The following is a 57,671-nucleotide window of genomic DNA, read 5'->3' on the forward strand; positions in this document are numbered from 1 at the left end:
TTATATTATCCAGATTTATATTCATAAATGTTATATTTTTTAAATCTATGACGACACTTTTTTGTAGAATTCAATTTTTGATTGTATATCGCTTTCAAATGCTAGATTTGTGAATTAACGATTGCTCAATAGCTGCTTGGCAAAGCTTCGTTTCAAGCTCCTGCATGATGGGGATAGCCGTGTACCGCCGCCCATGATTGGACGCGTAGCAGATGCACGAGGAGGTGTAATGTCGTTCCTGGATCGTTTGTTGCAAAGCCGCCGTATTGTCACGAAGGTTTTGCTGTTTGTCGTTCCCCTGATCCTTTTGATCGCAGGCGTGGGGCTCGCTGGTTTCTACACCGCGCGCATGCTCAACGGGCATATGACCGTGACGCGTGCCACTATCGAAAACATCGGCGATTTCGAGCGATTGCAGGCATCTCTTCTTGGCTTCCTTGCCCAGCCAAGCAGCGCAAGCCTCAAGGCATTGAACGATGCGATTGCCGAGCAGGAGAAGGGAATCTCCGTTCTGGAAGGGCTGGTGATTACGCCTGAAGATCGGCAGCGTCTTTACGTCGTCCAGCAGGCCGCCCCAGCCCTCAAGCTGTCTACTGCCGGGCTTTGGGAGATTGAACGGAAGACAACCCGCACTCAACAGACCATGGAGGCAAGTGTGGATGAGATCCGTGCGCTTGCCGGTGCTGTCAGTGCGCAGTTCGAGACTGTTCGCAAGGAAGGCGAGAGCAAGGAAAAGTTTGCGAAAGGCGCGCTCTTCGATGCCTATGCCCTGAGAACGACAGCTGCCCGCATGGACAGCCTGTTCGACGCTGTGAAGAACATTACAAGTGACGAGGCGCTTCCACGTGCCGCCGTGACCTATATCGGAGTTCTTCGCAAGGATTTGCCGAAGCTTGAGGCGAAGGCGACCACAAAGGCCTTGAGTTCGCTCTCCACCCTTAAGGACAAGCTGACAGCAATTGAGACCGTTGCAAAGAGCGACCAGCCTGCAGCCGACAAGGCGAATGCCATTCGTGACGCTATGGCTGCTCTCCAACCGGTTCGCGATACCTATCTGATGACGGCGAATCAGAACACCAATACCGCGGCAGACCGGTTCGCGACGCTGGAAGACGACTTGCAGATCAACCGTGCTTTGGTGGGCCAGTTGACCGAGGCTTTGCGTCTGAACGACATGCTGCAGCTGCATTCGGAGCGGCTACGGGTGGCACTGACGAATGAAGCACGCGAAGAGCTGCTCGCCACCATACGCGCACTGCGTACTGCCAGCGAAAAGATCTCGGATCTCGGAAAGAAGAATCCAACGATGCGAGATTTCGCTTCGCAAGTGACCCCCATTCTCGATACTGTCGACAAGCAATCCAAGAGCATGCTTGATCTGGCAGGGCAGTGGAAAGCCGCACGCGTTACGACCGAGAAGCAGTTGCTGGATGGTATGGCCGGTCTGAAGAATTTCGTGGCCGAGGCGCAGGAGGCTGGCAAGCAGGACAGTGAACGATCCGCCAATCTCTCAATTGCTGCAACTGTCATAGGCACGCTTCTGGCCATAATCGGCGCGCTCATGCTGGTCGAGACACTTCGTGCACCGCTGCGCCGGGTTACCGAAATAATGACCCGCCTTGCGAGCGGCGATCTGGACGTCCGCATCGAGGGTCGTGAACGTGGCGATGAAATCGGCGATATGGTTCGTTCTGTTACGGTGTTCCGCGATGCGGCGCTGGAAAACATCCGGCTGGAGCAGGAAGCCTCTGCTGCGCGTGACGCCACGACTGCTGAAGCCGAACGTCGCGCCGCAGAGCGTGCCAAGGTGTCGAACGAGCAGCGGATGGCCCTTTCCGCCCTTTCGGATGTTCTTCACCAGCTTGCCGAAGGCAATTTGCAAGTTGAGATGAACGAGAACCTGCCGGCCGATTTCGTCGACATGGCACGTACATACAACGTGGCTGTCCGCACGCTCTCCGCAACGCTTGCAGATGTGCGCTCCGTTGCGGCTGACATCAACAGCGGTTCGAGCAATCTATCCAGCTCTGCGGATGACCTGGCTCGCCGTACGGAACAGCAGGCGGCGGCACTGGAACAGTCCACTCGTGCCCTCAGACAGCTGAGTGACATCGTGAAGTCGACAGCGAGCAGCGCTCAGCGAACGTCAGAATCGGTCAATCAGACGGAAGCCTTTGCGGTACAGTCCGGCCAGGTCGTGACCAACGCAATTACCGCCATGGGTGAAATCAGCCGGTCTTCCGAAAAGATCAGCACGATTATCGGCGTGATCGATGAGATCGCGTTCCAGACGAACCTTCTCGCGTTGAACGCAGGAGTCGAAGCGGCGCGTGCAGGCGAGGCAGGCCGCGGCTTTGCGGTCGTGGCACAGGAAGTGCGCGAATTGGCCCAACGGTGCGCGAATGCTGCTAAAGAGATCAAGGGGCTAATTTCCCAGAGTGCGCATCAGGTAACAAACGGCGTTCAGTTGGTGGAGCAGACCGGTGAGGCTCTGAGCCAGATCATTTCCCATGTCAGCACAGTCCAGAAGCTGGTGGCCGATATCTCATCCGCCACGCGCGAACAGTCTGTGGGCATAGGCGAAGTGAGCCAGGCTCTGGGCGAGGTCGAGCTCATCACACAACGCAACGCTGCAATGGTTGAGGAAAACAACGCTGAAATCCACGGATTGAGAGGCCGCGCGGTGGCACTTGCCGAAAAGATCGAGCACTTCCGCGTTGGAGATGCCGGTGGCGCGCAAGTGCGTCGCGGTAGGGCGGCCTGAACGAGGCCCAAAAGTCAGACTTGTAGCTCCCAGGGTCGCGCGTCATTGTGCGGCCTTTATTCGTTACAGGCGTTTCCTCAGCAGGGTGCCTTTTCAGTTCGGATGAATGCGACGGACTTCATCACCCGCAAACAGGATGAGATACCCACCTTCATCCTCGCTTCGGCGCGCGAGTTCTGCGAGCATCGAAGCATATTTGCCCTGTTGCCACGCGTTGCCAAGCTTTGGGTCAACAAGCACGGTTGTCTGGAGTCCTTGACGGTAAACCATCATATGACATTCCAATGGGTTCCAGGCCGCATCGAGAGTGACATCTGTCAACCATTGGCAGCGAAAATCGCGGCAGGTTTGTGGTCGTTTCTCATAGGTCCGGCAGCCGAAACCGTGGATGCAGTGCGTGCAACTGACATTGGCTGGCTTGTCGAGTTCATCGATATCCGGGAGACGGCAGCACAGCGTGCATTGACTGCAACTGCGAGTTTCCGAACCACCGGGGTAATTCGGTTTAGACGCGATCGCTAAAAGATTAGGCTTTAAGGACACAAATTCTCAACCAGTGGAAGTGAGGATTGATATTTAACAGTTAATTAAATACTCAACAGTTGTAATCCGGCAATATTACTCCATCGGATTAAAATTGTATGGCCATTCGTCACCTGTTCAGTGCATCTCGTCTTGTCAACGAAATGGCGGCGATTTCCCGCTCCCAGGCCATGATATGGTTTGATCCGGCTGGCAAGATCCTTCACGCCAATGAAAATTTCTGTAAGGCGTTGGGCTATGATATTTCGGAGATCCTTGGTCAACACCACAGGATTTTCTGTGGCGAGACGCTCCGCTCCTCTGATGCTTACCGCAAGTTTTGGACAGATCTCTCTGTCGGAAAGTTCCAGCACGGCCAGTTTTTGCGCCAGACGAAGGCGGGTGACGATCTCTGGATCGAGGCGTCCTACAATCCCGTTATGCGAAACGGCAAGGTCGTGCGCATCCTGAAAATCGCAAGTGACATTACCGCCAGCAAGCTTGCAGCTCAGGATGACGAGAACCGTCTGACAGCTATCGATCAGAGTCAGGCGATCATTGAGTTCGAGCGTGATGGCCGCATCGTCAAGGCGAACCAGAATTTTCTGGGCGCCATGGGGTATCAACTCACTGAGATTGTTGGCCAACATCACTCTATGTTCTGCGATCCCGATTACGTACGCAGTTCCGATTATAGCGCATTCTGGGAAAGACTGAGACGTGGAGAATTTGTTGCTGACAACTTCATTCGCTTTGGAAAAGGCGGACGAAAAGTCTGGATCCAGGCGGCCTATACGCCTGTCTTCAATTCGAAAGGCATCGTCTACAAGGTCATCAAGGTTGCGACGGACATTACAGCGCGCATGAGTTCCGTTGAACGGATCGGGCAGGCTATCGGCAGGCTTTCGCAAGGAGACCTTACCGCACAAATCACTGAAGGGCTGGACCCTGCGCTGGAGCAGGTCCGACTTGATCTCAATTTGGCCTTCCAAAAGCTCGGTGAGACGGTTTCAGGCATCAAATCGTTGGCTCAGGGCCTCAACGGGAATGTGCATACAATCAATTCGGTTTCGAACGATATTGCCCGTAGCGCTGAAACGCAGTCGGCTTCGCTGGAGGAAACGGCCGCAGCGCTCGATGAATTGACTGCAAGGGTTCGCGATGCGGCAAATCGTGCAACTGAGGCTCAGCGTCTGGTAGCGGAGACGCGACAGGGGGCGGAGAGATCTGGCGCCATTGTCGAAAATGCGACAGCGGCTATGGCGAAGATCGAAACGTCTTCTCGCGAAATCAGCAACATCATCGGAGTGATTGATTCCATCGCATTCCAGACAAACCTCCTCGCACTGAACGCGGGTGTGGAAGCCGCCCGTGCCGGGGAAGCCGGGAAAGGATTTGCCGTCGTTGCCCAAGAGGTTCGCGAACTGGCGCAGCGATCTGCGAGCGCGGCAAAGGACATCAAGGAGCTGATTTCTTCATCCGGTGCAGCGGTTGCCGAGGGCGTTTCACTTGTGAATCAGACAGGCTCAGCGTTGGACGAAATCGTTCGACAGGTCAAAGATGTCGACCTTAACGTGGTTGCGATCTCCCAGGCTTCTCGCGAACAGGCCACCGGAATTGCGGAGATCAGTTCTGCCATCAACGTTCTTGATCAGACGACCCAGAGAAATGCCGCCACAGTGGAGGAGGCAAGTGCCGCTGCCCAATCCCTAGCAGAAGAGGCGCGCGCGCTCTATGACAGCATTTCGGGCTTTGTCATCCAGCAATCGGCACAATCGGCGGTTCGGCGGGCCTCATAAGGAATCAACCTCCCGTTACGCTCATATGCCGACTGACGGCAGGGCGATTGTTCCGGTCGATGATGAAGTCGTGACCTTTCGGCTTACGCGAAATGGCTTCGTCAATTGCAGCGTAAAGGTCAACGTCATCCGGCGATGCCCGAAGTGCGGATCTAAGGTCTGCCGCATCGTTCTGGCCCAAGCACATATAAATCGTTCCTGTGCAGGTGAGCCTGACGCGATTGCAGCTTTCGCAAAAGTTGTGTGTCATCGGCGTGATGAAGCCGAGCCTGCCGCCGGTTTCCTGAACGGTGACATAGCGGGCAGGACCGCCGGTCTTCAACGGGATATCCGACAGGGTGAACTGTTCTTCGAGCGAGGCTCGCACTTGGGAGAGCGGCAGATATTGGTCCGTGCGATCCTCTTCGATCTCACCCATCGGCATGGTTTCGATGACCGTCAGATCCATGCCGCGTTCATGTGCAAATCGCAGCATCGATGGAATCTCGTGCTCGTTGAACCCTTTCAGCGCCACGGCATTCAGCTTGATCTTCAGGCCCGCCTTGCGAGCGGCTTCAATGCCTTCGAGAACTTTCTGCAGGTCACCCCAGCGCGTGACGGCCTTGAACTTGTCCGGATCCAGCGTATCCACGGAGACATTGATGCGCCTGACACCGCAGTCGTAAAGTTCATCGGCATAACGCGTCAGCTGCGAGCCGTTTGTCGTCAGAGTTAATTCCTCAAGAGCGCCGGACTCGATATGTCTGCCAAGCGCTCTGACAAGGAACATGATGTTCTTTCGCACGAGCGGTTCGCCGCCTGTCAGGCGCAGTTTGCGCACGCCTTTGGCGATGAAAGCAGAACAGAGCCGATCCAGTTCCTCCAGCGTCAGAAGATCTTTCTTAGGAAGAAAGGTCATGTTTTCCGCCATGCAGTAGGTGCAGCGGAAATCGCACCGATCCGTCACGGACACACGGAGATAGCTCACCATGCGACCGAAGGGGTCAATCATCGGATGCGCATTCGTACGCAATGGCGTATGTGTGTCTTTGGGATTGACCAAACTATTCAAGGCGCGTGTCCTCCTGCACGGAAGATGGGACTTGCTGCGACAGGCGTCAAGGCGGATGGAAATGGTTTTGACAGAAGATGCTTGAATGGGCCCCAACATCAGAACCAGCGAGCAAAAACAATGCGGAACAGACGATATGAGTGAAATGAGCGCCTCTTCCTGGCCGACCGAAATCAAGGTGGCTGCTGACAAGCGCAGCCTGACAATCACTTTCGACGACGGGGCTGCTTTTGCCGTACCCGCGGAAATGATGCGGGTGCTATCTCCCTCAGCAGAGGTGCAGGGACATGGTCCGGGGCAAAAAGTGACGGTTGCGGGAAAGCGTATGGTCGGTATTCGCAACGTTGTGGCCGCCGGTAACTACGCAATCCGAATTGCGTTCGATGATGGCCACGACAGCGGTATATTCACCTGGAGATATCTGAGAGAGCTCGGTGAAAGGGGAAGGGATCTCTTCGCAGAATACGAACGGGAACTTGCGGCGAAGGGCATGAACCGGGACACGCCCGGCATCGCTCGCTAGCTTCAGCTGAGACAGACCAAAGTTGATGGAACTTTTAAGCCGCCAGTGATTTGACGGTCGCGTGGCATCGTGTTTTTCCTGCCTCTCATTGAATGCATACGTTTCATGGCGCACACCGACACTAAAGCCGACGACCATTGGGTCAAGGATGGCGACCAACATGAACGCACGGTCGGCTTTCCCGAACTGTTCTTCGATCTCGTTTTCGTCTTCGCGCTCATCCAGCTTTCCCAATTCATCGTCGAAGACTTTACACTAGCGGGACTGACAGAAGGTGGCGTTTTTGCGCTGGCTCTCTGGTGGGTCTGGATTCATACGGCCTGGGTGACGAACAGGTTGGACCCTGAGCGCATGCCCGTTCGGGCGCTGCTGTTCGGTCTCATGTTTCTAGGCCTGCTGATGTCTTCGGCCATTCCGAAGGCCTTCGAGGAGCGGGGCCTGATGTTTGCCGCGACCTATGTCGCCATGCAGTTGGGCCGGTCGCTTTTTGCGATATACGCCTTCAAAGGTGTTATGGAAAATGTCAGGCGCAACTTCGTGCGGGTTTCCCTGTGGTTTGCGCTGTCCGCCATCCTTTGGATCTGGGGTGCGCTGAGCGATCCGCATGCGCGACTGATCATCTGGTATGGCGCCCTGCTACTGGAATTTCTAGCCCCCGAGCTACGGTTCGTGGTGCCCGGCTATGGCCGCTCTACAACCGAAGACTGGGATATATCCGGTGAGCATATGGCCGAGCGCTGCGGATTGTTCGTTATGATCTGTCTTGGCGAGTCGGTCCTGGCGACGGGTCGCAGTTTTTCGGATCAGGACATATCTCCGCTGATCGTTGTCATTCTCGCAGGTTCATTTCTGGCGACCGGTCTAATGTGGTGGATCTATTTCCACTTCGGCCACGAAAAGGCATCGCAGGAGATCGAGGATTCGGACGAACCGGGCGAGGTTGCGCTTCATGTATTCACATACGGTCATATTCCCGTCATTGCCGGGATCATACTCTGTGCCGTTGCTGCCGAACACCTGATTGCGCATCCGGTTGAAATCGGAGGATTGGCCAGAGCGCTGGTGATATGTGGTGGCCCGATGGTATTTCTGGCCGGGAACCTGTGGGTCAAGCGGGTGACGACCGGCTATCTGCCCTGGTCACATATTGCCGGCATTGCCGCTCTCCTTGCGCTTCTTCTCGTTACACAAGGATGGGTAACTCTCTGGACTGCTGCGCTTGCAGTATGCATCCTGCTGGCTGTTGCGATCTGGGAGTACAGGCGGCTGGCGCGCATACCCCATGAGGCGGATGAAATTGGAGAACTGCGCGGCGAGTAGAGCACGCACTTGCAGCCCCGGATCGCGTGATTTACTCCAGTGATGCAACGGGAGGAACACATGACCATCATAACATCCGTCGAGCAATTGAGGGACATCTACAAGAACCCGAGCGAAGCGTCGCTTGTGAAAGTGACACAGGCGCTGACACCGGAATATCGCCAGATGATCGAGGCGTCGCCTTTTGTGGCACTCGCGAGTGTTGCACTAGAGGGGCTGGACTGCTCTCCCCGGGGAGACCTCGGAGGTGTAGTTCGAGTTCAGGATAACCGGACCATCCTGCTGCCGGATTGGAGAGGAAATAACCGGGTCGATTCGCTAGAGAATATCGTGCGCGATCCCCGTGTCGCCCTGATGTTTCTAATTCCCGGCTCTACGAGTGTGATGCGCGTCAATGGTCGGGCCGTGGTTTCCATTGAGCCGGAACTGCTGCAGAGCTTCGAGATGGATGGGCATCATCCGCGCAGTGTGACCGTTGTGACCATCGTGGAGGTGTATTTCCAGTGTGCGCGTGCGGTCATGCGTGCCGAGCTTTGGAATGCAGATAAATTTGTCGACCCACAAGCACTGCCGACACCTGGGCTTATGTTGAAGGGAGCGAAGGCGGATTTCGATCAACAGACCTATGACAAGGAATGGCCTGAACGTGCAAAAGCGACCATGTGGTGATGGTCGCTTGCCGAGAACGCAGATTACAAGGTGCTACTTTTTGTAAATAAGCCAGCTCTTTCCGCCATAGTCCTTGCGCATGCCATCCTCGAAGAGGATCGAGCGATTGCGACCTGTATTCTTGGCGCAATAGAGAGCCGTATCCGACTTTACATAGAGATCACCGGCGTCATCGGCCTGCGATGCCATGGCGACGCCGATCGAAATCGTAATTGGCCCATAATCCATGCCGGTGCGTGAATTGCGAAATGGCCGAGTTTCGAGGGCTTTTCGTAGGCGCTCACAGATGGCAAGCACTTCATCGGTCGTGTTGCCCTCGATGATGAGTGCAAACTCCTCACCACCCGTCCGCGCCACAAACACGTCCTTGCGCACGCTTGACCTGAGGACGGCAGCAACGGATGCGAGGATCTTGTCACCCACAGGGTGGCCATAGGCATCGTTGAATTTCTTGAAGTGGTCAATGTCGGCCAGAACAAGCGCCGTGACAGGCAGTTGCATACTATCGTCGTACAATGTCGCCAGCTTCTCGTCAAAGGCGCGACGGTTCGATAGGCGAGTTAGCGAGTCAGTGTTTGCAATGCGCTTGTACTCGTCGAGTTCCTTGCGAACTTGATCGACTTCCTGGCTGCGCTGAACCACGCCTTCAACCGTTTTTTCGCCCTGTGCGATCGTATCCCCAGTGGCCTTGCTCAGGAGGGAGATTGCGTTACTGAGGAGGTCTGCGGAGAAATAGTTCTTCGCATTAATGGTTGTGGCAGTTTCATCTAACAGACGATTGTAGCTCTCGAGCGAACTCTGTTCCCGGCGTAGAAGGTTGAGAAGCGCATCGAGTTCTTCCACCAATCTACGGTGAGCCTTCTCCATAATCGATGCCTGACCGGACCCAATGAAATTGGCGGCAAGATTGTCGAGTTCTTCCTGGCGAGGCCGGTTGCCCAATTGCGAGAGCTCCCGAGTCAACGTCGGATTCGTACCGATGTAGGCCTCGTAGAAGAGCTGGTAGTTCCGCGGGATGGGAGAGACATTCATGGCACGCATGGCGTGTATTATTTGTCCAGCCACATCGGCGGCTTGCGCCTTCTGCGCAGCTGCCGTCGTCATTGCTCTGCTCCGGTCATCGATTTGAGACTGATGATATGGTTATTCGCAATTTATTGGAAAAGGATTAATGTCAAATCGCCTAAAACGCTAAAATACCATTGCAATTAGACGATTATGGAGTTGGTATAAATTTCGGCTTGATTATCGTCAAGTGTCAATGCGGTTATTCGTCCGCAGTCGGGCGAAACTTTTTTGCTTTCCGTCCTTAACACAAGGGATGGACATTATTTGTCCATCCGCTCGCGCCAGTTAACTGCCTATTACTTTGGACCAATCATATTCTCGGGACGGACATATTGGTCGAATTCCTCATTGGTAAGGTATCCGCCGCCGACTGCCTCTTCACGCAGGGTCGTGCCGTTCTTATGCGCGGTCTTGGCGATCTTGGCGCAGGCATCGTAGCCCAGTTTGCCGTTTAGGGCCGTAACCAGCATCAGCGAATTTTCGACACCGCGCTTGATGTTGTCTTCGCGCGCCTCGATGCCGACAACGCAGTTATCCGCGAAGGAAACCGCTGCGTCTGCCAGAAGCTGCACGGACTGCAGGAAGTTGTAGGCCATCATCGGGTTGAACACGTTGAGTTCGAAATGCCCCTGGCTTCCAGCGAATGTTATGGCTGCCTGATTGCCGAAGATATGAGCGCAGACCTGCGTCAAGGCTTCCGACTGGGTCGGGTTAACCTTGCCCGGCATGATGGACGATCCAGGCTCGTTTTCCGGCAGGGCCAGTTCGCCGAGGCCAGCACGGGGGCCGGAACCGAGAAAGCGGATGTCGTTTGCGATCTTGAATAGGGCGGCGGCTGCGGCGTTGATAGCGCCATGTGCGAAGACCATGGCATCATGCGCGGCCAGCGCTTCGAACTTGTTTGGCGCGGTGACGAAGGGCAGGCCGGTGATCGCGGCGATTTCTTCGGCAACTTTTTCGGCAAAGCCGACGGGCGCATTGAGGCCCGTACCAACGGCTGTGCCGCCCTGTGCCAGTTCGTAGAGGCCCGACAGGGAGACTTCGATCCGCTTGATGGCGGAAGCAACTTGCGCCGTATAGCCACCAAACTCCTGACCCAGGGTCAGCGGCGTCGCGTCCTGGGTGTGCGTGCGACCAATCTTGATGATGTGGGCAAAGGCTTTTGACTTCGCATCCAGTGCCGCGTGCAGATGCTTGAGGCTCGGGATGAGATGGCGAACGATCTGCTCTGCGCAGGCAATGTGCATGGCCGTCGGATAGGTATCGTTCGACGACTGGCTCATATTGACATGATCGTTCGGATGGACTGGCTTCTTCGAGCCCATCACGCCGCCGAGAATTTCAATTGCCCGGTTCGAGATAACCTCGTTGGCATTCATGTTGGATTGCGTGCCGGAGCCTGTTTGCCAGACAACGAGCGGAAAGTGATCGTTTAGCTTTCCGTCGATGACTTCCTGCGCGGCGGCAATGATCGTTTCCCCGATCTTCGCATCCAGACCGCCAAGAGCTATGTTGGCGCGCGCGGCAGCCTGTTTGACGATGCCGAGCGCACGAATGACAGAGAGGGGTTGCTTTTCCCAACCGATCTTGAAATTTCCAAGCGAGCGTTGCGCCTGAGCGCCCCAGTAGCGGTCGCTGGCAACTTCAATCGGGCCAAATGTGTCGGTTTCTGTGCGCGTGGTCATCTTGAAGCCTCTGCGTAACACGGACGTAAACGGGATTGCTCGGCTGCACCTATGCGGTGTCGGTGGCCGATGCAAGGTCGGGCGCGCGCATTACTATACGTTTGTTTTGCGACTGCAAGCACTGCGAAGGTTGATGAGTGTAGGCTAAAGTGAGGTTTCGCCGCGTGTTTTTAATGACACGCCAAGGATTTATATTGAGCCCGATCAAGCGTCTGTGAACCGTCTTGATGCCTCTTCAAGCAAGTTATCAGTAAAAAATTAACCAATGATTTCTTAATCTTGCGTCAACGATTGCGGGCAGGATCAGCGCTCTCTCACCGGTCAGGCATCGCTTTTCGTTTACTTTTCACAGCGCTCACGACCAGCTATTCAGGCGCAAAGGCTTACAAGGCCCACTGATTCAAGGCCCTCAACGTGACGGGGATGACGTTGCCGCACGCACATACAAAGACTTCTCTCGCAATTGCCCTTTTTTCCGGCATTGCTTCTTCTGCCGTCGGCGCAGGCACGGCCAACGCCCTGACACTTATGGATATGCTGCGCGGCGAAAATCGCGGAACCATTCAGGAGCAGCTTGAAGGTCGCGTACCGGCGAGTGCGCAGCCGCCAATCAGCCAGCGTGCCATTGACCTCAGCGATCCAGAGCCACTGCCGAAGGTTTCTGCGCCAAAATACTTCACCTACAAGGCGGACTCCGCCCGTGCCGTGAAGACATCCGGTTTCGCTGCTGCATCCGCGGCGGATGCCAGCCGCTTCCTCGCGCAGGCCAAGGTTTCTGCACCGAGCGATGTGGCGGCGGCGGTTGAAGCGTTCTATGCCAAGAATACCGCGCCTTTGTGGGTGGAGCGGGAAGACGTAAGTGAGCGCGCCCGCGCGGTGATTGCGCTGATGGAAAAGGCTGGAGATTACGGTCTGAACCCGGCTGATTATCGCATTCCGGTGCCAACTTTCGTGACATCCAGCGTCTCCGACGCCCAGAAGCCTGCGGAAGCACCGGCGGTCACGCCCGTCTCAGCCGATGCTTCTTCAGTAGCTGCTCCCGATTCGGAGAGCCCTTCGGTCACGGCGGTCAAGCCTGCTGTCGCTCAGGTTCCCGATGAGCATCAGAAGGAACTGATGCAGTTCGAGCTGGCGCTGTCTGCAAAGGCTTTGCTGTTCGCGCAGGACATGGCGCGTGGCCGCATCGACCCGAACCGGATCTCGGAATATCACGACCTGAAGCGACGCGACGTCAACCTTCCCTCCATTCTGCCTGGGCTGCAGAGCGCTGCAGATGCAAGCGCCTATCTGGATGGGATGGCGCCGAAGAGCCCGCAATTCCTGGCGCTGAAGGCGGAGCTGGCCAAGGTGCGCGCCGCTGCCGGGAATGAAGCGCAAGCGGTGCAGGTGCCTGAAACTCTGAAGCTGAAGCCGGGTGAAAGCAATGCTGATCTGGCCAAAGTTATCGCGGCGATCCAGCACAAGGGTTCCGAGGCATTGAAGACGCAGCATTCCGCTGTGTTTGCGTCATACCAGAATACGCCGACCTACGCGCCGGAACTGGTGGAGGTGGTCAAGAGCTTCCAGAAGGAAATCGGCCTGAAGGCCGATGGCGTCATCGGTCCGGCGACAGTGCGCGCCATGACCGGCCATACCTCCGACGACAAGATCGAGAAGCTGATCGTGGCGATGGAGCAGAGCAAATGGTTGCCGGACGATCTCGGCAGCCGCTATGTCTTCATCAACCAGCCAGCATTCCGGGTTTACTATCACCAGAACGGGCAGGAGCAGTTCTCCATGCGCGTTGTGGTCGGTTCGCCGAGCCATCAGACCTTCTTCTTCCAGGACGAAATCCAGACGGTCGAGCTTAATCCGTATTGGGGCGTCCCGCAGTCGATCATCATCAATGAGATGTTGCCGAAGCTTCGGCAGGATCCAAGTTATCTCGACCGCATGGGCTACCAGGTCGAAGTGTCTGGCAAGGCGGTCTCATCCACTGCCGTCGACTGGCGCGGATCCACGCAGGCGATTTCCGTGCGCCAGCCGCCATCGAGCGACAATGCTCTGGGCGAGTTGAAGATCCTGTTCCCGAACGCCCACGCCATCTATATGCATGACACGCCGCAGAAGAGCTTCTTCCAGCGTGACATGCGCGCGCTGAGCCACGGCTGTGTGCGTTTGGCGGAGCCCCGCAAGATGGCCGCCGCCGTGCTGGGCATTACCGAACAGGACCTGGCCGGCAAGATCGCTCAGGGCAAGAACCAGGCTATACAGGTTCCGCAGAAGTTCCCGGTCTACGTGGCTTATTTCACGGCATGGCCGAACAAGGACGGTCACATCGAGTATTTCGATGATGTCTACAAGCGTGATGCTGCTGTTGAAAAGGCCTTCGAAATCACAAGCAAGGCGCGCGGCGCCTGATTTCCGAATGCTTATGTAAGCGATAGGGGCCAGCCTTCATAGGGCTGGCCTTTTCCGTTCAGGCGGTGACCGGGAACTTGGCGCGATTGCCTGCGGCGAGCGTTTCCTGCACCAGCTCGACGGTCAGTTCGTCGAAATGGCTGATGATGCGTGTGGGGTTCAGATCGGCGATCGGCACATCGGAATAGCCGAATGTTACGCCAAGCGATGCCACCGAGGCATTGTGGGCAGCCTGGATGTCGTTGACGCTGTCGCCGACAAGTATGCTTTTGGCAGGATCGCCGCCTGCCAATCTGATCGTCTCGAGCAGGTGCCGCCCATCCGGTTTGCGGAAAGCAAAGGTATCTCCCCCGGTGATGACTGCCATTCGGTCCGCGAGGCCCAGCTTCCGCAGAAGGGGCACTGCCAGCTGCTCTGCCTTGTTGGTGCAGACAGCAACGCGGCAGCCATCGCGTTCCAGCCGGTCCAGGCTTGCCTCAAGACCGGCGAAGGGCCTGCTCTGTCCCGGCATATGCGCCTTGTAGTGATCGATGAAGCGATCAAACAGCGGGTCCACTTCCTGATCCGACAGCGGGTATCCGCGCAGGTCAAATGCACGCCGGATCATGACCCTCGCGCCTTGTCCGACCAGATGCGTCAGGTCATCGAAGCTGACTGGTTCCAGATCGCGGGCTGCGATGGTGTGGTTGAGGCTTTCGATCAAATCAGGCGCAGTGTCGATCATCGTGCCGTCGAGATCGAAAACAACAAGGGTAGCAGTCAAAATCAAACCTTCCGAAGCAGAGAATGAGGGTGTCGCCAAGTCCATGGGTGGCGCGAGATTAAGGATCGTGAGCAAGAATTGCAAATGGAGAGGGGAGGGTGTGCCTCTGTATTCTGGTCTTCGAATAGTCTCCAAGAAGCATAAACTGGGACTTTTGTTTATCAGGCGGGCCGTGTAAACAGCACACAACGAAACAGATGGGAGCTTGCGGCGGATGGACGCCCGGGAAATGAAAATCAAGGCAGCCGAGGCTGCGCTCCAGCATGTTGAAGACGGGATGCGTCTTGGAATCGGCACCGGATCGACGGCGGAAGAATTTGTTCGACTGCTTGCGGAAAAGGTGTCGGGCGGCCTGCGGGTTCAGGGTGTGCCAACATCGGAGCGAACCGCGCGCCTCTGCCTGGAGCTTGGTGTTCCACTCAAGTCCCTGGATGAACTTCCCGAGCTGGATCTTACCATTGACGGTGCCGACGAAGTTGACGGCGCGCTGCGTCTGGTGAAGGGCGGCGGCGGCGCTCTGTTGCGCGAAAAGATCGTCGCGTCTGCGTCGAGCCGGATGATCGTGATCGCGGATGAAAGCAAGGTCGTTGAAACTCTCGGCAAATTTCCATTGCCGATCGAGGTCAATCCGTTTGGACTCGCCACAACGCGCATTGCGATTGAGAAACTGGCTTCCAAGCTTGGGCTTTCGGGCGATCTGAAGTTGAGAAAATCGGACGATGGCGCCTTCACGACCGACGGCGGCCACCTGATTCTCGATGCTTTTTTTGGCCGTATTCCTGATGCAGAGGCATTGGCGACCCAGCTGAATTCAATACCCGGCGTCGTAGAGCACGGGCTGTTCATCAATATGGCATCGTTTGCGATCATTGCCGGACCGGCGGGTGCGCGAACGATGCAGGCGAAATAAGACAGGAGCAACGAAACATGATCAGACAAGCGGTTTTCGGCCGTACCGCCGCGCTCGCCATTCTTCTTTCCGGTGTAGCGTTGAGCGCCCCCGTCAGCGCCCAGGAAATTCCTGCCGATCATCTGAAGGCGGCACGGGATGCGATTGCAGCCCTGAATGCCACGGATCGTTTCGATGCCATTCTTCCAAACCTCGCCGAGCGCTTGAAGAATGAGTACACGGTTGCTTCGCCGAACTTCCAGACGCAGATCTCCAAGACGGTCGAGGCCGAGGCTCTGGCTCTCGCTCCGCGTCGTGCCGACCTGGAAAAGGAAGTCGCGGTCACCTTCGCAAAGTCCTTCACGGTTGATGAGTTGAAGCAGATCGCTTCTTTCTACTCCTCGCCAGTTGGCAAGAAATATCTTCAGACGCTTCCGCTCGTGCAGCGCGAAACGATGCGCGCCGCAGAAATCTGGGCGAATGGCATTTCGCGTGATCTGACTGCCAACAGCACCGCCAAGCTGCGCACCGTGATGGATGCCAACAAGGTGAAGGCTCCGACGGCAGACGCAACGGGCAACGCTCCGAAGCCCTGATCTACCGCTTCCAGATGTTTATAAGATGAGCCCGGTTCTGCCGGGCTTTTCCTTGTGTGCCATTGCACACTATATGAAGTGCCAATCCCATTCGCCGGACATTCCATAGGAGCCTCACATGACCAGCTATGATTACGACCTCTTTGTTATCGGCGGCGGGTCAGGTGGTGTGAGATCCGGACGGCTTGCTGCATCCATAGGCAAGAAGGTCGCGATTGCGGAAGAATACCGTTTCGGCGGCACATGTGTCATCCGCGGCTGCGTGCCGAAGAAGCTTTTCGTCTATGCTTCCCAATATCATGAGCACTTCGAAGATGCCGCCGGATATGGCTGGACTGTCGGTGAAAGCAGCTTCAACTGGAAAGCGCTCATTGAAGCTAAGGACAAGGAAATTGCCCGCCTCGAAGGGCTTTATCGCCGCGGGTTGGAAAATGCCGGGGCGGAAATTCTGGATACGCGTGCAGAACTTGTGGATGCCCACACGATCCGTCTCGTCAAAACGGACACCACAGTGACAGCAGAACGCATCGTAATTGCCACTGGTGGCACGGCAAATCCGCACGCATCGCTGCCTGGTTCTGAATTCTGCATTACCTCCAACGAAGCCTTCCATCTGGAAGAGTTGCCGAAATCCATCCTGATCGCGGGCGGTGGTTACATCGCTGTCGAATTCGCCAACATCTTCCATGGGCTTGGTGTTGACACGACGTTGATCTATCGCGGTCAGGAAATTCTGTCCCGCTTCGATCGCGATATGCGTGAGGGCCTTCATAAAGCAATGGTCGACAAGGGCATCCGCATCATGCTGACAGACGTGATCGAAGAGGTCACGAAATCTCCGGCGGGCGGGCTGACAGCGCGCACCAAGGCGGGCGCCAGCGTTTCTGCCGATCAGATCATGCTCGCACTCGGCCGTGATCCGAACACTGCTGGCCTCGGTCTGGAGAAGGCGGGTGTCGAAGTCGATGCGCGGGGCGCCATTGTCGTGGATGCCTACTCACGCACGAATGTGCCGCATATCTTCGCGTTGGGTGATGTGACGGATCGGGTCCAGCTCACTCCAGTCGCCATTCACGAAGCGATGTGCTTCATCGAGACCGAGTTCAAGAACAATCCGACCGCGCCGGACCATGATCTGATCGCGACCGCCGTGTTCTCCCAGCCGGAAATCGGAACGGTTGGGCTTTCCGAAGAAGAGGCGTGCAAACGCTTCAATGAAATCGAAGTGTATCGTGCGGAGTTCCGTCCGATGAAAGCAACGCTTTCCGGGCGCGCCGAAAAGATGATCATGAAGCTCGTGGTCAATGCGGCAGATCGGAAGGTGCTCGGAGCGCATATCCTGGGGCACGACGCGGGTGAAATGGCGCAGTTGCTGGGCATATCGCTCAAGGCCGGAGTGACCAAGGGCGACTTCGACCGCACCATGGCGGTTCATCCGACCGCTGCCGAAGAGCTTGTGACCATGTACAAGCCGAGCTACCGCGTGAAGGGTGGAGAGCGCATCAACGCTTGATGCATTCGATTTGCTTGATTCTTGAGAGGCGCGAGCCAAGGCTCGCGCTTCGATGCACTCAATGCGGTCCTCAGGTTGTCAGGCGAGGGGAGTTCATCAGCTTGCGGAACAGCGTCTGCATGGCTTTGCCGATATCCTCGTTCGGAGATGCTTCGATAAAGTAGCCTGGTGTTGCGCAAGCTTCCATGTTTGGGCGCAGACGCGCGTTGAAGGGCTTAATTCTGTTAACCCAAAAATCATCGTCAGGCAGCGGAATGTATGTCGTGTAGACGACGGCGACCTTGATGCCTTTGTCTTTGAGATCTCTGCAAATGGCAGGATCAATCGGCTCCATGCAGCGGGTTTCTTTCTGGCTGCCGGAGCAGACCGCCTTTTCTGCATCGGTCATGCCGTCTGAAACAAGAAAGACCACCTTTTGCCGGTCGGTCGCGCTGTTGCCCGTGCCAACTGTGCCAACCACCGGCTTGATGCTCGCGAAAGTGCTGGCAAAGTCTGTTAGTGTATTGTCGTTATAGTTGTTCCTGACCGTGGATATCAAATCGAGATTGTCTACAGCTTTATCAACATTGTCCATGTTGGATGTCAGCTTGGCGATCTCCTTCAGTCCGAGATCATCTGCTGTTGTGCCAAATGAATAGACCGCCATGCGGTATTGATTGTTCACCAGCTTGTACAAGTCGACGTCTTCCGTGAGCTTCTTCGTGGCATCACGAACAACATCAATACGGAGCTTTACGCCCAGGTTACTAGCAGCCTTTAGCGTGTTGTCCTGGGGCTTTCCTGTCGCGTGACAGGCAAAGGCGCAGCCGAAGTTTGCTTCCAACTTAGCGATATCGGCATTCGTTGCGCCCAGACCCATGGAAGGGGTGTTGTCCAGCAGCATGAAGAAATCAATGAAGGCGTTCGTCTGGTATGTCGCTTTGGCCGTGCCGCTCACGCCGATACTGTCCTTGCCTAAAACGCCCATGAAGGCGGTGGGTATGGCAGCGGTAAAGGTGACGTTGGACGTAAGTTGGGAGTTCTCGCGCTTTATACTAACGCTGACAGATTTGAGGCGGTCGCGAAGTGTCTGCGGCAATTGTGCTAAGAAAATTCGCTTGGCATCCTCGTTGCCTAGTTGGATCTCTCCGTTGGCGGGCATGATCATGGCTTGCGCCACGGATGTCGATTTTTCCGACAAGGCTCCCAATGCAGCCGCATCGGCGGCATTCATGAGTGCGGCTCTTTCATCCACGGCCATACCGAAATCTACTGCCAGGCCGGCTGTCGCGATCAACGGCACAAGCAAAAGTGCTGTCAAAACGCCAAAGTTTCCATGCTGATCCGACGCAATTGCTTTATGGTTGTTTAGTCGAAATTTTTTCATCAAATCTACTCGGCTACGTCAGTAATAATTGTATCTATCCTTAGATATTTTGTATTTATATATTCAAAACGAGATTGGTTTAGCACGAATTAACTTATATTAGTTGCATTTTACATGAGTATTTACTTATATTTTGGACATAAGATTTTGGAAGCGTTACAAGCAATATAAGTCTTGGTCTCCGCTTTGCATGAGGCGTCCTGCTATTCATCCATCTGTAGGCTGGGCATTCGCCTTTCAGCTCTATGCAAGGCTGCCTCAAAGGTTTATAAGCCGCCAACTTCAAACAAGGTGCGATACGGCACTGCGTAATCAAAACGGACGAAAGACAATGGCAGAAACCTGGACACCAAGCACATGGCGGCAAAAACCGATCCAGCAGGTTCCGGATTATCCGGATGCGGACGCGCTGAAGGCGACGGAAGCCCAGCTTTCCACTTTCCCGCCACTCGTCTTTGCAGGTGAGGCGCGTCGCCTCAAGAAGTCTCTCGCCAATGTTGCCGAAGGCAATGGCTTCCTGTTGCAGGGCGGCGATTGCGCGGAAAGCTTCCTGGAGCATGGCGCAGACAATATTCGCGATTTCTTCCGCGCGTTCCTGCAGATGGCCGTCGTTCTGACTTTCGGCGCGCAGCAGCCGGTGGTGAAGGTTGGCCGCATCGCAGGTCAATTCGCAAAGCCGCGCTCCTCGAATTTCGAGAAGCAGGGTGATATTGAGCTTCCGTCCTACCGCGGCGATATCATCAACGGCATCGAGTTCACGCCGGAAGCGCGCATTCCCGCACCTGAGCGTCAGCTAAAGGCCTATCGCCAGTCGGCAGCCACGCTGAACCTTTTGCGTGCCTTTGCCATGGGTGGTTATGCGAACCTCGAAAACGTTCATCAGTGGATGCTGGGCTTCGTCAAGGACAGCCCGCAGGGTGAGCGCTATAAGAAATTGGCGGATCGCATTTCCGAAACAATGGACTTCATGAAGGCCGTCGGCATTACTTCGGAAAACAATCCTGCGCTGCGTGAAACGGATTTCTTCACCAGCCACGAGGCGCTGCTGCTGGGTTACGAAGAGGCATTGACGCGCGTCGATTCGACTTCCGGCGACTGGTATGCCACGTCTGGTCACATGATCTGGATCGGCGACCGTACGCGTCAACCCGACCATGCCCATGTTGAGTTCTGCCGCGGCATCAAGAATCCGATCGGCCTGAAGGCGGGGCCATCCATGACTGCCGATGGTTTGCTTCAGCTGATCGATATCCTGAATCCGACCAACGAAGCAGGCCGTCTGACGCTTATCTGCCGCTTCGGCTATGACAAGGTTGCCGAACACCTGCCGCGCCTCATCCGCGCTGTGGAGCGTGAGGGCCGCAAAGTGGTCTGGTCGTGCGACCCGATGCATGGCAACACGATTACGCTGAACAACTACAAGACCCGTCCGTTCGACCGAGTTCTGTCGGAAGTGGAGAGCTTCTTCCAGATCCATCGTTCGGAAGGCTCTCATCCGGGTGGTATCCACATCGAGATGACCGGCAAGGACGTGACCGAATGCACCGGCGGCGCGCGTGCCGTTTCCGCCGGCGATCTTCAGGATCGCTACCACACGCATTGCGATCCGCGTCTCAACGCCGATCAGGCGCTTGAACTGGCATTCCTGCTGGCAGAGCGTATGAAGTCGGGGCGTGAGGAGAAGCGTCTGGCGGTTAACGCCTGATCTTATCTTCTAGATAGTTCGAAAAAAAGGAAAGGCCGGTGGGGGGAACCGGCCTTTCTCTTTTTGAGGCTGTGCTGGCATAGCCTCAAGTCCCGGACTAAGTGGAAGGGCACCTTCACCCGAGATTTATAACTGCTTGCTTATATAGTTCAGGTTATAGTTGCATTCTTACCAATCTGTTAAAGGTTGCGACATTGCAAAGCCGTGCATTCCAAAATCCGTAATAAAGTCCTCAACTTTCTGTCATTCCTCGTGATTAGGTGGATGGCGCCGTATCTCGCATATTCTTTCTCCCTTATTGACGTGGCACTGAGGCGGACCGTCAAGTTTACAGGCGAATTTGTGTCATGCGCGTTGCGGAGGTTTGTTGCGCACGCTAAATCATTGTCATGACTCAGGATATCGTTTCGAACTTCCGTATTGCTCTTGCGCAGCTAAACCCGACTGTCGGGGACATCGCAGGGAACCTTGTTCTTGCGCGTCAGGCGAGGCGTGAAGCCGCGCAAAGTGGTGCGCATATCGTGGTCTTCACCGAACTCTTTCTGAGCGGCTATCCCCCGGAGGATCTGGTGCTCAAGCCCGCTTTTCTGAAAGCATGCTGGAAGGCGCTGGAAGATCTGGTCGAGGACAGCAAGGACGGTGGACCGGGCTTCGTAATAGGCCTTCCGCGCCAGAGCGGGAAGGGACGCCACAATTCGGTTGCCATCGTCGATAACGGTCGGATTCTGGCGCTGCGCGACAAGATCGATCTGCCGAACTATGGCGAGTTCGACGAGAAGCGCGTGTTCGTTGAAGGCGAGATGCCAGGACCGGTGAATTTCCGCGGCGTGCGCATCGGTGTTCCGATCTGCGAGGAGATCTGGAACGATCTTGGTGTTTGCGAAACACTGGCGGAAAGCGGCGCGGAGATCCTCATCGTGCCGAATGGCTCGCCCTATTATCGCGGTAAGGTGGAAGTTCGCCATCAAGTGGCGCTGAAGCAGGTTATCGAAAGCGGTTTGCCGCTGATTTTCGTCAACCAGCTGGGCGGACAGGACGAACTGGTTTTCGATGGTGCGAGCTTCGGTCTGAATGCCGATAAGACGCTTGCTTTCCAGATGGCGGAATTTGAAACCGGGCTGGAGACTATGGATTGGGTTCGTTCCGACAATGGATGGCGTTGCAACAACGGACCCATTGTCACCATTCCTGAGCGGGAAGAGGCGGACTATCGCGCCTGCCTTCTGGGTTTCCGCGATTACGTGAACAAGAACGGGTTCAAATCTGTCGTCCTCGGCATGTCCGGGGGCATCGATTCTGCGGTCTGCGCCGCCATTGCCGTGGATGCACTCGGAAGCGACCGGGTGCGCACCGTCATGCTACCTTACCGCTATACATCCGAGGAAAGCTTCAAGGATGCGGCGGAATGCGCGAAGGCGCTCGGTGCGCATTACGACATCGTGCCGATCTCCGAGCCGGTTGAAGGCTTTCTCTCGGCTCTTTCGGAAATGTTCGAGGGGACCGAGGAAGGTATCACGGAAGAGAATCTGCAAAGCAGAACGCGTGGCACCATTCTCATGGCCATTTCCAACAAGTTCGGCGCCATGGTTGTGACAACCGGCAACAAGTCCGAAATGTCGGTTGGCTATGCGACGCTTTACGGTGATATGAACGGCGGCTTCAACCCTATCAAGGACCTGTACAAGATGCAGGTCTATGCTCTGGCAGCCTGGCGCAATCAGAATGTGCCGCATGGGGCGCTTGGTCCCGGCGGCGAAGTCATTCCCTCCAATATTCTGTCCAAGGCACCCTCTGCAGAGCTGCGCCCCAACCAGACGGATCAGGATTCGCTGCCGCCTTACCCCGTGCTCGACGACATCCTCGAATGCCTTGTGGAGGGCGAAATGGGGGTCGACCAGATCGTGGCACGTGGTCATGACATTGCGACCGTGCATCGCGTGGAACATCTTCTCTATCTGGCGGAATACAAACGTCGTCAGTCTGCTCCCGGCGTAAAGATCACGAAGAAGAATTTTGGCCGGGATCGTCGCTATCCGATTACCAACCGGTTTCGCGACCGGTGAGGTAGGGCGGAGCTTGATCGTCTCACTCTGTGTCCGTCGACGCTGGTTGCGTCTTAAGGCTGGAAGGCTTTACGTTTGATCCGGACATCGATGCGATATGGAGAGGTATGTCGGCGTGCGAGACTGTATGGTCGATGGTGAAGCCTTTGCAGCCGACGCCCGGGAGGCCGTATACCGAGCCATTCACACGCGTCGGGATGTGCGCGACCAGTTCTTGAGTGATCCCCTGCCGGACGATCTGGTCCGTCGCTTGCTAGAGGCTGCCCATGCCGCGCCCTCCGTCGGGTTTATGCAGCCCTGGAGTTTCATTCTAGTGCGGTCAGAGGAAACGAAGCATGCAGCCTGGGAGGCCTTCAGCAAGGCGAATGCAGAAGCAGAGGCGATGTTCGCCGATGAGAAGCGAGATCTCTATCGGAGCCTGAAGCTTGAGGGCATACGCAAGGCGCCGCTTTCCATTATCGTAACCTGCGACCCGGACCGCGCCGGACCGGTGGTGCTGGGGCGTACCCATAATCCGCGCATGGACGTTTATTCGACTGTCTGCGCGGTTCAGAACCTCTGGCTTGCCGCGCGAGCCGAAGGGGTAGGTGTTGGCTGGGTCAGCATTTTCCATGATGACGATGTTCGCGCGCTGCTCGGAATCCCCAGGCGCATCGAGATCGTGGCATGGCTTTGCCTCGGCTATGTTCGCGAACTTTATCAGGAGCCGGAACTGGCGGTGAAAGGCTGGCGGCAAAGGCTCGATCTCGACCAGCTTATTTGCGAGGAGCGGTGGATTGATCAAGATAACAAATAGAAGATGCCCAGACAGCCGGTATGGGCATCTTCATCATCGCTTAGGCTGGAGTATTTCCTATATAGGAGGAAACATCCGAAACGCTTTATCTTGCTGTTTTTACGCGGTGCGTACGCAAAGCCGCTGACGCAGTTTGGCTGAGCGCGTGCTAGATCGCTTGTAGAAGTGCATCGCCTACCTCCTGCAACTCTTCAATCAGGAAGCTATCGGCACCTCCTCCTGCTTGAAGGATGACCGCATTCTGATAGACGAGTTCATTAGTGCTTCCAAACAGTTGTTCGGCAATTATATTGCCTGGATCGCTGCCGTCAAAGAAGTCTTCCATGCCTGTCGCGCCTGAATTGAAGGTGTTGGCGGCAAACTCGGTTACGGAAGTCCTCTGTTCAAGAAGTGTGGCGCCTTTGAACCTGTAGGCTATCGAAGTGTTTGCTACCTCTGCTGTCCAGCTGCTGTTGACGATGTGTATCAATGTCTGAGGCATAATCTATCTCGCCAACTCTTCAGATCGCTTCTTCGAGGTATCCGTTCCCCTCCTCTTGCGAGCCGCCATAATCAAGGCTTCGCATATCACCTGACCTACCTCTTCAAGATCATCGATGAGCAGTTCGCCTTCAACTGCTGTAAATTCCACCGTGGAATTGATAACCAGTTCATCTGTGGTCGAGAACAATTGATCGATGACCACATCATTATCGTCGGTGGTTGCAATGTATCTGCCCAGCGGTTGCGCGTCGGGGTTCGTCAAAGCTACCCCGAAGAGTTGAACATTGGTGCTTTGTTCACTGAGTGTTTCACCTACGAACTTGTAGCTTATGTCCGTATTGGCGACCTCGGCCACCCAGCTATTTTGGACAATGTGAATAAGTGTCTGGGGCATGATACTGATTTACCTGTCCTGGATGACAACGTCGACGAAGAGGGAGGAGTGGCCGGCAGTGGGCGTGCCGACAATGCGATAGCCAACTTTATCGACGTCCCAAGTGTACGGCTTTGACGTCTGAGCGTTCGAGAGCGCCCAGTTGCTTCCATTCGTGCTCACGTACCAGACTGGTGCGTCGCCCAATCCGAGCAACTGATAGTTGAAGTGGGTCCATACACCGAAGTTGTTGCCCGGACCGGCCCAGCAGAGCCAAATGTCGGAATTAAACGCGACGCCGGAACTATAGTTTTGAGATGCCGCCATTGTTTGGCGGCCGCTGCGTTCACGAAGAATATCGCCCGGAGACTGGCTTAGCCAGCTAAAGCCGGACCAAAGATTGGCACCGTGAGTGCTGATCTTGAAAGATGTAGCAGAATAGTTCGTATACTGGATTTGAAGATAAGGTGCATCTCCTCCGACTTTTTTGTTCACGAACTCCCGGTGCGCTTCGGTGATCTGGGTTGTGACCTCTAGCTTCGCAGTCGGTCCGGACTCGGTGCAAATCATGGTTTCGCTGCGATATGGGCCGGTCTCACCAGTTTCGCTCAGAATATAGTAGCGCTTTCCCGCTTCAAGTCGATCGGACCCCATCAATCTAAATTCGAGGCTGGCGTGAATTTCCTCGTCACTTGTCACGCAACGATACAGAGCGTCATGCCCTTCTGCAATAATTATATTCGAATCATTGTATATATCAAATGTTTTTATCAATATATGCATCATATACCTCTTTAATTTATTTGATGGCAAGACGATTTTTACGAGAAATGTTGGTAAATACGCAAGTTTAATGCGATTTATAATTGTAAACGTACGTGTATGTTATGGCGTTAGAAGATTACCGTGAAGGAAACGGGAGGTTAACCGATGCGTCTGTCCCAAATCGGGATGCATCACGGCTCTGTGCCCGGGACAAGTGAACGCTTGCGGATGCGCATGTAATTATGCGCCTTCGTCTCGCCCGCATTGCACGGGCAGCGGTATTAAATTCTGTTTTTGGGTGTATTCTAGCGATCTGGTTCTATGCCGGGCCGGTTCAATTCTGCGTCCTGACTGTCTGGATAGAATTGTGGACCAACGGTGCGCACCGGCTGGTCCGGTTTCCATTCCCTGACCGGCGGGACCGGGGACAGATCCTTCGGCGTGGAGGGGCGCATTTTGCCAAGCGTGATGACCGAGGAACCCGGTTTCTGCGCATCTGTTCGCTGAATAGACGAAGAGGCTGCGCCCGGAGCATCGGGATTGATCGAGGCCGGAACGTTGGCATAGTCGATCTCGCCGCATTTGAGCTGCAGCATTTCCTTGCGGATGATCTCTGGATCCCTGCCGAGAGAATTCACCAGCTTTCCCTGAGCCGTACGAGAGGCAAGGACGGCCTGCCTGTCTCGCTCCGTATCGACAAGCTGCTGCTCCAGAACTCGACAGGGGTCGTTTCGCCCGAAGGTGACGATGCTGCCGGTGCCACAACGAAGTTGCAGCATTTCTCCCCGAATTTCGCGGGCTGTTGCGGTGATATCGCTCAATGCCTTTGCGTGGGAATTGGCAGTTTGCGTGCTGCCGATGACAGTCGTCGCGCTTGATAGTTCTTTGCCCAGAGCCACGCAACGCGCCGCATTATCTGCTGCAGAAGCGACTGCGGGCAGACACAGGACGATAGCCGCGAATAGCTGGCGATGAGGCATGAACGATGCTTCCCTGCTTCGAAACAAACGAAAACCCGGAGGCAGTTTCCGGCCCCCGAGTTTAAATTATCATAATCGGCCTGTGTGAGGCTTAAGAGATCGCAGCGAAATCCGTATGGGATGCCTCCACTACCGCCAAAGCCGCCATGTTGACGACACCGCGGGACGTGACTGAGGTGGACAGGATATGCGCCGGCTGGGCCGCACCCAGAAGGATTGGCCCCACATGCAGGGCATCCATCATGGTGCGAACAAGGCCCAGCGAGATGTTCGACGAATCGAGGTTCGGGAACACCAGGAGATTGGCCTCACCAGAAAGATCGCTGTTGGGCATTGCACGCTTGCGCAGGCTTTCCGACAGGGCAGAACCCGCCTGCATTTCACCGTCGACTTCAAGGTCGGGAGCGCGCTGGCGGATGATCTCCAGTGCTGCGCGCATCTTGCGTGCGCTTTCGGAATCACGGCTGCCGAAATTGGAATGCGACAGCAGAGCTGCCTTTGGCACGATGCCGAAGCGGCGGATTTCCTGCGCCGCCAGAATGGTGATCTCGGCGATCTCCTCATGCGTAGGGTTGTCGTTCACGAAGGTATCCGTGAAGAAGACCGGGCCCTTCTGCGTGATCAGAAGGCTCAAGCTGGAGAATGCGCAGACGCCCTTCCGCTTGCCGATGATCTGGCTGACATCACGCAGGTGACGGTCAAAGCCACCTTCAACGCCGCAGATCAGGGCATCGGCATCGCCCCGCTTGACGGCGAGCGCGCCGATCACTGTGTTGTTTGTACGCACGATAGTCCGCGCCGTTTCCGGGTTGATGCCCGCACGACCGACGAGCGAAAGATATTCCTCGACATAGTCGCGGTAGCGCGGATCATCCTCCGGGTTGACCACCTCGAAGTCTACGTTTGGCCTAATGCGGATACCGAAGCGCTGCAGACGTGCCTCGATGACCGAGGGGCGCCCGATGAGAACCGGTACGCCTGTCTTTTCTTCAAGCAGAACCTGGGCGGCGCGCAGCACGCGCTCATCCTCGCCTTCCGAGAAGATCACGCGCTTCTTTTCTGCGGCGCGAGCACTGGTGAAGATCGGCTTCATGACGAAGCCGGAGCGCCAGACAAAACGGCTCAACTGATCCAGGTAGTGATCGAAGTCAGCGATCGGGCGGGCCGCAACGCCGCTCTCTGCAGCAGCCTTTGCCACTGCAGGCGCAATGCGCAGGATCAGGCGCGGGTCGAACGGCGAGGGGATGAGGTAGTTCGGTCCGAATACCGGCGTCTCATCAGCGTAGGCGCGTGCGGCGACATCGGAAATTTCTTCGCGTGCCAGACCGGCAATCGCCTTGACCGCCGCCATCTTCATTTCTTCGTTGATGGTCGTTGCGCCGCAATCCAGCGCACCGCGGAAGATGTAGGGGAAGCAGAGGACGTTGTTGACCTGGTTCGGGAAATCGGAGCGGCCAGTACAGATCATCGCGTCCGGACGGGCAGCGCGTGCGAGTTCCGGCATGATTTCCGGGGTCGGATTGGCCAGCGCCATGATGAGCGGCTTTTCGGCCATCTGCTCCAGCAGTTCCGGCTTCAGGACACCAGCGGCGGAGAGGCCGAGGAAAACGTCCGCACCGCCAATGCTTTCGGCCAACAGGCGCTTGTCGCTCTTCTGGGCGTAGATTTCCTTCCACGGGTCCATGAGAACGTTGCGGCCGTCGTAGACCAGACCTTCGATATCATGGACCCAGATGTTTTCGCGTTTCGCGCCCAGCGACACGAGCAAGTTCAGGCAGGCCAGGGCAGCGGCGCCAGCGCCCGAAGTGACGATCTTGACGTTCTCGATGTTCTTCCCGGCCAGTTCCAGACCGTTGAGGATGGCTGCGGCGACGATGATGGCAGTACCATGCTGGTCATCATGGAACACCGGTATGTTCATCTTTTCACGAAGCTGGCGCTCCACTTCGAAGCATTCCGGCGCCTTGATGTCTTCAAGGTTGATGCCGCCGAAGGTGGGCTCCAGAGCGGCAATTGTGGAGACCATGCTGTCGACCGTTTCGGCAGCGATCTCGATATCGAAAACATCGATGGCAGCAAATTTCTTGAAGAGGACGGCCTTGCCTTCCATCACTGGCTTGGAGGCGAGGGGACCAATATTGCCGAGACCGAGAACAGCGGTTCCGTTGGAAACGACTGCGACGAGATTGGCGCGGGCAGTGTAGTCGGCAGCGGCTTCCGGATTGTCACGAATCGCAAGGCAGGGAGCCGCTACACCCGGCGAATAGGCGAGTGCGAGATCACGCTGATTGCCAAGTGGCTTTGTCGGCTGGATTTCGAGCTTTCCGGGGCGCGGGTAGCGGTGGAAGAACAAAGCCTGTTCATCCAGATCCGCCTGTGGGGCTGCTTTCGCCGAATGAACCTTGCCCTGCTGCTCCATCGCCATCTCCTTCCTGGTCATCATTTACTTTGGTCTCTTACAACAATCCGTGCCTGGGAACAGTACTGAATTCTTAGGTAGCGGATACGCCCTTACATGACAGCCTCTGCCACCAGGGATGCATGGAAAACTCGTTATCCCGGTCACCTGTCATCTTCCTGATAAATGACTCTGATTTCTGAATGTCATGGGGGCGGTGCGACGAAAGGAAGATCTCGTGACTGTGACGACGGAAACCAGACACTTCAGAACGCTTTTCATTTCGGATATCCACTTGGGATCGAAGGCGGCGCGGACGGACTTTCTTCTCGACTTTCTGCGATACCACGAGGCGGAGACGTTGGTTCTCGTCGGCGACATCGTCGATGGCTGGCGCCTGAAGCGTAACTGGTATTGGCCGCAGGGCTGCAACGATGTGGTCCAGAAACTGTTGCGCAAAGCGCGCAAGGGAACGCGTATCGTCTACATTCCCGGCAATCACGATGAGTTTCTCCGCTCCTTCCCCGGCGTTCACTTCGGCGGCATCGAGGTTGCCGAGCGCATGATCCACGAAGCGGCGGACGGAAAAAGATATCTGGTTCTTCATGGCGACGAGTTCGATGTCGTGGTGCGCAACATTCGACTGCTCGCCTATCTGGGCGATTGGGCCTATGACGCGGCCATTGCAATTAACGTGGTTCTGGCCGCCATTCGCCGCAAGCTGCATTTGCCTTACTGGTCGTTTTCCGCCTGGGCCAAGCTGCAGGTAAAGCAGGCGATCAATTTCATCGGCGAGTTCCAGAACGTCGTTGCCGAGGAGGCGCGCCGCAACAATGTGGACGGCGTCATCTGCGGTCATATCCATCACGCCACGATGGAGGATATCGGTGACATTCGCTACATCAATACGGGCGATTGGGTGGAAAGCTGCACTGCCATTGCCGAGCATATTGATGGCACGTTCGAGCTGATCTCCTGGCAAAAGATTGCCTTGACCGCCGATATCAAGGCACTGCCCATGCCTAAGGACAAGCGTGAGGACATGCAGGCAGCATAGGGCAGAACCCAAAAAACGCCTGCATGCTGCCCGTACCTGCGCAGCTTCCATTGCCGTTGCGCAACATTGCCAAGCATTTATCAGAATTGCCGGTCTGGCTGCCCAAACTGCTGCAGCCGGGGCTGTCAATCATTCTAAATTTCTTTAAGAGAGGCGAACTCTGAATTCGAGAATCGCCGGAGCCCGCCGTGGCCGAGACTGCCGCTCCTTCCGCACCTTCGGGCTTTGCCGTGCGCTGCGCCTTTGCCTATGCGGCGGCGATGAGCGTGAACGGTATCCTGCTGCCTTTCTTTCCGGCGTGGCTGAAGTCGCTATCACTGAACGAATTCGAGATCGGCGTCATCTTGACAGTTCCGATCATTCTTCGGCTTGTCTCTGCGCCGCTTGCAGGCGCCCTCGCAGACCGTATGTCGGAGCGCGTCTTGGTCCTCATCGTTTCTGCGGCGCTTTCCCTGATGACCGCTGTGCTTCTGATCTGGGCCGGTGGCTTCTGGACAGTCCTCATCATTTTCAGCCTTCAGGGGGCAGCTTTTGCTCCGTTCATGCCGGTTCTCGAATCAATCACCGTTATGGGCGTTCGCCGCTGGGGATATCGTTACGGAACCATTCGTGTCTGGGGATCGATCGGTTTTGTCGTTTCTACCCTGATCGCTGGTTGGGCGATCTCGCATCTGTCCAGCCGGATCGTTCCGGAAGCGACAGCGCTGACCTATCTGCTGACGCTGTGTGCCGCCCTTATGGCGCCGCGGCTGGGAAGAGCGATGAGGGCGCAGACGGCGGATCCAACCAGTATGCGTCAGGTGGCCCGCTTGCCGTTTCGTTCAAGTCTCAACCTGCTCATGATCGGTTGTACGATCGTTCAGTCCACGCATGGAATGTATTACGCGTTCTCTGGAATTTACTGGCAGGGCATAGGCTTCAGCGGTCAGGAGATCGGCATTCTCTGGGCGTCGGGAGTCATTGCCGAGATCCTGTTCTTTTTCTGCGCGGGACGGATCGTCAGGCATATTTCGGCGGTCAGCTTGATCCTGATTGGGTCGGTCGCCGCCATGATTCGTTGGTCGCTGTTTGCCACCCCTTTGAGCTTTGAAGCCTCCGTTCTGCTGCAGTGCAGCCACGCCCTGAGTTTTGCGTTTCTTCATTTCGGAATGCAGCAGAAGATCGTCGAGGTGGTGCACGAAAGTCAGGAATCGTCCATTCAGGGCACGTTCTTCTTCTACAATGGCGCCTTCCTGGCCACATCTACATTCCTATCAGGCCTGATCTATCATTCGCTCGGCCAGCATTCCTACTACGTCATGTCTGCTGTCGCAGCTTTCGGCTTGTTGATTACATGGACCGTTTCACGCCGAGCTTGGAAAGCTTAGATGGACAAAGGTTGAAGTTGCAGACTATTGACGACCTAACCTGAAATTGTTCTGTGGCTTTAGGGTTACTGAAGGGTGATTTCGGGCCGGGATGCCATGGCAATTCAAGTGTTGGCGGATATATTGCCGACAGGTTCTATTCAATTTTCGAAAGCGTATCGAGCACCTCTACATGCAGGCAAAGCCGAAGACGGCCGATGAGCAGGCCGCAACCCTTGAGATGACCTCTACGGCTGACAGTGTTGAGCGATTCGTTCTGGCTGGAGACTGGCGCAACCGCGGCATCAGTCAGGTCCTGAACGACCTTATGGCCGCCGAGCAGAAGCAAGGCCAGGGGAAACTCGAAATCGATGCATCGAGCATCGAAGCTGTTGATACGTCCGGTGCCTGGCTGATTCGGCGCCTGATCAACGGCAAGCAGGCCGAAGGACGCGATGTGGAACTGATCGGCGCAAGCAAGACGCTGTCCGATCTGGTTGACGTCCTCCCAGAGGGCGGGCTGAAAAGACCTTCTGCCGATAAAGATCAACGCACACTGTTCCAGCGCATATTCGAGCCAGCAGGCAAGGCCGTCTGGAGCCTGGGGCAGGACGCGCTGGCGGGTTTGCACATCCTTGGCTCAGCCGTCGGCGGCGCGCAGCTCAAGGGTGGTCGCGGCGCGGGCGTTTCCCCGGCATCGGTCGTTACGCATATCGACCGCATGGGTGTGCGCGCCGTACCCATCATCGTGCTGATGTCCTTTCTGATTGGAGCTATCATTGCCCAGCAGGGCGCCTTCCAGCTTCGCTACTTCGGCGCTGAACTTTTCGTCGTGGATTTAGTTGGCATTCTCCAATTGCGCGAGATCGGCGTGCTTTTGACCGCCATCATGATTGCGGGTAGGTCTGGCAGCGCCATCACTGCCGAAATCGGCTCCATGAAGATGCGCGAGGAGATCGACGCCCTGACCGTGATCGGTCTCAATCCTGTCGGGGTTCTGGTCTTTCCGCGTCTCGTGGCGCTGACGATTGCACTGCCTTTGCTGACCATCATCGCCAATTTTTCGGCACTGTACGGTGCAGCCATCGTGACCTTCATTTATTCCGGCATCACCTTCCAGACCTTCCTCTCACGGCTGCATGAAGCGGTGGATTATTCGTCTGTCGCCTCCGGCATGATCAAGGCGCCGTTCATGGCGCTTGCCATTGGCATTGTTTCGGCTGTCGAAGGGATGAAGGTGGGCGGCAGTGCCGAATCGCTCGGTACACATGTTACGGCCTCGGTAGTGAAATCCATCTTCGTGGTCATCCTTATGGATGCACTTTTTGCAATCTTCTATTCCGCAATCGACTTCTAGGATGAGCATGGCAGTTCAGGACGATACCACGGCTGACGAGAAGCACCCGGATGATGACCGGGTGATCCTGTCCGTGCGGGATCTAACCGTCAGCTTCGGCACCAAGACCGTGCTGGATCATCTTGATCTCGACGTCTATCGCGGGGAGATTTTGGGCTTCGTCGGCGCGTCCGGTACGGGCAAATCCGTTCTCATGCGCACGGTTTTGCGGCTGGTTCCGCATAGTTCGGGATCGATCCATATTCTCGGTGTCGATTACGAAAAGGCCGATGTGAAGACTCGCATGGCGCTGGATATGCGGATGGGCGTCCTGTTCCAGCACGGCGCTCTTTTCTCCTCGCTCACCGTGAAGGAGAACATCCAACTGCCGATGCGAGAATATCTTGATCTGCCGCAATCGCTCATGGATGAGCTGGCCTACCTCAAGATCGACATGGTCGGGTTGGCGGCGGATGCGGCTGACAAGTATCCTTCAGAGCTTTCGGGCGGCATGATCAAGCGTGCGGCGCTCGCTCGTGCGCTCGCTCTGGACCCGGACCTCGTTTTCCTTGATGAACCAACCTCCGGTCTTGACCCGATCGGCGCCGCCGAGTTCGACATGCTGATTGCCCGGCTGCGTGATACGCTGGGGCTGACGGTTTATATGGTGACACACGACCTGGACAGCCTGTTTTCTGTCTGCGACCGCATTGCGGTTCTGGGCCAGAAACGAGTGCTGGTGGAAGGAACGTTGGACGACATGCTGGCCTGCGACGATGCGTGGGTTCAGTCTTATTTCCGCGGAAAGCGCGCCCGGTCCGTTACGACGGATTACGGCGATGCGAACGCGGTGCCAGGAAAGTAACGCCTATGGAAACTAAAGCAAATTACGCCCTTGTCGGCTTCTTCACGCTGCTGGTGGTCGCTGCCGCATTCGGCTTCGTCTACTGGATGGCGCAGTATGGCCGCAGCGGGCCCATGGCCGAGCTTGCCATTCGCATTCCCGGTTCCGCAAACGGTCTCTCGGTCGGATCTGCGGTGCGGTTCAACGGCATTCCCGTCGGTTCCGTTCGCAGTCTGAATATCGACCCGGATGACCCGCGCTATTCCATCGCATTCACAGAGGTCCAGACCAGCGCTCCGGTGTACCCTTCGACGAAGGCGGTTCTGGAAGTGCAGGGCCTGACGGGGGCTGCCTATATTGAACTGTCAGGCGGCAAAACCGGCGAGGACAACCTGTTGCAGAAGGCGCAGGATACGGGCCGACCCGCAGTGCTGATCGCGGATCAATCGAGCGTGACCAACCTTCTGGCGACTGCAGACAAGATTCTGCAGCGTGCGGACGATGCTATTGGCCAGATTCAAGGCTTCGTGACGGATGCGCGCGGTCCATTGACCCGGACGATCCAGCACGCCGAAGCCTTCACCGGCGCGCTGAGTGCGAATTCGGATGCAATCGACGACTTCCTACGCAGCCTCTCCGCGCTTTCGGGCACATTCAATCGTGTTTCGGAACGTCTGGATTCAACACTGGCTGCTGCGGAAGGGCTGGTGAAGGCCGTCAATCCGGACAAGATCAACAATATCCTGACCAACGCCGAAACCGTGACAGGTAACATTGCCAAGTCTTCCGACAAGATCGACGGCATAATGCTGGAAGTGCGCGATGCGGCAGCTGGGTTCAACAAGGCAAGCGAAGAGGCTCAGTCGGTTCTGAAGCGTGCCGATCAATTGCTGGCAGCGGTCGATCCGAATAAGGTCAATACGGCGGTCGACAACATTACCTCTGCGGCGGCGGACGCGCGCAGCGCGCTTTCCTCCGCCCGCGAGGTTGTGGATGGAGTGGCCGACCGACGCGATGAGATCAACAAGGCGATTGAAGATTTCACGCAGCTGGCGCAGAAGCTGAACCAGGCGTCCACGCGTGTCGACGGCATTCTGGCAAAGGTGGACACGATGGTCAGCGGCGATGAATCCAAGGGTCTGTTTGCCGAAGCGCAGAAAACCCTGCAATCCATTCGGGCCACTGCCGACAATCTGAATTCTCGTATCGGGCCGATTGCGGACAACCTTGCTCGCTTCTCCAATACCGGCCTGCGTGATGTTCAAACCTTGATTGGCGATACCCGTAAGGCTGTTCAGAATCTCAATGAGACGATCACCAACTTCGACCAGAACCCGCAGCGCCTGATCTTTGGCGGGGAAACGGTGAAGGAATATGATGGCAGGACGCGGCGCTGATGCGAACATTTGTTAAAACCGAGGTGCAGATGGTTTCGGCAATTTCTATTCCCAAGGCGCTCTTTGCCCTCCCGGTCATGGCTCTGCTGCTTATCGGCTGTGGTAGCAAGGCGAACAACGACACGTTCGATCTGTCGATCACGCCGATGGCGCAAGGACCGTCTGCCAAGAGCAAGCAGATCCTCGTGCCGGAGCCGACCGCACTGAAATCGCTGGATAGCGAGCAGGTGGTGGTGCGCGTTTCGCCTTCTGAAATCCAGTATCTGGCGAATTCACAATGGGGTGACAGGCTGCCGAAGATGGTGCAGTCCAAGCTCGTCGAGGCATTCGAGAACTCGGGCAAGCTGGCAGGTGTCGGCAAGCCGGGGCAGGGCCTTGCCATAGACTACCAGGTGGTAGCGGATATTCGTTCGTTCGAAATCGACACGTCGGGCCCACGGGCTGCGAAGGTTGAGATCTCCGTCAAGATCCTCAACGATCGCAACGGATCGGTGCGGGCCCATAACGTGTTTCGGGCTTCCGTGCCGGTATCCGGCGAAGACAATGCAAAGTTCATTGGTGCTATCAATCGGGCTTTCGCGAAGGTGGGAGCCGACATCGTGGACTGGACGCTTCGCTCGATCTGAGTTTTCGAAGATCAATGATATTTCAGGGAGGGGCCGACAGCACCTCTCTTTTTCTGGTGTGATTAGGGTGTAGGCCCCAGACACTACGCATTGTGCAAAATCTGATTGGCTGGACTATCCAGCCTTATGCACAAGGACCCGATGAAAACCCGGGTAGCTCTTCTGGCCGCCGATCCGCCAGACAACACAGCAACGCAACCTATCCCGTTTTCAAGGCCCGAGTCTCTCTCGGTCCGTTGCATCAAATGTAAAAAATCTTCATGCAAACAGCTGGCGCGCGCTGGTTCCCCATGGATTCGTGCCTAGTCGGGGTTCTGGGTGAACTACCATCCTTGATGTAGTTCTAGAGCGGGATTCGACCTGATTGAATCATTCTGTGGCCATGAATTTTCGTCAGGATCAAGGATTTTGCCGAAGGGCATATCTGGATATACGTCCGAGGCGAAAGCCGCCGATAGTGGCGAAAATGCATGTCGCCCACCGGCCACGCCGCTTTGCCGAGGCAAAGCGACAAGCGTGTCCGGCACTTCAAATGCTTGCCGGATTGAAAGGCAATCCGGCGGGAGGGTTGGACGAAACCGGCCATCCACTTTGTCGAAGTGCTTGGGCGTAGCTTAAGGCTACGCCACGCGCCCATCGTCCCAAGTGGAACGAACCGGTTTGGGCTAACAGAATTGATCCAATCAGGTCGAACCCCGCTCTAACCCGCCCGTGTAGAATCTGACCTATAGTGCTTCCTTTCATTCGAGGGAAAATAGTGGACCATCAAAGCCCGGGATCAAACACCTACACCGTCTTAGTTTTCAGACGGTCTCGCAAGTCCCTAAGCCTTACTAGTTCCGATGCCGGATCAGATCGTGTTCCAAGGAAATCCCGTAGATTCAAATAGTTCTAAAGTATACAAATTTTGACCAGTTTTCTGTGAATTAAAATTGACAATTGCAGTCAAGTTAGTAGTTATCGCCCAACCTCGTTTCGGCATTTCTGTCGACCAAGCCAGCTAACTGCCCGCTGCTTCGGGCTCTGATGTCAGTTGCGCTTTGATCAAACAGCTAAGGAGTTCGCGATGACAGAGTTGGTTTCGCCCCTTGCGGCACCTGGATTCCAGAATGCTCATACTTTTCTGCTCTCGACACCGGAACACGAACTGGAAGCGCATGGCGTGATCAGAACCCTCCCGCGTGGAGCAGCCGATAGCCTGAGCGACCGGGTATCAAGCTTCTTCCGGACTGCGTCAGATGGACCCGCTCTTCTTGTCGGTGCTGTGCCGTTTGCTTCCAGCGACGAGGACTACCTGTTCCAGCCCGCTCGCATTGGTCGCCTACTAGGGGCAAAGTCCGGCAGTGATACCGCCTCCGGCTCCGGGCGCTGGATGCTACGCGCGTGCCCTTCCGCCGAAGACTATGCCGGGAGCGTAGCAAGATGCGTTGCTGCTCTCGTGGATCCCGCAGCTGCAACGCAGGTAATAAAGGCAGTTCTCTCCAGAAGTCTGGAACTGCAATCGGATGCTATCATCCCCGTTGCACAGGTTATCAACCGCCTGCGGCGCGATCCATCCGTGGCCGTGTTCAGGACGCCGCTTCCCGCCAAAGCTGCGACCGCTCTTGTTGGAGCGACCCCTGAACTGCTTCTCTCGAAGAGGGCTGAACTGGCTTTGTCCTATCCGCTCGCTGGATCCGCGCGACGTTCGAGCGACCCTTCGGCAGACCGTCAGGCGGCCCGTGATCTTCTGGCGTCCGAAAAGGACCAGCGAGAGCATCGCATCACGAGGGAAATGATTTTCGATACGCTTGGTCCATATTCGATAGAGATCACAGCGCCCGAGGGCACGACGATCCGTTCTACGGCCACCATGCATCATCTGGGAACCCGGATCGTCGCGAGATTGAAGGATCGCGCTACGCCGGTTGCGCATCTGCTTTCGCTGCTCCATCCCACGCCCGCCGTCTGCGGATTGCCGAGGCGGGAAGCGGCAGATCTGATCTCCCGACTGGAAGGATATGACCGCGGCTTCTATGCCGGTGCCGTCGGCTGGATCGACGACCAGCAGGATGGCGAATGGTACGTCTCCATCCGGTGTGCGGAAATTTCGGAGCGCCGCGCGCGGGTCTTTGCCGGTGCCGGCATCGTACCGGGGTCTGATCCCGTCAAGGAAACCGAAGAAACATCCGCCAAATTCGCAGCCATGCTGACGGCGCTCGGCATCGATGAGCAGGGGCGCCCCTTGCAGGAGTTCGCGGCATGATTCCGCTTGAAGCAAATTTCCCGACCGACTTCGCAGCTCGCTATCGGGAAAAAGGTTACTGGCGCGGTGAAACCTTTTCGGCATTGCTGCGTGAGCGGGCCGAACGGTTTGGTTCGCGCACGGCTTTGGTCGGAGGGGACCAGCGCTGGACCTATGCCGATCTTCTGGACAAGGCCGAAGTCGCCGCGTGCGGATTTCTCAAACTGGGTCTGAAACCGGGCGATCGCGTCGTTGTGCAGTTGCCAAATATACCGGAGTTCTTCTCCGTTGTTTTTGGCCTCTTCATCGCCCGTCTGGTTCCGGTTTATGCGTTGCCCGCGCACCGCCAGACTGAGATAGTGCACTTCCTCCAGAAATCAGAAGCTGCGGCCTATGTGACGGCTGCCACTCACGATGGTTTCGATTACCGCGATCTTGCGCGGTCGATCAAACTTGAGCGGCCTGAACTGGAGCGTGTGATCATCATTGGGGAGGCGCAGGAGTTCATCTCCTTTGCCTCCTTCGAGCGCGACCAGGCCATCGTGTTCGAGCCGGCCGACCCTTCCTCTGTCGCCTTCCTGCAGATCTCCGGCGGCAGCACAGGATTGTCGAAGCTCATTCCGCGCACGCATGATGATTACATTTATTCCTTCCGGGCGAGCGCTGAGATCTGCCAGCTGACGGAAGAGAGCGCGTATCTCGTCGCTTTGCCAGCGGCTCATAACTTTCCCATGAGTTCGCCGGGCTATTTCGGAGTGTTCTACGCGGGCGGCACCGTCGTGCTTGCGCCATCGCCCAGCCCTGAGACCGCGTTTCCCTTGATCGAGCGGGAAAAGGTCACGATCACCGGGCTTGTTCCGCCGCTCGCACTTCTGTGGCTGCAGGCGGCACCTTCATCAAAGCATGATCTTTCCAGCTTGCAGGTGCTGCAGGTCGGTGGTGCGAAGTTCATGCCGGAATCGGCAAAGCGCGTGCGTCCAACGCTCGGCTGCACGCTGCAGCAAGTGTTTGGTATGGCGGAAGGGCTGGTGAACTACACCCGCCTGGACGATCCCGAAGAGATTATCGTTGAAACCCAAGGGCGTCCCATCTCTCCGGATGACGAGATCCTGATCGTCGACGATCAGGGCAATCCCGTCGCGGAAGGCGAAGCGGGCAACCTGCTGACGCGCGGCCCCTATACGATCCGCAATTACCATAACGATCCGGGTGCGAATTCCCGTTCCTTCACACAAGACGGGTTCTACAAAACCGGCGATATCGTGAAGCGTACGCCCGAGGGCTACCTGGTGGTGCAGGGTCGCGCCACCGATCACATCAACCGGGCAGGCGAGAAAATTTCCGCAGACGAGGTAGAAGATCACCTGCTGGCGCATCCAAACGTCTTTGACGCAGCGGTCGTCTCCATACCGGATCCGTTCCTTGGCGAGCGCATTTGCGCTTTCGTTATTCCGCAAGGTGAAAAGCCAAAGGGACCAGCGCTGAAAGCCTTCATGCGCACGCGTAGGGTCGCGGACTTCAAGGTTCCGGATCAGATCGTTTTTGTCGACGCCTTCGAACTGACGGCAGTCGGCAAGGTCAGCCGCAAAGAATTGCGGGCCCGCCTGAGAGCCCAGTTTCTTGGCGATGAACAATTGAAAGCAGGACAATAGACTGATGGCTTTGCCGAAGATTGCACCCTATGCGTTGCCCACAGCGGAGGAATTGCCGACACCGAAAGGTCCATGGCAGCTGGAGCCGAAGAGGGCGGCTCTGCTGATCCATGACATGCAGAACTATTTCGTAAACGCCTTTACGCCGGACGCATCGCCCATAACGCCTGCGGCCGCGCACATTGCACAACTGGCGAAGGCCTGCCGCGCGATTGGTATTCCGGTTTTCTACACTGCGCAGAATGGCAATCAGGATCGCCGCGATCGCGGTTTGCAGGCAGATCTCTGGGGGCCGGGCATGACTTCCGCACCGGAGCATCAATCGATTGTGCCGGAGCTTCAGCCGGAAGCATCAGACTTCGTTCTGGTCAAGCATCGCTACAGTGCTTTCCAGCGTTCGAACCTCGAGACCATGATGCGGGCGAGGGGTCGCGACCAGATGATCGTCACCGGCATCTACGCGCATATCGGCTGCATGATGACAGCCGCCGAAGCCTTCCAGCGCGATATCGAGGCCTTTTTCATTGCCGATGCCCTCGCAGATTTCTCGCGCGACCAGCACGACCTCGCAATCAACTGGGTCGCGGGGCGTTGCGGCATTCCAATGACCACGCAACAGGCTCTCGCCCGACTTGGAGCGTGAAGGAGAACGCGATGACCATCACTCTCGAAAAGATGCGCGCCGATGTGGCAGCGATCATTCACGAAGATCCGTCCGAGATCGGGTTTGACGACAACCTCATGGATCTCGGTCTTGATTCGATGCGGCTGATGAACCTCATCCTCACCTGGCAGGAAGCGGGCGTTGACCTCGATTTTGGTGAGTTTGCCGAGGAGTTCACACTGAACGGCTGGTGGCGGGCAATCGAGGCGAAGCAGGCAAACGCATGAGCAGCCTTTCGGCCAAACCTATCGGGTCCGCCATGCCATCCGGCGAGCACTTGCTGACGGAAGCGCAGTCGGGCTTGTGGTATGTTCAGCAGATCGATCCGTCCAATCCGATCCTCAACGCCAGCCAATATGTCGAATTGGCGGGTGAGCTCGATATCGATCTTTTTCGCCAAGCCTTTGCGCAGATGGTGGAGGAAGCCGATTGCCTTTCGCTGACATTCCACAGTGGTGTTTTCGGCCCATCCCAGCGCCTTGATGCGGGCACACGTCCTCTCCTTGAGATCGTGGACCTCCGTTCGGAGGCTAACCCCGCCTCTGTGGCGGTTGCGCTCATGCAGGCGGATACTGCAAGGCCGGTCGACCTTGGCCAAGGCCCGGTTTCTCGTTTCACCCTCTTCAGGCTCAGCGAAGACAGACACTATTGGTACGAACGGATCCACCATCTGGCGATCGATGGATACGGGATCGTTCTCGTGACCAACCGTGTTGGCGAAATCTACTCGGGCCTGAAGTCAGGTACCGGAACGGGCACACCGTTTGCGCCTTTCACTCAGGCAATGGACGATGGAGCCGCTTATCTTTTTGACGACAGGCGGCGACGCGATGCCGAATTCTGGCGGAATGAACTGGCTAACCTGCCCGAGGTGGTGAGCCTGGCCAGTGGCCGCGCCGTGAGCGAACATTCGTTCCGGCGGGAGACAAGGCATTTATCCCAAGACCTATTCAGCGCTCTCGTAGCGCGGGCCGAACGTGCAAAGGTCACGTGGCCGGATCTTCTTACCACATTGGTCGCATCCTATTGCCGTCGTTTTGCGTCGGCTGCTGAGCTCGTTACGGGTGTGCCGCATATGGGCCGGCTTGGAAGCAAGGCGGCGCGTGTTCCCTGCACCTTGATGAATGTGCTACCGGTAAGGTTCGAAAACACGGATCATATGCCGCTCGATGAGGCAGCTGTCGTCCACGCAAAACGGCTCATGGCCTGCCGCCGTCACGGTCGTTATCGCAGCGAACAATTGCGCCGCGATCTGGGCTTAATTGGTGGGCAGCGTCGGCTGTTCGGTCCATTGATCAACGTGCAGCCATTCGACATGCCGCCGAAGTTCGATGGCCTCGATGTCAGCCTTCACATCCTGGGCGCCGGGGCAGTGGATGACATCACCTTCACGTTCCGGGGTGATGCCAAAACCAGCCTGATGATGGAAGTGGATAGCAATCCGGCCCTTTACAGCGATCAGGACACCAAGGACCATTCGGCAAGGCTGATTGCCTATCTCGAAAATGCTTTGAAGGCGGAGCGTCTGGCCGATGTCGTACTCGCCAGTCCTGATGAACGCCAACGATATCTGTTCGAGGTGAACGCCACCCTGCATTCGGTCGAAGATGTCACGCTGGTCGAGTTGATCGAAAGGACGATGAGAACGCATCCCGATGCGCCTGCCGTCATCTTCGAAGGCCAGACGCTGACCTATGCGGAACTGGATCGCCGTAGCCTCGCGCTCGCATCCCAACTTGTCGAGAAAGGGGCTGGACCGGACCGCCTCGTCGCCGTGGCGCTTCCGCGCTCCCTTGAGCTGATCATCGCCCTGTTTGCAATCCTCCGGTCCGGCGCGGCTTACCTGCCGCTGGATGTCAGCCATCCCAAGGACCGCCTGTCGCGCATCCTTTCGTCGGCGCAGCCGGTGGTCATTCTTGGAGAGGAGAATTCTGCCGATCTTTTCGACCACGCGCTTCTGCCGCCAAGTCGCTGGCGATGGAATGCGCAGCGCACGGACTGGCCGGTCGCTACTACCGACAATCTCGCCTACGTTATCTACACGTCTGGCTCCACGGGCGAGCCAAAGGGCGTGATGATCGAACACCGAGCCATCGTCAATCGACTCGAGTGGATGCGTCAGCATTATCGTTTCGGCCCAGCAGATCGCATCCTGCAGAAGACGCCCGTGACCTTCGATGTTTCGGTCTGGGAGTTCTTTTTGCCCGCACTGTGCAGCGCGACATTGGTGGTAGGACCGCCGGAAGCGCATCGTGATCCGCTGGCCATCGCGCGCATCATCCGCAACGAAAACATCACGACTCTGCATTTCGTGCCGTCCATGCTGTCCGCTTTCATGGCCGAGCCCTCAGTGGAAGGCTTGGAGGTCTCACGCGTCTTTTGTAGCGGCGAGGAACTGACCGCAGAGCAGCGTGACCGCTTCCACAGACTGATCAAGGGCGAACTGCATAATCTTTACGGACCGACGGAAGCGGCTGTCGATGTCAGCTATTGGGAGGCCTCGGCGTCCGATACCTCTTCGCCACTGCCTATTGGCTGGCCAGTCTGGAATACCAGACTCTACGTCCTGGATGATCATCTTCAGCCATTGCCGCCCGGTGTGGCGGGTCATCTGTATCTCGGTGGCGTGCAATTGGCGCGGGGCTATCTCGGGCGAGACGATCTGACATCAGACCGCTTTCTACCGGACCCCTTCACAGAAGGGCGGCGCATTTACAAGACCGGTGACATGGCAAAGCTTCGTGCCGATGGCGCCGTCGTCTATCTTGGCCGGTCGGATCATCAAGTCAAAATCCGCGGCCTGCGGATCGAGCTTGGAGAGATCGAGGCGGCTATCATGACCTCTGGTCTGGTGCGCGAGGCCGTCGTGGTCGCGCGGGAGGATCGACCGGGTGACAAGCGCATCGTGGCCTATGTCGTTGCAGATCCACTACTTGCCATTGAGACCCTGCGCGAGAGCATTTCTTCGAAAGTACCGGATTACATGATGCCTGCCGGTTTCGTTAGGCTGGATGCTTTGCCGGTCACGTCCAACGGAAAGCTCGACCGCCGCGCTCTGCCTGCACCAGTCATCGATATTGCAGCGGGTCGGCGTGCTTCGTCACCGCTGGAGCAGCTTCTAGCTATCCTGTTCAAGGAGATCCTTGAGCTGGATGACGAACCGACGGCGGAAAGCGATTTCTTCTCACTGGGCGGTGATAGTCTGTCTGCGGTTCAGCTATGCCTTCGCATTCGCACCGAAACGGGCACTGATCCGGGCCTCGGCGCAATCTTCGAGCATCCGGCCATTTGCGATCTCGCAAAGGTGCTGGAGAAGGCAGGAAGCGACGAAGGACTTGGTCCGATCATCCGTCTTGTGCGGGGCGACGAGACCCTGGCGCCCGTCTTTCTCATTCATCCGGCAGGTGGCATTGCCTGGGGTTACCGTCATCTGGCCCAGCAACTCGGTCGCCGACCGGTCTACGGCATCCAGTCTCCGACGCTTTCAAAAGAAGCGGTGTCGCCGGAAGACCTGACATCGCTTGCCGCATCCTATGCGGAACTGATCCGGCGGACCTATACCGGCATCTATCACATCGCTGGCTGGTCCGTTGGTGGCATTCTTGCGCAGGCGGTTGCCGTTGAGCTTCATGAGCAGGGTCTCGCTGTCGGTCTCGTTGCGCTTCTCGACAGTTATCCTTGCGATTGCTGGCGCGCGGAGCCGGAGCCTGATGAGACGGCGGCGCTGCGAGCACTGCTGGCCATTGCCGGTCACGATCCGCTTGAACACCCGGAACTCGTCACGAAGGACGCGATCATCGCGTTCTTGAAACAGGACGGCAGCTCGCTAGGCGGACTGCCGGACGCTGCCCTGGGCGGCGTTATCCGGTCGGTCCTCGATACGAACCGGCTGGTCCGTGGGCACTACCACAAACGTTTCGATGGCACGCTCACGCATTTCCGCGCTGCGCTGGATCACAAGGACATGAACCTGAATCCGGCGCTCTGGGCTGCCTATTGCGCGGAAGTCGAGACAGTCGATGTCGCATGCCTTCATCCGCAGATGACCTCGGCCGGCGCTGTTCAGACCATCGCGCCTGAAATCCTGTCCAGACTCACATTGCTTGAAAAGAAAGGAACCGCCTGATGCAGTTGACAGGCATTCAGGGAAAACGCGCTCTTGTCACCGGCGCAGCTGGCGGCATCGGAGCTGCAGTCGTGAAACTGCTCGTAGAAGCGGGCGCTCATGTCGTCGCCACCGATCACAATGCCAATCATCCGCTTGAAATCGGACCAGAACATACGAGCGACGTCACGCTGCTTGAACTCGACGTTCGAGACAGTGCGGCCGTTGGTGCGCTGGTCAATGAAATCGAAGATCAGCTTGGGCCGATCGATCTCGGGATCAACGTCGCCGGAATTCTGTCCACGACCAAGGTGGTAGACACGGATGATGCATCCTGGCGGAACATTTTTGCGGTCAACACGGATGGCGTTTTTCATGTCTCGCGCGCTCTTGCGCGTGTCATGCTGCCTCGCAAACGCGGAGCAATGGTCACCGTCAGCTCCAATGCCGCCGGAATTCCAAGGCAGGCAATGGCTGCCTATGCAGCCTCGAAGGCGGCGGCCACGATGTTTACCCGATGCCTTGGCCTCGAACTCGCGCCGCACGGCATCCGCTGCAACATCGTTGCGCCCGGTTCCACCCTCACGCCGATGCAAACGGGCATGTGGGCAGACGAGCGTGGCGCAGAGCGCGTGATTGCGGGATTGCCGGAGCAGTTCAAGACCGGCATTCCGCTGCAAAAACTCGCGACACCCGAAGATGTCGCGCATTCGGTCCTCTTTCTTCTGTCCGATCAGGCCAGCCACATCACCATGACGGATCTTTATGTCGATGGTGGCGCGACGATGCGGGCCTGATCGCAGGCATCTCAAGCTGTCGGGCAGGGTTCAACCCATGCCGCATTTCCTTCGATCCATCACAGTCATCACAGGATAAAACCAATGACGAAACTTTCGAGATCAAGCCAAATCATCCTGCGCACCGGTGTGGCACGGGTGGCAATCCTCACGGGCGCCATGTTGCTCGGCATGACCAGCGCCTTCGCGCAGGTCGCCTTTGAACAGCCGGAGAAAGACTACAAGGGTCAGGTCCGGCTTGGTTCCGCAACACGCGGCCAGCCATTGTTCTCGGGCGGAGAAGTGTCTGTGCAGGGGCAGAACTTCAAGCCGGGTCAAAAGGTCCAGTTGCTGAAAGGTGCGGTTGCGCTGAGCGAAAACGGTTTCACTGCCGACCAGGAAGGCAAGTTCGAGGGCAAATTCAAGCTGCCGGAAAATGCAGCCGTCGGAACTTATCCGCTGATCGTGACGACCGATTCGCCCTATTTTGCAGACATCACAAAGCTGAAGATCTCGCCGAAGGTCCCGCTGTCCGGTGAGGACAAGTTCACGCTTTCGTCCGAGAAACTTTCGCCCGGCCTCTATCAGATCGGCGTCAGTGAAAAGAGCAATGCGGTCTTTGTTACGTCCGCGGTCGGTCGCCCACCCGTCAAGACATCGGAGATCCTCAAGCTGGATCCTGAGACGCTGAAAGTCGTTGCTCGCGGAAAGCCTGCCGACGCAAAAGACGGCGGTGTACACGCAGTTTACGGTCTGGGTGTGGACGATGCAAAGGGTACGGTCTGGGTGACTAATACCCGTCAGAATACGGTTGCGGTCTACAAGCAGTCAGACCTTTCGCTGGTCAAGCAGTTCGAGCCAGGGCTTGCCCAGCATGCGCGCGATGTGAAAATCGACGAGAAGGATGGCAAGGCCTATGTCAGCCAGGTCGGAGAGCCGGAGGTGGCTGTGTTTGATACCAACACGCTGGAAAAGCTGCCATCGGTGAAGATCGAGTCCAAGGTTCGCGGCGAGAAATTCTCCCCCGCGAGCATCGATTTCGATCCGATCAGCGGCAAGGTGTTCGTCATCAGCCTCTCGACAAATGAGGTAGCAATCATCGATTCGGTCGCTGGCAAGGTGGACAAGGTTCTGCCGGTCAAGGGCGGTCTCTCGACGATCGGCATTGCCTACGATGCAGCTGATGACCGCATTTTCGTAGCCGGGCAGGGCAGCGACAACCTGCTGATTCTCGATGGCAAGACGGGCGAGACGCTTCACAATGTTGCAGTGGGCGCCGGTTCGCTCAACGTCACTTTCGAACCGGTCAAGAAGCATGCTTATGTGAGCAGCCGCGATGCGGGTACGGTGACTGTCGTTGATGCAAACGGAAAGATCGTCGCCAACCTTCCGATCGCACCCTTTGCAAACCACGTGGTGGCGGATGGTAAGGGCGGCGTTTACGCGGTCAACAAGTCGATGAACCCGGACGATCCGAATGGCGACCGCGTCACGCTGATCACTGCGAAATAAGATACACAAAAGGCTCCGGCGCTTATCGTGCCGGAGCCTCTCGAAATATCTCAGAATCATCGTTGATCAGAAGGCGCTGTGGCGCTTTGCGAAGGCTCGGAGATTGGCTTGCTCTCGGCGCAACTCGCTGATGGTGGATGCCACTGTCGCTACGAACATGGTGCTGATCAATCCAGCAAGTGCAATCATGGTAACGTACATAGGCATCTCCCTTCTGATCAAGGAGCCCTATTCTCAGTAATAGGGCTGTCCGTAGTGTTGACTGGTCAGCTGCGTGTACTTCACAGCCTGAGTTTCATTTCGGTCTTGGTAGAGTGTCACAGTAGCGGTCATCATGACTGCGATAACGGCGGTCCATACGAGATTGATCATCGTAATGGTGTCCGGCATTGCCGTTTTCTTCTTGGCGAACATCTCCGAATTCCTTTTTCATGACCAGAACGCGCTAAACGCGAACCGGTTCCGCACCAGTATGAAAGAATGGTTAAACGACGGGCTCTGAAGCGACCCTGAAAGCGCCGTTCATCTGGCGTTCAGGATTCCATCTCGTTCCAGTTCTCGCGGATCGCCTCGATTGCAAGTTCCACAGCAAATGAAGCAAGAACTGCGACAGCCATCAGCAAGATCAACATCGTTTTCCCCATCTCCAGTCAGGGCGTCCTTGCCTCTGCCTTGGATGATCCCACTTAATCAGAGTGCGTCTGAAACGGGTTTGAACACCGCATTCATCTGGCGTTCAACCGCTGCGGGGTGCGCTGTCTTGCGATTCGTGGCAGTCCATGACACAAGGCGAACGCGACGCTGGAGGTATGCTTGACGAGCGCTTTCTATCCCGGATCCTTCGATCCCATGACAAACGGCCATCTGGATGTGCTTGTTCAGGCGTTGAACGTTGCCGAGCGCGTTATCGTCGGCATCGGCGTCCATCCCGGCAAGGTACCTTTGTTCAGCTTCGAAGAGCGTGCCGCAATGATCCGGACCTCTTTGACGGAAGCGTTGCCGGGCCGTACAGATTCGCTCGACGTGATCTCTTTCGATGGTCTCGTGATCAATGCGGCGAGGGCGCACAATGCCCGCCTGCTGATCCGTGGATTACGCGATGGCACCGATTTCGACTATGAAATGCAGATGGCCGGGATGAATGCCGAAATGGCGCCGGATATCCAGACCGTGTTTCTGCCAGCCAGCGTTGCTTCCAGACCCATAACGGCCACATTGGTTCGTCAGATCGCGAAAATGGGCGGTGATGTAAGCTCGTTCGTACCGGCTTGCGTCGCTGGCGCTTTGTCATCCCGGTTCGCAAGCTGACGATCTTTTTCAAACGGAGTTCACGATGAAGCTTCTTTCTCTCGCATTCGCTGGCGTACTGGCCGCGGCTTCAGTTGCATCGCAGGCCTTTGCGGCTACCGACGATTTCCTGACGATCCAGTTGAAGAATGGTCCAGTGGTCGTTCAGTTGATGCCGGAAATTGCGCCGAAGCATGTGGCGCAGGTCAAGAAGCTGGCCGCGGAAGGCAAGTATAACGATGTTGCCTTTCACCGCGTAATCGACGGTTTCATGGCGCAGACCGGCGACGTGAAGTTCGGCAATCTGACGAAGGGCTTTGACGCCCGCCGCGCCGGAATGGGCGGCTCCGATCTGCCGAATATTCCTGCCGAATTTTCCAAGGTGCCGTTCGAGCGCGGCACTGTGGGCATGGCGCGTTCGCAGGATCCGAATTCCGCAAACTCGCAGTTCTTCATTATGTTCGCACCGGGCTCATTCCTCAACGGTCAGTACACCGTAATCGGCAAGGTCGTTTCCGGCATGGAAAATGTCGACAAGATCAAGCGCGGCGCAGGCGGCAACGGCGAAGTTTCAGATCCCGACCGGATGATCAAGGTCACCGTCGGCAAGTAAAGGGCGGACATTCCGCATAGAAGGAGAGTGACTATGGCCGAGATCAAGGATCCGGAAAACACCATCATCATGGAAACGACAAAGGGCAAGGTTGTCATTGCTCTGATGCCGGATCTCGCACCGGGCCACGTTGCCCGCATCAAGGAACTGGCCCGTGAAGGCGCCTATGACGGCGTTGTCTTCCATCGCGTCATCGCAGACTTCATGGCCCAGACCGGCGACGTGAAGTTCGGCAAGAAGGGCGGCGAGAGCTTCAACCCGGCTCGTGCCGGTATGGGCGGCTCCGACAAGCCGGACCTGAAGGCCGAATTCTCGGCTGTTCCGCATGTTCGCGGCACCTGCTCCATGGCCCGTTCGCAGAGCCCGAATTCGGCCAACTCGCAGTTCTTCATCTGCTTCACCGATGCTCCATGGCTGAACAAGCAGTACTCCGTCTGGGGTCAGGTCATTGAAGGCATGGACTTCATCGACCAGATCAAGAAGGGCGAGCCTGTTTCCGATCCGGACTCCATCGTTTCGATGAAGGTTGCTGCGGATATCGCTGCCTGATCTCTCCATCGTGAGCGAATTGAAGCGCTCCGGTGTGGCCGGGGCGCTTTTCTTTTTGGGATGATGCCTTTATCAGCGTGCCTGATTTTGAGCATCCCCGATCCAACGAACGGCTTTTGCACATGCGCGTCGATCTATTCGATTTCGATCTGCCAGAGGAAAACATTGCACTGCGACCCGCCAATCCGCGGGATAGCGCGCGGTTGCTGCTGGTTCAGCCGCAGGGTGAAACCGTGTTGTCGGACCAGATCGTGCGCGATCTGCCGCGCTTTCTGAGAGCGGGAGATGCGCTGGTCTTCAACGATACCAAAGTCATTCCCGCCCAGTTGGAAGGTGTTCGAACCCGTGAAGGCGCGCCCGATATCGCCGTTTCTGCGACGCTTCACATGCGCACCGAGCCGGATGTCTGGAAGGCTTTCGCCAAGCCGGGCAAGCGCCTGAAGATCGGCGACCGCATTCACTTCGGCCATTCGGCGGAAACCTGCGCTCTTGGCAGCCTGGACGCGACGCTGGAAGACAAGGGCGACGGTGGCGAAGTGACGCTTCGCTTCGATCTGTCCGGTCCGGCGCTGGATGAGGCAATCATGGCTGTCGGGCATATTCCGCTGCCGCCTTACATTGCCGCCAAGCGACCGGAAGATGCGCAGGACAGCAAGGATTACCAGACCATCTATGCGCGGGAAGAGGGCGCTGTTGCTGCCCCGACCGCCGGACTGCATTTCACGCCGGATCTCTTTGAAGCCCTCGATGCGGCGGGGATCGAGCGGCATTTCGTGACGCTGCATGTGGGCGCGGGAACATTTCTGCCGGTCAAGGCGGATGATACGACCGAACACAAGATGCATTCCGAAATCGGCTATGTTTCGCAAACGACAGCCGATGCTCTGAACGCCGTGCGGGCGAGGGGCGGGCGGATCGTCTCCGTTGGCACGACATCGCTGCGTCTTCTGGAAAGTGCCGCAGCTGACGATGGCAGCCTGAAGGCCTGGAGCGGCGCGACGGATATCTTCATCACACCCGGTTACCGCTTCAAGATCATCGATGCGCTGATGACCAATTTCCACCTGCCGCGCTCGACGCTGTTCATGCTCGTTTCCGCTTTTGCCGGTTACGAGACGATGCGCGCGGCTTACGATCATGCGATTTCCACAGGCTATCGCTTCTATTCCTATGGCGATTCCAGCCTGCTTTTCCGGAACGATTCACGATGACCGAGAACTTCACGTTCAACCTCAAGGCCACTGACGGCAAGGCGCGGCTTGGCGAAATTACCATGCCGCGCGGCACCATCCGTACGCCCGCCTTCATGCCTGTCGGTACGGTTGGCACGGTCAAGGCCATGTATCTGGATCAGGTGCGGGACGCCGGTGCCGATATCATTCTCGGCAACACCTATCACCTGATGCTTCGCCCCGGCGCGGAGCGGGTGGCGCGCCTTGGTGGCCTGCACGAACTGATCCGCTGGCCGGAACCGATCCTCACCGATTCCGGCGGCTTCCAGGTCATGTCGCTTTCCGGCCTGCGCAAGCTGGATGAGCAGGGCGTGACCTTCAAGAGCCATATCGATGGCTCGCTGCATCATATGTCGCCGGAACGCTCCATCGAGATACAGGGCCTGCTGGATTCCGATATCCAGATGCAGCTTGATGAATGTGTGGCGCTTCCGGCTGAGCCGAAGGAAATCGAACGCGCCATGGAGTTGTCCTTGCGCTGGGCAGAACGCTGCCGGGTGGCCTTCGGCAACCAGCCGGGCAAGGCTATGTTTGGCATCGTGCAGGGCGGCGATCAGCCAAACTTGCGCATTCGCTCTGCGGAAGGTTTGAAACAGCTCGACCTGAAAGGCTATGCGGTGGGCGGTCTTGCGGTGGGCGAGCCGCAGGATGTCATGCTCGACATGCTGAACATCACGCTGCCGGTCCTGCCGACCGAGAAGCCGCGGTACTTGATGGGCGTCGGTACGCCGGACGACATCATCAAATCGGTGGCACGCGGTATCGATATGTTCGACTGCGTCATGCCGACCCGGTCCGGTCGCCACGGTCTGGCCTTCACCCGCAAGGGCAAGGTCAACATCCGCAACGCCAAGCACGCCGAGGACATGCGTCCGCTTGACGAACAATCCAGCTGCCCGGCGACGCGCGATTATTCCCGCGCCTATCTGCACCACCTGGTGCGCTCCAATGAAGCGCTCGGCGGCATGCTGCTCTCTTGGAACAATCTTTCCTATTATCAGGAGCTGATGCAGGGGATTCGCAAGTCGATTGCAGAAGGGCGCTTCGAGGATTTCATGGCGGAAACGCAGGAAGCTTGGGCGCGCGGCGACGATTGAGAAGACTGAGACCGATTGTCAAAGAGCAGACGCGACTTCGCGCTCACGCGGCAGAACCTGCCCGTGGCATGAGGGTCAGTGCGGGCCGTATCCGTGTCAGGGGTACGGGGTATGCGGTCGGGGCACTGAAAGCTGCCTCGTAGAAGTAGTATAGGTGACACCTCTCAGCGCCCCGTTCAGCGGTTTATGCCCGCGACTTCGGTCTCTCTGCCTAGAATGGCTGCCGGAAAGGTTTGTTGAAACCTATCGGCTCCCGGTGATCCGGCGGACTTGACCCGACAGACCTTCCCGACACCATTCCCCATGTGTGCCACACAGGCACGCCTGACGCGCCAGTTCGGAGATGAAACAACAGGCTGGAATCCGTCGCCTGCCATTTCCCCCGTGTCGCCAGAGGGAGACCATTTTCCGCGAACCCGGAGGTGAAGGTTTTGCGTCTTGCCCTTCACACCCGCGCCGGTCCCGCATCGCCAGCACGCCTGCTGGTGTAACCGTTGCGGAACGGGAGCAGTGAAACATGAGTGGAATAGGGTGGCGGAGTGAGGGGCGAAAAAATATTGGCGAAGGGCGACGATTTTTTCGAACGTAGGTGGGTCGGATCGGACCTGAGTGCTCGACGCATGAAAAGATCCCCTCCCCAACCCTCCCCACAAGGGGGAGGGAGTCCACCTGCATTCCTGGCAAACCCCTGTCTTCTTTTCGTAAATTACCATGGCTGCGGCGTACTCAACCTGCGCCCTCCCTCTTGTGGGAGGGAGTCTGCTCGCGTCCTTGGCAAACCCCTGTTTTCTTTTCGTAATTTACGATGGCTGCGGCGTACTCAACCTGCGCCCTCCCCACAAGGGGGAGGGAGTCCGCTCGCGTCCTTGGCAAACCCCTGTTTTCTTTTCGTAATTTACGATGGATGCGGCGTACTCAACCTGCTCCCTCCCCCTTGTGGGGAGGGTTGGGGAGGGGCCTTATCTAAAAGCCAAGCCATTCGGGCCGTGTACCATGGGATTGAACCTGCCTCCATCTCTCAACCACCTGATTGCATGCGCAACCACGGAATAAATCCCCCACATCTTGCAATTGCAGATGCAACCTCGGCGGCATAGACTGACTGCGGAACCGGAAGTAACGGGCCGGTTCCGGGGCGTCGAAAACCCCTCCGAGAACGGCTGGCATCCGCGATACGAGATGCCCTCTCAGTCACTGGTTGGTGGCTGAGTGATTGAGCTTGGCTTATAAGCTCTCCACCTTCTATGGCTGGGGAGGCCCTGACGCATGTCCAAGGTGCTTGCACCTAAAGGTCAGGGCGGTCGTTTTTCGGCGATTTTTCGAACTCCCCGGCCGCCAGAGGCTTCCAAGCAACTTGGCCTTTGGCGCGCCTTCTCCTCCGTTTCAAACACTGCGTGTTACACGATGCGGCGTGTCGGTGGGCGGGCTTTTGGTCGTTCACCGGCTGCCCGTGTTCCGCGCCTTGAAGACGCGTAGACCGGGAGGCGTCAAAGCCATGGACAATTACAATCTCGCTGCCGACCTGCTGGCCACCTTCCGAGCCTCGCCGGATATCATCAAGGCGCTATGGCTGATCGTGCCGCCGGGCTTTGCATTTGCAGTGCTCAAACTGCTGCTTTCAGGGCGAAGTGCGGCGCGAATACCAGCGAAGACTATTGATCAAGGCGCTGCAACGCTTGCAACTGCCCAGCTTGATCTTGAGCCTTTCGCAATTACGCATCTTTCGGCGCCGAAACTCGCATGCGTCATTGACCAGCCGCTGCCGGATAGACGCGATTGATAAGATCGACGAGCGAAACAGTTCAGATTCCCTGACTGGTGGTCTTGGCCAGCATTCGAACGCCATTCACCTTGTAGGTGCCATCATCCTGCAGGCGCATGTCGTAGATCGCTGTGAAATCCTTCGTTCCGCGACCTGTCAGAATGACTTCCTGGAATACGACCTCGCCGCCGCCGACAAGCTTGGACCGACCGAAGGCATAGTTCACGGCGTGATAAAGCGGCTCGTATTTCTCACGCACCATGGTGAGGAAAACCCGCTCATCGGGAAACATGCTGCGGATGCCGGGCGATGCGAAGGAGTAGGCGGTGCGCGCGTCATCGGTCTTCAGGGCCTTGATCTGATCAGCGATGATTTTCTGCGCTTCCGCGACCGGATCTTCCGCCGAAGCCGGGCGCACGAAAGCAAGGACGAGGGCAACAAGAGCGAATGCGAGTCGAAATGCCATGCGCGTTCTCCTCGAAGATAGAGTGACAGGATAATCCAGTTTTTGCCGAGGTGAAGAGGGGAAACCGCGCATACCTTCACAAAGCCGACACAAACTGTTTCCGAGACGCAACTACGGCGATAATTCAGAATCCGATCATGCATTGGTTTGGGCGGCGATCTTGTTTCCGCCACAGCGAAGTGAGATTCGTTGGTTCGCACTCCCTCCCGGTTATCTCGACATGAAAATCCTTGGCGCTCCGGCGTTGCTGTTTTTCTGCAACGCCATTGTCTTCGTTACATTGTTCACCCGTCTGCCTGCGATCCAGCAAAGCCTGGGCGTGGACAAGGCCTGGCTTGGCCTTGCGCTTCTTGGCGCGCCGATTGGCACCTTCCTGGCGCTGCCCGTTGCAGGGCGCGTGGTGAACGCGCTGACCCCTCGTGTGGCCGCACCGCTTCTGCTTTCGGCTGCGGCGCTGACGACGCCGTTCCTGACCATCACGCCCTTCTGGGGGTTCTTTCTCTGCTTCCTGCTGTTTGGTTTCCTGCGCACCATTCAGGATGTCGCAGCCAACATGATCGCCACCGGGATCGAGCAGCGGACGGGCAAGAAGGTGCTTTCGCGAAGCCATGGTTTCTGGTCGATCGGTCTTCTGATCGGTTCGCTGGCGTCGGGGTATCTGGCGGAAGCAGGGCTCAGCCCGTTCCTGCACCAGTCCGGTGCGGTGCTCGTGGTTTTCCTCTGCTGCTTTACGGTCTGGCGCATCGCGCCGCCCGACATGCAGTTTGCGGCGACGGCGGGAAAGCGACAGGTTTTCGTGTTGCCGGATCGCATCATCATTCTCATCTGCGTCATGGTCTTCGGCATCTGCATCAGCGAAGGGGCCGTGTACGACTGGGGGATTTTCTACCTTCGGGAAGTTCTTTCCGCCGATCCCGCGACCGCCGGCATTCTCTATGCGCTGTTTACCGTCGGCATGGGCGCCACGCGGCTGGTGGGAGACAAGCTGCGGGAGAAGTTCGGCGCCAAGACGCTGGTTCGCGGCTCTGCAAGCGGAGTCGCTGTTGGGATCGCGCTGCTCTTGTCTGCGCAGGGCCTTTGGCAGGCGGGGGTTGCGCTCTTCCTGATCGGATGTGGTGTTGCGCTTGCATTCCCATTGGCCGTGGCCACGGCGATCGAACGGGGGCAGGGGCAGCCGGCAGACAATCTGGCCGCACTCTCGCTGACGCTTCTGCTTTCGAATATCGGCGTTCCACCGCTGCTCGGGTTCGTTGCGGAACATGCCGGGCTTCCCGCAAGCTTTGCCGTGCTCTTGCCCTTCCTGGTCATAAGCTTCATCATGGCGCCGGTCGCTCAGGGACGGGTGCCCCGATTGCTGGCAGGGCGTGTGCCTGTTGCTGCAAATGATGGGGAAAAAGAGGTGCTGGCCGCTGTTTCGCCACAAGATGCGGCGAGGGGTTGAGGCGAGCGATGTGACGCAGTACGAGAGGGTGACCTTGGAAAATCTTGCACCAGGTGGAACCGTGATCGACCCATACAAGATGCTGGGCGTGGCGCGCGATGCAGACGGCGCAGCCATTAAAACCGCCTACCGCTCCCGTGCAAAGACAGCACATCCGGATGCAGGTGGTGATGTGGACGCATTTTCGAAGCTGACGGCATCTTATGAACTGCTGCTCGATCCCGTGCGCCGCAAGGTTTACGATGACACGGGTTATGATCCGCAACTGACCGACAGCAAGGATCTGGAAGGACTGCTGGTCCTGGACACGCTGGTCAACGAGATCATTCTCGACGAGCGGGCACCCGGCAGCTTCGACCCGATTGCCGCCATGCGCCGCAAATTGACAGACAGGATCGTCAATACGCGTTTTCATATTCTGGAACTGGAGCGCCATCGCGGGCGCATTCGCAACCATATGGACCGCATGGGCAAGCGCCCGGACAGCGACGTCATAGGCCGCATGCTGACAGCCCGTTGCGATACGATTGCCGATGCCATTACCAAGGCCGAGGGTGAGATCAAAGTGATTGAACAGGCCTATTCCATGCTCGACGGCTATACCTATGAGCTGGAAGTGGAACTTCCCAAGGCGGCGGAATAAAACGGAAGGGTGATCCCGGGCTGTTCTAGACCAGTTACATAAAAAGCGGGAGTTGGGCGGACGGTTCTGTTGCTTCCTCGCTGAGGCTGGACAGCTTGACGCCGAGTAATCGCACACCCTTGCGAAACGGATAGACGGTTTCCAGAAGCGACTCCGATACGCCCAGAACCTCTGCCTCGTTGACGAAGCACAATGTTTGGGTGCGACTGCGGGTGATCTGCTGGAAATCGCTGTACTTGACCTTCAGCGTGACTGTCTTGGCGGTCATGTTGCGGGCGCCACAATAGGCCCAGATCTTGCCGACAAGCAGCGCAAGTTCCGCCTTTGCAGCACCAAGGTCGCTGATATCGGCCGCGAACGTATCTTCCGAACCGATGGATTTGCGCACGCGATCCGGCTTCACCTGACGATTGTCGATGCCCCGCGCGATACCATAGAAATAGGGGCCGGACTTGCCGAAATGATCGGTCAGGAAGGAGAGCGATTTCGTCTTGAGGTCGCCGCCGGTATGGATGCCGAGCCGGTGCATTTTCTCCGCCGTTGCGGGACCGACGCCGTGAAACTTCTTCACCGGAAGCTGTTCCACAAATGCCGGGCCGTTGCGGGGCGTGATGACGGCCTGACCATTGGGCTTGTTCAGGTCACTCGCCATCTTGGCCAGAAACTTGTTGTAGGAGATGCCCGCCGAGGCATTCAAGCCTGTGACAGCCTTGATCTTCTGGCGAATTTCCAGAGCAATTTCCGTCGCGATCGGCATGTCCTTCAGGTTCTCGGTTACATCGAGATAGGCTTCATCCAGCGAGAGCGGCTCGATGAGCGGCGTATATTCCGCAAAGATCTCGCGGATCTGCTGCGACACGGCCTTGTAGACCTCGAAGCGCGGGCGGACGAAAATGAGGTCTGGACATTTGCGCGCCGCCGTTACCGAGGGCATGGCGGAATGCACGCCGAATTTGCGCGCCTCGTAGCTGGCGGCGGCCACGACACCGCGCGCTGCTGCCCCGCCAACGGCAACCGGCTTGCCTCTCAGATCCGGGTTATCTCGCTGCTCCACAGATGCGTAGAAGGCATCCATATCGACATGGATGATCTTGCGGATCACGTATGTCGACGCCGACTTTGTGACATCGACCAACTGATTTTCTGCAGACACCTGCACGGCCATTTCCATCGGTTGCATATTTAGAACAAATATGGAACATATCAGTCTCGGCTTTAAGTGTGAAGATGGATGTATGGATTGTGGAGGTTGCTTCTTCTACCCAGCATGAGAATTGCAGAATACGCTGCGAGCTGCGTAACAATTGCGATGGATCCCGCGTAGGAGGATCGGAAATTCGCTCACTGCGCCTCGCCAGTTGCAATCCTTGCACTAGATGAAGCCCGGTCCAGATCCGCTGGCGCCAGTCCGTGCGTTTTCGTCTGTACACGTTTTTTCATGGCTTGATCCGGGGAAGGGATTTTCAATGACTGCCATCCGCAAACACATCAGCGCCCTCGTTGTGGCGCTTGGACTATCGGTGACAGCGGCACAGGCCCAGGTCGTCGTTTCCTCGAAGATCGACACCGAAGGCGGCGTGCTGGGCAACATCATTCTCAGCATGTTGAAGGCCAACAACATCGAGGCGACCGATCGCCTGCAACTGGGTGCAACGCCGATCGTGCGCAAGGCGCTTCTGGCAGGGGAAATCGACATCTACCCGGAGTATACGGGAAATGGCGCGTTCTTCTTCAACAAGGCGGACGATCCTGCCTGGAAGGATGCGGCAAAGGCGTTCGAGACCGTAAAGAAGCTGGATTACGATACCAACAAGGTGGTCTGGCTTTCAGCATCACCGGCCAACAACACCTGGGCGATTGCCCTGCGTAAGGATGTGGCCGACAAGAACAAGCTGAAATCGCTTTCGGATTTCGGGAAATATGTGACGGGTGGCGGGCAGGTCGTTCTCGCGGCATCTGCGGAGTTCGTCAATTCCGCTGCAGCTTTGCCAGCCTTCCAGACGACCTACAGCTTCAAGCTCCAGCCCAACCAGTTGATTACGCTTTCCGGTGGCGATACGGCTGCGACAATCGCGGCGGCGGCCAATCAGACCAATGGCGCAAATGCTGCCATGGTTTACGGTACCGACGGTGGCATTGCGCCATCCGGGCTCGTGGTTCTGGAAGACGACAAGGGCGTGCAGCCGGTCTACCAGCCCGCGCCCGTCATTCGTGAAGACGTTCTCAAGAAGAACCCGAAGATCGAGGAAATCCTCAAGCCGGTTTTCGCCAAGCTCGATCTCGTGACGTTGCAGGAACTGAATGGACGCGTTCAATTGGGTGGCGAACCTGCCAAGGCGGTGGCCGATGATTTTCTGAAGAAGAACGGCTTTCTGAAGTAATACTATGCATTGATCGAGGAGCCGGATCAGCCTCCGGCTCCGTTCGGGAAACGTAAAACGGGTAGCGCGGATTTGATCAAACAGAAGATCGACAAACTGGGGGTTGTCATCGCGCTTATCGCCATGCCAACACTCCTGTTTGTCCCGTTCGTCACGTTCAAGGCCAACCG

At 56.9% G+C, this 57,671-nt stretch carries 50 protein-coding genes and 1 other annotated feature (1 of these 51 only partly in view); of the genes, 35 read left to right on the forward strand and 15 right to left on the reverse strand.

Annotated features, from left to right (window positions below; all coding sequences use genetic code 11):
• The first annotated feature begins 229 nt into the window (after positions 1–229).
• Positions 230–2,764, forward strand: coding sequence for a methyl-accepting chemotaxis protein (locus MUU53_RS02815; RefSeq protein ID WP_247259508.1), 2,535 nt, complete (start codon positions 230–232; stop codon positions 2,762–2,764).
• Between the two features lie 93 nt (positions 2,765–2,857).
• Here the strand turns inward: MUU53_RS02815 and MUU53_RS02820 are convergent, their stop codons facing one another.
• Positions 2,858–3,037 carry a hypothetical protein gene (locus tag MUU53_RS02820; protein WP_247259509.1) on the reverse strand — a complete coding sequence of 60 codons (180 nt, stop codon included), beginning with the start codon at positions 3,035–3,037 and terminating at the stop codon, positions 2,858–2,860.
• A gap of 368 nt (positions 3,038–3,405) precedes the next feature.
• Here MUU53_RS02820 and MUU53_RS02825 point away from each other — a divergent pair, with 368 nt between their 5' ends.
• On the forward strand, positions 3,406–5,085 hold the full coding sequence (locus MUU53_RS02825; protein WP_247259510.1) for a methyl-accepting chemotaxis protein: 1,680 nt from the start codon (positions 3,406–3,408) through the stop codon (positions 5,083–5,085).
• Between the two features lie 4 nt (positions 5,086–5,089).
• On the opposite strand, the gene moaA is transcribed toward MUU53_RS02825, so the two are convergent.
• Positions 5,090–6,076 (reverse strand): GTP 3',8-cyclase MoaA, encoded by a 987-nt coding sequence (gene moaA, locus MUU53_RS02830; protein ID WP_247259646.1) that lies wholly within the window; start codon positions 6,074–6,076, stop codon positions 5,090–5,092.
• 196 nt (positions 6,077–6,272) lie between these two features.
• On the opposite strand from moaA, the gene MUU53_RS02835 reads away from it, so the two are divergent.
• The 3 genes from MUU53_RS02835 (at position 6,273) to MUU53_RS02845 (ending at position 8,648) form a co-directional block, all read left to right on the forward strand.
• Positions 6,273–6,659 carry a gamma-butyrobetaine hydroxylase family protein gene (locus MUU53_RS02835; protein ID WP_247259511.1) on the forward strand — a complete coding sequence of 129 codons (387 nt, stop codon included), beginning with the start codon at positions 6,273–6,275 and terminating at the stop codon, positions 6,657–6,659.
• 105 nt (positions 6,660–6,764) lie between these two features.
• Positions 6,765–7,979 carry a low temperature requirement protein A gene (locus MUU53_RS02840; RefSeq protein WP_247259512.1) on the forward strand — a complete coding sequence of 405 codons (1,215 nt, stop codon included), beginning with the start codon at positions 6,765–6,767 and terminating at the stop codon, positions 7,977–7,979.
• Positions 7,980–8,039: 60 nt separating this feature from the next.
• On the forward strand, positions 8,040–8,648 hold the full coding sequence (locus MUU53_RS02845) for a pyridoxamine 5'-phosphate oxidase family protein (protein WP_247259513.1): 609 nt from the start codon (positions 8,040–8,042) through the stop codon (positions 8,646–8,648).
• 33 nt (positions 8,649–8,681) lie between these two features.
• Here MUU53_RS02845 and MUU53_RS02850 read toward each other — a convergent pair whose 3' ends face one another.
• Both MUU53_RS02850 and fumC read right to left on the reverse strand, forming a co-directional pair.
• The gene (locus MUU53_RS02850) at positions 8,682–9,752 is read right to left on the reverse strand and encodes a GGDEF domain-containing protein (RefSeq protein ID WP_247259514.1); all 1,071 of its coding nucleotides are present in this window, start codon (positions 9,750–9,752) and stop codon (positions 8,682–8,684) included.
• Between the two features lie 260 nt (positions 9,753–10,012).
• Positions 10,013–11,401: a class II fumarate hydratase gene (fumC, locus tag MUU53_RS02855; protein WP_247259515.1), complete on the reverse strand. Its 1,389-nt coding sequence runs from the start codon at positions 11,399–11,401 to the stop codon at positions 10,013–10,015.
• 423 nt (positions 11,402–11,824) lie between these two features.
• Between fumC and MUU53_RS02860 the strand changes: the two genes are divergently transcribed.
• Entirely contained in the window at positions 11,825–13,801 is a 1,977-nt protein-coding gene (locus MUU53_RS02860) for a L,D-transpeptidase family protein (protein ID WP_247259516.1), read from the forward strand.
• Between the two features lie 58 nt (positions 13,802–13,859).
• Here MUU53_RS02860 and gph read toward each other — a convergent pair whose 3' ends face one another.
• Positions 13,860–14,609, reverse strand: coding sequence for a phosphoglycolate phosphatase (gene gph / locus MUU53_RS02865; protein ID WP_377307246.1), 750 nt, complete (start codon positions 14,607–14,609; stop codon positions 13,860–13,862).
• Between the two features lie 169 nt (positions 14,610–14,778).
• Here gph and rpiA point away from each other — a divergent pair, with 169 nt between their 5' ends.
• The 3 genes from rpiA to gor all read left to right on the forward strand — a co-directional run bounded on the left by rpiA (position 14,779) and on the right by gor (position 17,562).
• Positions 14,779–15,474 (forward strand): ribose-5-phosphate isomerase RpiA, encoded by a 696-nt coding sequence (gene rpiA / locus MUU53_RS02870; protein WP_062554283.1) that lies wholly within the window; start codon positions 14,779–14,781, stop codon positions 15,472–15,474.
• A gap of 17 nt (positions 15,475–15,491) precedes the next feature.
• On the forward strand, positions 15,492–16,049 hold the full coding sequence (locus MUU53_RS02875) for a DUF2059 domain-containing protein (RefSeq protein ID WP_062554284.1): 558 nt from the start codon (positions 15,492–15,494) through the stop codon (positions 16,047–16,049).
• A gap of 118 nt (positions 16,050–16,167) precedes the next feature.
• Complete coding sequence (gene gor, locus MUU53_RS02880; RefSeq protein WP_247259517.1) at positions 16,168–17,562, forward strand: glutathione-disulfide reductase; 1,395 nt, start codon at positions 16,168–16,170, stop codon at positions 17,560–17,562.
• 70 nt (positions 17,563–17,632) lie between these two features.
• Here the strand turns inward: gor and MUU53_RS02885 are convergent, their stop codons facing one another.
• Positions 17,633–18,928, reverse strand: a complete 1,296-nt coding sequence (locus MUU53_RS02885) for a pilus assembly protein TadG-related protein (RefSeq protein WP_247259518.1) — start codon at positions 18,926–18,928, stop codon at positions 17,633–17,635.
• A 331-nt stretch (positions 18,929–19,259) separates the two neighbouring features.
• On the opposite strand from MUU53_RS02885, the gene MUU53_RS02890 reads away from it, so the two are divergent.
• The 3 genes from MUU53_RS02890 to bluB all read left to right on the forward strand — a co-directional run bounded on the left by MUU53_RS02890 (position 19,260) and on the right by bluB (position 23,492).
• Positions 19,260–20,633, forward strand: a complete 1,374-nt coding sequence (locus tag MUU53_RS02890) for a class II 3-deoxy-7-phosphoheptulonate synthase (RefSeq protein ID WP_137137028.1) — start codon at positions 19,260–19,262, stop codon at positions 20,631–20,633.
• Positions 20,634–21,022: 389 nt separating this feature from the next.
• On the forward strand, positions 21,023–22,696 hold the full coding sequence (locus MUU53_RS02895) for an NAD+ synthase (protein ID WP_247259519.1): 1,674 nt from the start codon (positions 21,023–21,025) through the stop codon (positions 22,694–22,696).
• A gap of 97 nt (positions 22,697–22,793) precedes the next feature.
• Entirely contained in the window at positions 22,794–23,492 is a 699-nt protein-coding gene (gene bluB, locus MUU53_RS02900) for a 5,6-dimethylbenzimidazole synthase (RefSeq protein WP_377307245.1), read from the forward strand.
• A 148-nt stretch (positions 23,493–23,640) separates the two neighbouring features.
• Here bluB and MUU53_RS02905 read toward each other — a convergent pair whose 3' ends face one another.
• The 5 genes from MUU53_RS02905 to MUU53_RS02925 form a co-directional block, all read right to left on the reverse strand.
• Positions 23,641–23,973, reverse strand: coding sequence for a hypothetical protein (locus MUU53_RS02905; RefSeq protein WP_247259520.1), 333 nt, complete (start codon positions 23,971–23,973; stop codon positions 23,641–23,643).
• A gap of 3 nt (positions 23,974–23,976) precedes the next feature.
• Positions 23,977–24,369 (reverse strand): hypothetical protein, encoded by a 393-nt coding sequence (locus MUU53_RS02910; protein ID WP_247259521.1) that lies wholly within the window; start codon positions 24,367–24,369, stop codon positions 23,977–23,979.
• Between the two features lie 9 nt (positions 24,370–24,378).
• Positions 24,379–25,134 (reverse strand): hypothetical protein, encoded by a 756-nt coding sequence (locus MUU53_RS02915; RefSeq protein ID WP_247259522.1) that lies wholly within the window; start codon positions 25,132–25,134, stop codon positions 24,379–24,381.
• A 284-nt stretch (positions 25,135–25,418) separates the two neighbouring features.
• Positions 25,419–26,093 (reverse strand): hypothetical protein, encoded by a 675-nt coding sequence (locus MUU53_RS02920; RefSeq protein ID WP_247259523.1) that lies wholly within the window; start codon positions 26,091–26,093, stop codon positions 25,419–25,421.
• A gap of 91 nt (positions 26,094–26,184) precedes the next feature.
• Positions 26,185–28,512, reverse strand: coding sequence for an NADP-dependent malic enzyme (locus MUU53_RS02925; RefSeq protein ID WP_247259649.1), 2,328 nt, complete (start codon positions 28,510–28,512; stop codon positions 26,185–26,187).
• Positions 28,513–28,729: 217 nt separating this feature from the next.
• On the opposite strand from MUU53_RS02925, the gene MUU53_RS02930 reads away from it, so the two are divergent.
• The 13 genes from MUU53_RS02930 to MUU53_RS02990 all read left to right on the forward strand — a co-directional run bounded on the left by MUU53_RS02930 (position 28,730) and on the right by MUU53_RS02990 (position 46,030).
• Entirely contained in the window at positions 28,730–29,548 is an 819-nt protein-coding gene (locus MUU53_RS02930; RefSeq protein ID WP_377307244.1) for a UDP-2,3-diacylglucosamine diphosphatase, read from the forward strand.
• A gap of 188 nt (positions 29,549–29,736) precedes the next feature.
• Entirely contained in the window at positions 29,737–30,915 is a 1,179-nt protein-coding gene (locus MUU53_RS02935; protein WP_247259525.1) for an MFS transporter, read from the forward strand.
• Between the two features lie 172 nt (positions 30,916–31,087).
• Positions 31,088–32,251 carry an ABC transporter permease gene (locus MUU53_RS02940; RefSeq protein ID WP_377307243.1) on the forward strand — a complete coding sequence of 388 codons (1,164 nt, stop codon included), beginning with the start codon at positions 31,088–31,090 and terminating at the stop codon, positions 32,249–32,251.
• 7 nt (positions 32,252–32,258) lie between these two features.
• Complete coding sequence (locus tag MUU53_RS02945) at positions 32,259–33,095, forward strand: ABC transporter ATP-binding protein (RefSeq protein WP_247259526.1); 837 nt, start codon at positions 32,259–32,261, stop codon at positions 33,093–33,095.
• Positions 33,096–33,100: 5 nt separating this feature from the next.
• Entirely contained in the window at positions 33,101–34,471 is a 1,371-nt protein-coding gene (locus MUU53_RS02950) for an MCE family protein (RefSeq protein WP_247259527.1), read from the forward strand.
• 29 nt (positions 34,472–34,500) lie between these two features.
• The gene (locus MUU53_RS02955; protein ID WP_247259651.1) at positions 34,501–35,097 is read left to right on the forward strand and encodes an ABC-type transport auxiliary lipoprotein family protein; all 597 of its coding nucleotides are present in this window, start codon (positions 34,501–34,503) and stop codon (positions 35,095–35,097) included.
• Positions 35,098–35,228: 131 nt separating this feature from the next.
• Positions 35,229–35,284 (forward strand) — a sequence feature (sul1 is cis-regulatory element that is thought to sense ions involved in sulfur or methionine metabolism; They are found in Alphaproteobacteria).
• 879 nt (positions 35,285–36,163) lie between these two features.
• The gene (locus tag MUU53_RS02960) at positions 36,164–37,342 is read left to right on the forward strand and encodes an isochorismate synthase (RefSeq protein WP_247259528.1); all 1,179 of its coding nucleotides are present in this window, start codon (positions 36,164–36,166) and stop codon (positions 37,340–37,342) included.
• The gene (locus MUU53_RS02965) at positions 37,339–38,973 is read left to right on the forward strand and encodes a (2,3-dihydroxybenzoyl)adenylate synthase (RefSeq protein ID WP_247259529.1); all 1,635 of its coding nucleotides are present in this window, start codon (positions 37,339–37,341) and stop codon (positions 38,971–38,973) included. The genes MUU53_RS02960 and MUU53_RS02965 overlap by 4 nt, the downstream gene beginning before the upstream one ends.
• Before the next feature lie 4 nt (positions 38,974–38,977).
• Complete coding sequence (locus tag MUU53_RS02970; protein WP_247259530.1) at positions 38,978–39,616, forward strand: isochorismatase family protein; 639 nt, start codon at positions 38,978–38,980, stop codon at positions 39,614–39,616.
• An 11-nt stretch (positions 39,617–39,627) separates the two neighbouring features.
• A complete protein-coding gene (locus tag MUU53_RS02975) occupies positions 39,628–39,864 on the forward strand; it encodes a phosphopantetheine-binding protein (protein ID WP_247259531.1) in 237 nt (78 codons plus the stop codon).
• Positions 39,861–43,763, forward strand: a complete 3,903-nt coding sequence (locus MUU53_RS02980; protein ID WP_247259532.1) for an amino acid adenylation domain-containing protein — start codon at positions 39,861–39,863, stop codon at positions 43,761–43,763. Before MUU53_RS02975 ends, MUU53_RS02980 begins: the two co-directional genes overlap by 4 nt.
• Positions 43,763–44,539, forward strand: coding sequence for a 2,3-dihydro-2,3-dihydroxybenzoate dehydrogenase (locus MUU53_RS02985; RefSeq protein WP_247259533.1), 777 nt, complete (start codon positions 43,763–43,765; stop codon positions 44,537–44,539). Before MUU53_RS02980 ends, MUU53_RS02985 begins: the two co-directional genes overlap by 1 nt.
• 84 nt (positions 44,540–44,623) lie before the next feature.
• Positions 44,624–46,030, forward strand: coding sequence for a YncE family protein (locus tag MUU53_RS02990; protein WP_247259534.1), 1,407 nt, complete (start codon positions 44,624–44,626; stop codon positions 46,028–46,030).
• Between the two features lie 66 nt (positions 46,031–46,096).
• On the opposite strand, the gene MUU53_RS23165 is transcribed toward MUU53_RS02990, so the two are convergent.
• Both MUU53_RS23165 and MUU53_RS02995 read right to left on the reverse strand, forming a co-directional pair.
• Positions 46,097–46,231, reverse strand: coding sequence for a hypothetical protein (locus MUU53_RS23165; protein WP_280139178.1), 135 nt, complete (start codon positions 46,229–46,231; stop codon positions 46,097–46,099).
• 33 nt (positions 46,232–46,264) lie between these two features.
• Positions 46,265–46,420: a hypothetical protein gene (locus MUU53_RS02995; RefSeq protein ID WP_244484722.1), complete on the reverse strand. Its 156-nt coding sequence runs from the start codon at positions 46,418–46,420 to the stop codon at positions 46,265–46,267.
• Between the two features lie 423 nt (positions 46,421–46,843).
• Between MUU53_RS02995 and coaD the strand changes: the two genes are divergently transcribed.
• The 6 genes from coaD (at position 46,844) to MUU53_RS03025 (ending at position 52,588) form a co-directional block, all read left to right on the forward strand.
• On the forward strand, positions 46,844–47,338 hold the full coding sequence (coaD, locus tag MUU53_RS03000; RefSeq protein ID WP_247259535.1) for a pantetheine-phosphate adenylyltransferase: 495 nt from the start codon (positions 46,844–46,846) through the stop codon (positions 47,336–47,338).
• Positions 47,339–47,363: 25 nt separating this feature from the next.
• Positions 47,364–47,930 (forward strand): peptidylprolyl isomerase, encoded by a 567-nt coding sequence (locus MUU53_RS03005; RefSeq protein WP_247259536.1) that lies wholly within the window; start codon positions 47,364–47,366, stop codon positions 47,928–47,930.
• Positions 47,931–47,963: 33 nt separating this feature from the next.
• Positions 47,964–48,479, forward strand: coding sequence for a peptidylprolyl isomerase (locus MUU53_RS03010; RefSeq protein WP_062554448.1), 516 nt, complete (start codon positions 47,964–47,966; stop codon positions 48,477–48,479).
• Between the two features lie 122 nt (positions 48,480–48,601).
• The gene (queA, locus tag MUU53_RS03015; protein ID WP_247259537.1) at positions 48,602–49,690 is read left to right on the forward strand and encodes a tRNA preQ1(34) S-adenosylmethionine ribosyltransferase-isomerase QueA; all 1,089 of its coding nucleotides are present in this window, start codon (positions 48,602–48,604) and stop codon (positions 49,688–49,690) included.
• Positions 49,687–50,808, forward strand: coding sequence for a tRNA guanosine(34) transglycosylase Tgt (gene tgt / locus MUU53_RS03020; protein WP_165135925.1), 1,122 nt, complete (start codon positions 49,687–49,689; stop codon positions 50,806–50,808). Before queA ends, tgt begins: the two co-directional genes overlap by 4 nt.
• 1,495 nt (positions 50,809–52,303) lie before the next feature.
• Entirely contained in the window at positions 52,304–52,588 is a 285-nt protein-coding gene (locus MUU53_RS03025) for a hypothetical protein (protein WP_247259538.1), read from the forward strand.
• A 22-nt stretch (positions 52,589–52,610) separates the two neighbouring features.
• Here the strand turns inward: MUU53_RS03025 and MUU53_RS03030 are convergent, their stop codons facing one another.
• Positions 52,611–53,036, reverse strand: coding sequence for a DUF4864 domain-containing protein (locus MUU53_RS03030; protein WP_247259539.1), 426 nt, complete (start codon positions 53,034–53,036; stop codon positions 52,611–52,613).
• 220 nt (positions 53,037–53,256) lie between these two features.
• Between MUU53_RS03030 and MUU53_RS03035 the strand changes: the two genes are divergently transcribed.
• Together MUU53_RS03035 and MUU53_RS03040 are read left to right on the forward strand one after the other, a co-directional pair.
• The gene (locus tag MUU53_RS03035) at positions 53,257–54,477 is read left to right on the forward strand and encodes an MFS transporter (RefSeq protein WP_247259540.1); all 1,221 of its coding nucleotides are present in this window, start codon (positions 53,257–53,259) and stop codon (positions 54,475–54,477) included.
• Between the two features lie 79 nt (positions 54,478–54,556).
• On the forward strand, positions 54,557–55,120 hold the full coding sequence (locus MUU53_RS03040) for a J domain-containing protein (protein WP_247259652.1): 564 nt from the start codon (positions 54,557–54,559) through the stop codon (positions 55,118–55,120).
• Positions 55,121–55,154: 34 nt separating this feature from the next.
• Here MUU53_RS03040 and dinB read toward each other — a convergent pair whose 3' ends face one another.
• Complete coding sequence (gene dinB / locus MUU53_RS03045; protein WP_247259653.1) at positions 55,155–56,195, reverse strand: DNA polymerase IV; 1,041 nt, start codon at positions 56,193–56,195, stop codon at positions 55,155–55,157.
• 391 nt (positions 56,196–56,586) lie between these two features.
• Between dinB and osmF the strand changes: the two genes are divergently transcribed.
• The gene (osmF, locus tag MUU53_RS03050) at positions 56,587–57,501 is read left to right on the forward strand and encodes a glycine betaine ABC transporter substrate-binding protein OsmF (RefSeq protein WP_247259541.1); all 915 of its coding nucleotides are present in this window, start codon (positions 56,587–56,589) and stop codon (positions 57,499–57,501) included.
• A gap of 75 nt (positions 57,502–57,576) precedes the next feature.
• Positions 57,577–57,671, forward strand: partial view of an ABC transporter permease gene (locus MUU53_RS03055; protein WP_247259654.1) — the 5' portion only. Its footprint extends 1,072 nt past the window's final position; only the first 95 of its 1,167 coding nucleotides appear in the window; the start codon lies at positions 57,577–57,579; the stop codon falls past the right edge of the window.

It is taken from the genome of Affinirhizobium lemnae (assembly GCF_022968395.1).
Classification (GTDB): Bacteria; Pseudomonadota; Alphaproteobacteria; order Rhizobiales; family Rhizobiaceae; genus Neorhizobium; species Neorhizobium lemnae.

What these genes read in the sequence shown, in the direction of transcription:
- MUU53_RS02975 (WP_247259531.1), top strand. Translation starts at nt 39,628, where the DNA reads ATGACCATCACTCTCGAAAAGATGCGCGCCGATGTGGCAGCGATCATT.
- MUU53_RS02940 (WP_377307243.1), top strand. Translation starts at nt 31,088, where the DNA reads ATGCAGGCAAAGCCGAAGACGGCCGATGAGCAGGCCGCAACCCTTGAG.
- MUU53_RS02890 (WP_137137028.1), top strand. Translation starts at nt 19,260, where the DNA reads ATGGCAGAAACCTGGACACCAAGCACATGGCGGCAAAAACCGATCCAG.
- MUU53_RS02920 (WP_247259523.1), bottom strand. Translation starts at nt 26,093, where the DNA reads ATGCCTCATCGCCAGCTATTCGCGGCTATCGTCCTGTGTCTGCCCGCA.
- MUU53_RS02915 (WP_247259522.1), bottom strand. Translation starts at nt 25,134, where the DNA reads ATGATGCATATATTGATAAAAACATTTGATATATACAATGATTCGAAT.
- moaA (WP_247259646.1), bottom strand. Translation starts at nt 6,076, where the DNA reads ATGATTGACCCCTTCGGTCGCATGGTGAGCTATCTCCGTGTGTCCGTG.
- dinB (WP_247259653.1), bottom strand. Translation starts at nt 56,195, where the DNA reads ATGGATGCCTTCTACGCATCTGTGGAGCAGCGAGATAACCCGGATCTG.
- MUU53_RS02820 (WP_247259509.1), bottom strand. Translation starts at nt 3,037, where the DNA reads ATGATGGTTTACCGTCAAGGACTCCAGACAACCGTGCTTGTTGACCCA.
- MUU53_RS02910 (WP_247259521.1), bottom strand. Translation starts at nt 24,369, where the DNA reads ATGCCCCAGACACTTATTCACATTGTCCAAAATAGCTGGGTGGCCGAG.
- osmF (WP_247259541.1), top strand. Translation starts at nt 56,587, where the DNA reads ATGACTGCCATCCGCAAACACATCAGCGCCCTCGTTGTGGCGCTTGGA.
- MUU53_RS02840 (WP_247259512.1), top strand. Translation starts at nt 6,765, where the DNA reads ATGGCGCACACCGACACTAAAGCCGACGACCATTGGGTCAAGGATGGC.
- MUU53_RS02960 (WP_247259528.1), top strand. Translation starts at nt 36,164, where the DNA reads ATGACAGAGTTGGTTTCGCCCCTTGCGGCACCTGGATTCCAGAATGCT.
- rpiA (WP_062554283.1), top strand. Translation starts at nt 14,779, where the DNA reads ATGGACGCCCGGGAAATGAAAATCAAGGCAGCCGAGGCTGCGCTCCAG.
- MUU53_RS03010 (WP_062554448.1), top strand. Translation starts at nt 47,964, where the DNA reads ATGGCCGAGATCAAGGATCCGGAAAACACCATCATCATGGAAACGACA.
- MUU53_RS02905 (WP_247259520.1), bottom strand. Translation starts at nt 23,973, where the DNA reads ATGCCTCAGACATTGATACACATCGTCAACAGCAGCTGGACAGCAGAG.
- MUU53_RS02835 (WP_247259511.1), top strand. Translation starts at nt 6,273, where the DNA reads ATGAGTGAAATGAGCGCCTCTTCCTGGCCGACCGAAATCAAGGTGGCT.
- MUU53_RS02990 (WP_247259534.1), top strand. Translation starts at nt 44,624, where the DNA reads ATGACGAAACTTTCGAGATCAAGCCAAATCATCCTGCGCACCGGTGTG.
- MUU53_RS02875 (WP_062554284.1), top strand. Translation starts at nt 15,492, where the DNA reads ATGATCAGACAAGCGGTTTTCGGCCGTACCGCCGCGCTCGCCATTCTT.
- MUU53_RS02955 (WP_247259651.1), top strand. Translation starts at nt 34,501, where the DNA reads ATGGTTTCGGCAATTTCTATTCCCAAGGCGCTCTTTGCCCTCCCGGTC.
- MUU53_RS03035 (WP_247259540.1), top strand. Translation starts at nt 53,257, where the DNA reads ATGAAAATCCTTGGCGCTCCGGCGTTGCTGTTTTTCTGCAACGCCATT.
- MUU53_RS02845 (WP_247259513.1), top strand. Translation starts at nt 8,040, where the DNA reads ATGACCATCATAACATCCGTCGAGCAATTGAGGGACATCTACAAGAAC.
- MUU53_RS03040 (WP_247259652.1), top strand. Translation starts at nt 54,557, where the DNA reads ATGCTGGGCGTGGCGCGCGATGCAGACGGCGCAGCCATTAAAACCGCC.
- MUU53_RS23165 (WP_280139178.1), bottom strand. Translation starts at nt 46,231, where the DNA reads ATGTACGTTACCATGATTGCACTTGCTGGATTGATCAGCACCATGTTC.
- MUU53_RS02925 (WP_247259649.1), bottom strand. Translation starts at nt 28,512, where the DNA reads ATGGAGCAGCAGGGCAAGGTTCATTCGGCGAAAGCAGCCCCACAGGCG.
- MUU53_RS02895 (WP_247259519.1), top strand. Translation starts at nt 21,023, where the DNA reads ATGACTCAGGATATCGTTTCGAACTTCCGTATTGCTCTTGCGCAGCTA.
- tgt (WP_165135925.1), top strand. Translation starts at nt 49,687, where the DNA reads ATGACCGAGAACTTCACGTTCAACCTCAAGGCCACTGACGGCAAGGCG.
- MUU53_RS02885 (WP_247259518.1), bottom strand. Translation starts at nt 18,928, where the DNA reads ATGAAAAAATTTCGACTAAACAACCATAAAGCAATTGCGTCGGATCAG.
- gph (WP_377307246.1), bottom strand. Translation starts at nt 14,609, where the DNA reads ATGGACTTGGCGACACCCTCATTCTCTGCTTCGGAAGGTTTGATTTTG.
- MUU53_RS02850 (WP_247259514.1), bottom strand. Translation starts at nt 9,752, where the DNA reads ATGACGACGGCAGCTGCGCAGAAGGCGCAAGCCGCCGATGTGGCTGGA.
- MUU53_RS03030 (WP_247259539.1), bottom strand. Translation starts at nt 53,036, where the DNA reads ATGGCATTTCGACTCGCATTCGCTCTTGTTGCCCTCGTCCTTGCTTTC.
- fumC (WP_247259515.1), bottom strand. Translation starts at nt 11,401, where the DNA reads ATGACCACGCGCACAGAAACCGACACATTTGGCCCGATTGAAGTTGCC.
- MUU53_RS02965 (WP_247259529.1), top strand. Translation starts at nt 37,339, where the DNA reads ATGATTCCGCTTGAAGCAAATTTCCCGACCGACTTCGCAGCTCGCTAT.
- MUU53_RS02970 (WP_247259530.1), top strand. Translation starts at nt 38,978, where the DNA reads ATGGCTTTGCCGAAGATTGCACCCTATGCGTTGCCCACAGCGGAGGAA.
- bluB (WP_377307245.1), top strand. Translation starts at nt 22,794, where the DNA reads ATGGAGAGGTATGTCGGCGTGCGAGACTGTATGGTCGATGGTGAAGCC.
- MUU53_RS02980 (WP_247259532.1), top strand. Translation starts at nt 39,861, where the DNA reads ATGAGCAGCCTTTCGGCCAAACCTATCGGGTCCGCCATGCCATCCGGC.
- MUU53_RS02825 (WP_247259510.1), top strand. Translation starts at nt 3,406, where the DNA reads ATGGCCATTCGTCACCTGTTCAGTGCATCTCGTCTTGTCAACGAAATG.
- MUU53_RS02815 (WP_247259508.1), top strand. Translation starts at nt 230, where the DNA reads ATGTCGTTCCTGGATCGTTTGTTGCAAAGCCGCCGTATTGTCACGAAG.
- MUU53_RS02860 (WP_247259516.1), top strand. Translation starts at nt 11,825, where the DNA reads ATGACGTTGCCGCACGCACATACAAAGACTTCTCTCGCAATTGCCCTT.
- MUU53_RS03025 (WP_247259538.1), top strand. Translation starts at nt 52,304, where the DNA reads ATGGACAATTACAATCTCGCTGCCGACCTGCTGGCCACCTTCCGAGCC.
- MUU53_RS02985 (WP_247259533.1), top strand. Translation starts at nt 43,763, where the DNA reads ATGCAGTTGACAGGCATTCAGGGAAAACGCGCTCTTGTCACCGGCGCA.
- queA (WP_247259537.1), top strand. Translation starts at nt 48,602, where the DNA reads ATGCGCGTCGATCTATTCGATTTCGATCTGCCAGAGGAAAACATTGCA.
- MUU53_RS03005 (WP_247259536.1), top strand. Translation starts at nt 47,364, where the DNA reads ATGAAGCTTCTTTCTCTCGCATTCGCTGGCGTACTGGCCGCGGCTTCA.
- MUU53_RS02995 (WP_244484722.1), bottom strand. Translation starts at nt 46,420, where the DNA reads ATGCCGGACACCATTACGATGATCAATCTCGTATGGACCGCCGTTATC.
- MUU53_RS02945 (WP_247259526.1), top strand. Translation starts at nt 32,259, where the DNA reads ATGGCAGTTCAGGACGATACCACGGCTGACGAGAAGCACCCGGATGAT.
- MUU53_RS02950 (WP_247259527.1), top strand. Translation starts at nt 33,101, where the DNA reads ATGGAAACTAAAGCAAATTACGCCCTTGTCGGCTTCTTCACGCTGCTG.
- gor (WP_247259517.1), top strand. Translation starts at nt 16,168, where the DNA reads ATGACCAGCTATGATTACGACCTCTTTGTTATCGGCGGCGGGTCAGGT.